The 57,671-nt window shown below is 42.5% G+C and carries 50 protein-coding genes, 2 tRNA genes and 1 pseudogene; 24 read left to right on the top strand and 29 right to left on the bottom strand.

Going from position 1 to position 57,671, the window contains the following annotated elements; all coding sequences use genetic code 11:
• Positions 1-17: 17 nt before the first annotated feature.
• The gene (locus tag IQ246_RS05590; protein ID WP_194000902.1) at positions 18-1,166 is read left to right on the top strand and encodes a histidinol-phosphate transaminase; all 1,149 of its coding nucleotides are present in this window, start codon (positions 18-20) and stop codon (positions 1,164-1,166) included.
• Between the two features lie 8 nt (positions 1,167-1,174).
• Here the strand turns inward: IQ246_RS05590 and IQ246_RS05585 are convergent, their stop codons facing one another.
• The gene (locus IQ246_RS05585; RefSeq protein ID WP_194000900.1) at positions 1,175-1,738 is read right to left on the bottom strand and encodes a hypothetical protein; all 564 of its coding nucleotides are present in this window, start codon (positions 1,736-1,738) and stop codon (positions 1,175-1,177) included.
• 589 nt (positions 1,739-2,327) lie between these two features.
• Positions 2,328-2,972, bottom strand: a complete 645-nt coding sequence (locus IQ246_RS05575) for a GNAT family N-acetyltransferase (protein WP_339379157.1) — start codon at positions 2,970-2,972, stop codon at positions 2,328-2,330.
• 1,028 nt (positions 2,973-4,000) lie between these two features.
• Here IQ246_RS05575 and IQ246_RS05570 point away from each other — a divergent pair.
• The 5 genes from IQ246_RS05570 to IQ246_RS05550 all read left to right on the top strand — a co-directional run bounded on the left by IQ246_RS05570 (position 4,001) and on the right by IQ246_RS05550 (position 11,736).
• Positions 4,001-7,531, top strand: coding sequence for a response regulator (locus tag IQ246_RS05570; RefSeq protein ID WP_194000898.1), 3,531 nt, complete (start codon positions 4,001-4,003; stop codon positions 7,529-7,531).
• A 72-nt stretch (positions 7,532-7,603) separates the two neighbouring features.
• The gene (locus tag IQ246_RS05565) at positions 7,604-8,737 is read left to right on the top strand and encodes a hypothetical protein (protein WP_194000896.1); all 1,134 of its coding nucleotides are present in this window, start codon (positions 7,604-7,606) and stop codon (positions 8,735-8,737) included.
• A 57-nt stretch (positions 8,738-8,794) separates the two neighbouring features.
• A tRNA-Gly gene (locus tag IQ246_RS05560) sits at positions 8,795-8,865 on the top strand.
• A 407-nt stretch (positions 8,866-9,272) separates the two neighbouring features.
• Positions 9,273-10,604, top strand: a complete 1,332-nt coding sequence (tnpB, locus tag IQ246_RS05555; protein ID WP_208492019.1) for an IS200/IS605 family element RNA-guided endonuclease TnpB — start codon at positions 9,273-9,275, stop codon at positions 10,602-10,604.
• Positions 10,605-10,779: 175 nt separating this feature from the next.
• Positions 10,780-11,736 (top strand): hypothetical protein, encoded by a 957-nt coding sequence (locus IQ246_RS05550; protein ID WP_370588452.1) that lies wholly within the window; start codon positions 10,780-10,782, stop codon positions 11,734-11,736.
• A 248-nt stretch (positions 11,737-11,984) separates the two neighbouring features.
• Here IQ246_RS05550 and nadA read toward each other — a convergent pair whose 3' ends face one another.
• Positions 11,985-12,959 carry a quinolinate synthase NadA gene (nadA, locus tag IQ246_RS05545; protein ID WP_194000918.1) on the bottom strand — a complete coding sequence of 325 codons (975 nt, stop codon included), beginning with the start codon at positions 12,957-12,959 and terminating at the stop codon, positions 11,985-11,987.
• 148 nt (positions 12,960-13,107) lie between these two features.
• On the opposite strand from nadA, the gene IQ246_RS05540 reads away from it, so the two are divergent.
• Positions 13,108-14,037 carry a TIGR04168 family protein gene (locus IQ246_RS05540; RefSeq protein WP_194000894.1) on the top strand — a complete coding sequence of 310 codons (930 nt, stop codon included), beginning with the start codon at positions 13,108-13,110 and terminating at the stop codon, positions 14,035-14,037.
• A gap of 100 nt (positions 14,038-14,137) precedes the next feature.
• Positions 14,138-14,222, top strand: a tRNA-Ser gene (locus tag IQ246_RS05535).
• A gap of 318 nt (positions 14,223-14,540) precedes the next feature.
• Here IQ246_RS05535 and IQ246_RS05530 read toward each other — a convergent pair.
• Positions 14,541-15,443, bottom strand: a complete 903-nt coding sequence (locus IQ246_RS05530; protein WP_194000892.1) for a S1 RNA-binding domain-containing protein — start codon at positions 15,441-15,443, stop codon at positions 14,541-14,543.
• Between the two features lie 127 nt (positions 15,444-15,570).
• Positions 15,571-16,332: a dienelactone hydrolase family protein gene (locus IQ246_RS05525; protein ID WP_194000890.1), complete on the bottom strand. Its 762-nt coding sequence runs from the start codon at positions 16,330-16,332 to the stop codon at positions 15,571-15,573.
• A gap of 210 nt (positions 16,333-16,542) precedes the next feature.
• Between IQ246_RS05525 and IQ246_RS05520 the strand changes: the two genes are divergently transcribed.
• On the top strand, positions 16,543-17,526 hold the full coding sequence (locus IQ246_RS05520; protein WP_194000888.1) for a GntR family transcriptional regulator: 984 nt from the start codon (positions 16,543-16,545) through the stop codon (positions 17,524-17,526).
• Positions 17,527-17,663: 137 nt separating this feature from the next.
• On the opposite strand, the gene IQ246_RS05515 is transcribed toward IQ246_RS05520, so the two are convergent.
• From IQ246_RS05515 to tig, 4 genes are all read right to left on the bottom strand, one after another.
• Positions 17,664-18,569 (bottom strand): alpha/beta fold hydrolase, encoded by a 906-nt coding sequence (locus IQ246_RS05515; protein WP_194000886.1) that lies wholly within the window; start codon positions 18,567-18,569, stop codon positions 17,664-17,666.
• 132 nt (positions 18,570-18,701) lie between these two features.
• Positions 18,702-20,045, bottom strand: coding sequence for an ATP-dependent protease ATP-binding subunit ClpX (clpX, locus tag IQ246_RS05510; RefSeq protein WP_194000884.1), 1,344 nt, complete (start codon positions 20,043-20,045; stop codon positions 18,702-18,704).
• Between the two features lie 9 nt (positions 20,046-20,054).
• Positions 20,055-20,753: an ATP-dependent Clp endopeptidase proteolytic subunit ClpP gene (gene clpP / locus IQ246_RS05505; protein ID WP_194000882.1), complete on the bottom strand. Its 699-nt coding sequence runs from the start codon at positions 20,751-20,753 to the stop codon at positions 20,055-20,057.
• A 363-nt stretch (positions 20,754-21,116) separates the two neighbouring features.
• A complete protein-coding gene (tig, locus tag IQ246_RS05500; protein ID WP_194000880.1) occupies positions 21,117-22,550 on the bottom strand; it encodes a trigger factor in 1,434 nt (477 codons plus the stop codon).
• Positions 22,551-23,336: 786 nt separating this feature from the next.
• Here tig and IQ246_RS05495 point away from each other — a divergent pair.
• The 3 genes from IQ246_RS05495 to IQ246_RS05485 all read left to right on the top strand — a co-directional run bounded on the left by IQ246_RS05495 (position 23,337) and on the right by IQ246_RS05485 (position 27,458).
• The gene (locus IQ246_RS05495; protein ID WP_194000878.1) at positions 23,337-24,380 is read left to right on the top strand and encodes an aspartate-semialdehyde dehydrogenase; all 1,044 of its coding nucleotides are present in this window, start codon (positions 23,337-23,339) and stop codon (positions 24,378-24,380) included.
• A gap of 139 nt (positions 24,381-24,519) precedes the next feature.
• A complete protein-coding gene (gene dapA, locus IQ246_RS05490; protein ID WP_194000876.1) occupies positions 24,520-25,407 on the top strand; it encodes a 4-hydroxy-tetrahydrodipicolinate synthase in 888 nt (295 codons plus the stop codon).
• 281 nt (positions 25,408-25,688) lie between these two features.
• The gene (locus IQ246_RS05485) at positions 25,689-27,458 is read left to right on the top strand and encodes a ribonuclease J (protein ID WP_194000874.1); all 1,770 of its coding nucleotides are present in this window, start codon (positions 25,689-25,691) and stop codon (positions 27,456-27,458) included.
• A 236-nt stretch (positions 27,459-27,694) separates the two neighbouring features.
• On the opposite strand, the gene IQ246_RS30165 is transcribed toward IQ246_RS05485, so the two are convergent.
• The 5 genes and pseudogenes from IQ246_RS30165 to IQ246_RS30790 form a co-directional block, all read right to left on the bottom strand.
• Positions 27,695-28,075, bottom strand: a complete 381-nt coding sequence (locus IQ246_RS30165; protein WP_244141932.1) for a hypothetical protein — start codon at positions 28,073-28,075, stop codon at positions 27,695-27,697.
• Complete coding sequence (locus tag IQ246_RS30160; RefSeq protein WP_244141931.1) at positions 28,076-28,234, bottom strand: AAA family ATPase; 159 nt, start codon at positions 28,232-28,234, stop codon at positions 28,076-28,078.
• A 44-nt stretch (positions 28,235-28,278) separates the two neighbouring features.
• The gene (locus tag IQ246_RS30155; RefSeq protein WP_194000872.1) at positions 28,279-28,458 is read right to left on the bottom strand and encodes a hypothetical protein; all 180 of its coding nucleotides are present in this window, start codon (positions 28,456-28,458) and stop codon (positions 28,279-28,281) included.
• Between the two features lie 223 nt (positions 28,459-28,681).
• Positions 28,682-29,173, bottom strand: a pseudogene (locus IQ246_RS05470) (SLC13 family permease); the annotation flags it as partial.
• Between the two features lie 46 nt (positions 29,174-29,219).
• Entirely contained in the window at positions 29,220-29,354 is a 135-nt protein-coding gene (locus IQ246_RS30790; RefSeq protein WP_255515467.1) for a hypothetical protein, read from the bottom strand.
• A 440-nt stretch (positions 29,355-29,794) separates the two neighbouring features.
• Between IQ246_RS30790 and IQ246_RS05465 the strand changes: the two genes are divergently transcribed.
• Complete coding sequence (locus IQ246_RS05465; RefSeq protein WP_194000870.1) at positions 29,795-30,172, top strand: Mo-dependent nitrogenase C-terminal domain-containing protein; 378 nt, start codon at positions 29,795-29,797, stop codon at positions 30,170-30,172.
• A 94-nt stretch (positions 30,173-30,266) separates the two neighbouring features.
• Here the strand turns inward: IQ246_RS05465 and IQ246_RS05460 are convergent, their stop codons facing one another.
• The gene (locus IQ246_RS05460) at positions 30,267-32,249 is read right to left on the bottom strand and encodes a caspase family protein (protein WP_194000868.1); all 1,983 of its coding nucleotides are present in this window, start codon (positions 32,247-32,249) and stop codon (positions 30,267-30,269) included.
• Positions 32,250-32,448: 199 nt separating this feature from the next.
• Between IQ246_RS05460 and IQ246_RS05455 the strand changes: the two genes are divergently transcribed.
• The 3 genes from IQ246_RS05455 to IQ246_RS05445 all read left to right on the top strand — a co-directional run bounded on the left by IQ246_RS05455 (position 32,449) and on the right by IQ246_RS05445 (position 34,101).
• Entirely contained in the window at positions 32,449-32,988 is a 540-nt protein-coding gene (locus IQ246_RS05455) for a hypothetical protein (RefSeq protein WP_194000866.1), read from the top strand.
• A gap of 172 nt (positions 32,989-33,160) precedes the next feature.
• Complete coding sequence (rpmF, locus tag IQ246_RS05450; protein ID WP_194000864.1) at positions 33,161-33,334, top strand: 50S ribosomal protein L32; 174 nt, start codon at positions 33,161-33,163, stop codon at positions 33,332-33,334.
• A gap of 161 nt (positions 33,335-33,495) precedes the next feature.
• Complete coding sequence (locus IQ246_RS05445; RefSeq protein WP_194000862.1) at positions 33,496-34,101, top strand: sulfite oxidase-like oxidoreductase; 606 nt, start codon at positions 33,496-33,498, stop codon at positions 34,099-34,101.
• Positions 34,102-34,163: 62 nt separating this feature from the next.
• On the opposite strand, the gene IQ246_RS05440 is transcribed toward IQ246_RS05445, so the two are convergent.
• The 6 genes from IQ246_RS05440 to groES all read right to left on the bottom strand — a co-directional run bounded on the left by IQ246_RS05440 (position 34,164) and on the right by groES (position 40,117).
• On the bottom strand, positions 34,164-35,546 hold the full coding sequence (locus IQ246_RS05440; protein WP_194000860.1) for an aldehyde dehydrogenase: 1,383 nt from the start codon (positions 35,544-35,546) through the stop codon (positions 34,164-34,166).
• A 198-nt stretch (positions 35,547-35,744) separates the two neighbouring features.
• Positions 35,745-36,890 carry a hybrid sensor histidine kinase/response regulator gene (locus tag IQ246_RS05435; RefSeq protein ID WP_194000858.1) on the bottom strand — a complete coding sequence of 382 codons (1,146 nt, stop codon included), beginning with the start codon at positions 36,888-36,890 and terminating at the stop codon, positions 35,745-35,747.
• Between the two features lie 191 nt (positions 36,891-37,081).
• On the bottom strand, positions 37,082-37,453 hold the full coding sequence (locus IQ246_RS05430) for a type II toxin-antitoxin system VapC family toxin (RefSeq protein WP_339379156.1): 372 nt from the start codon (positions 37,451-37,453) through the stop codon (positions 37,082-37,084).
• Complete coding sequence (locus IQ246_RS05425) at positions 37,447-37,662, bottom strand: hypothetical protein (RefSeq protein WP_094341380.1); 216 nt, start codon at positions 37,660-37,662, stop codon at positions 37,447-37,449. Before IQ246_RS05425 ends, IQ246_RS05430 begins: the two co-directional genes overlap by 7 nt.
• A 384-nt stretch (positions 37,663-38,046) precedes the next feature.
• On the bottom strand, positions 38,047-39,684 hold the full coding sequence (gene groL, locus IQ246_RS05420) for a chaperonin GroEL (protein ID WP_194000854.1): 1,638 nt from the start codon (positions 39,682-39,684) through the stop codon (positions 38,047-38,049).
• A gap of 121 nt (positions 39,685-39,805) precedes the next feature.
• A complete protein-coding gene (gene groES, locus IQ246_RS05415; protein WP_162394337.1) occupies positions 39,806-40,117 on the bottom strand; it encodes a co-chaperone GroES in 312 nt (103 codons plus the stop codon).
• Between the two features lie 247 nt (positions 40,118-40,364).
• Between groES and IQ246_RS05410 the strand changes: the two genes are divergently transcribed.
• Positions 40,365-40,838, top strand: a complete 474-nt coding sequence (locus IQ246_RS05410; protein ID WP_194000852.1) for a ferredoxin — start codon at positions 40,365-40,367, stop codon at positions 40,836-40,838.
• 324 nt (positions 40,839-41,162) lie between these two features.
• Positions 41,163-41,840, top strand: a complete 678-nt coding sequence (locus IQ246_RS05405; RefSeq protein WP_194000850.1) for a response regulator transcription factor — start codon at positions 41,163-41,165, stop codon at positions 41,838-41,840.
• 69 nt (positions 41,841-41,909) lie between these two features.
• Here IQ246_RS05405 and IQ246_RS05400 read toward each other — a convergent pair whose 3' ends face one another.
• From IQ246_RS05400 to IQ246_RS05390, 3 genes are all read right to left on the bottom strand, one after another.
• Positions 41,910-42,218, bottom strand: coding sequence for an NIL domain-containing protein (locus IQ246_RS05400; protein WP_194000848.1), 309 nt, complete (start codon positions 42,216-42,218; stop codon positions 41,910-41,912).
• A 424-nt stretch (positions 42,219-42,642) separates the two neighbouring features.
• Positions 42,643-44,034 (bottom strand): asparagine--tRNA ligase, encoded by a 1,392-nt coding sequence (gene asnS / locus IQ246_RS05395; RefSeq protein WP_194000846.1) that lies wholly within the window; start codon positions 44,032-44,034, stop codon positions 42,643-42,645.
• 2 nt (positions 44,035-44,036) lie between these two features.
• Entirely contained in the window at positions 44,037-44,399 is a 363-nt protein-coding gene (locus IQ246_RS05390; RefSeq protein ID WP_194000844.1) for a hypothetical protein, read from the bottom strand.
• Between the two features lie 126 nt (positions 44,400-44,525).
• Between IQ246_RS05390 and IQ246_RS05385 the strand changes: the two genes are divergently transcribed.
• Entirely contained in the window at positions 44,526-44,822 is a 297-nt protein-coding gene (locus tag IQ246_RS05385; protein ID WP_194000842.1) for a DUF6439 family protein, read from the top strand.
• A 36-nt stretch (positions 44,823-44,858) separates the two neighbouring features.
• Here the strand turns inward: IQ246_RS05385 and IQ246_RS05380 are convergent, their stop codons facing one another.
• Positions 44,859-45,311: an anti-sigma regulatory factor gene (locus tag IQ246_RS05380; RefSeq protein ID WP_194000840.1), complete on the bottom strand. Its 453-nt coding sequence runs from the start codon at positions 45,309-45,311 to the stop codon at positions 44,859-44,861.
• A 377-nt stretch (positions 45,312-45,688) separates the two neighbouring features.
• Positions 45,689-47,104, bottom strand: a complete 1,416-nt coding sequence (rlmD, locus tag IQ246_RS05375; RefSeq protein ID WP_194000838.1) for a 23S rRNA (uracil(1939)-C(5))-methyltransferase RlmD — start codon at positions 47,102-47,104, stop codon at positions 45,689-45,691.
• 397 nt (positions 47,105-47,501) lie between these two features.
• Between rlmD and IQ246_RS05370 the strand changes: the two genes are divergently transcribed.
• The 3 genes from IQ246_RS05370 to purF all read left to right on the top strand — a co-directional run bounded on the left by IQ246_RS05370 (position 47,502) and on the right by purF (position 52,751).
• Positions 47,502-47,987, top strand: a complete 486-nt coding sequence (locus IQ246_RS05370) for an allophycocyanin subunit alpha-B (protein WP_162394330.1) — start codon at positions 47,502-47,504, stop codon at positions 47,985-47,987.
• Positions 47,988-48,626: 639 nt separating this feature from the next.
• Positions 48,627-51,059: a phosphoribosylformylglycinamidine synthase subunit PurL gene (purL, locus tag IQ246_RS05365; protein WP_194000836.1), complete on the top strand. Its 2,433-nt coding sequence runs from the start codon at positions 48,627-48,629 to the stop codon at positions 51,057-51,059.
• A gap of 186 nt (positions 51,060-51,245) precedes the next feature.
• Entirely contained in the window at positions 51,246-52,751 is a 1,506-nt protein-coding gene (purF, locus tag IQ246_RS05360) for an amidophosphoribosyltransferase (RefSeq protein WP_194000834.1), read from the top strand.
• Between the two features lie 335 nt (positions 52,752-53,086).
• On the opposite strand, the gene IQ246_RS05355 is transcribed toward purF, so the two are convergent.
• The 3 genes from IQ246_RS05355 to IQ246_RS05345 all read right to left on the bottom strand — a co-directional run bounded on the left by IQ246_RS05355 (position 53,087) and on the right by IQ246_RS05345 (position 55,111).
• Positions 53,087-53,371, bottom strand: coding sequence for a hypothetical protein (locus IQ246_RS05355; protein WP_194000832.1), 285 nt, complete (start codon positions 53,369-53,371; stop codon positions 53,087-53,089).
• Positions 53,372-53,471: 100 nt separating this feature from the next.
• Positions 53,472-54,518 carry an ABC transporter permease gene (locus IQ246_RS05350; protein WP_194000830.1) on the bottom strand — a complete coding sequence of 349 codons (1,047 nt, stop codon included), beginning with the start codon at positions 54,516-54,518 and terminating at the stop codon, positions 53,472-53,474.
• Between the two features lie 74 nt (positions 54,519-54,592).
• The gene (locus tag IQ246_RS05345) at positions 54,593-55,111 is read right to left on the bottom strand and encodes an adenine phosphoribosyltransferase (protein WP_194000828.1); all 519 of its coding nucleotides are present in this window, start codon (positions 55,109-55,111) and stop codon (positions 54,593-54,595) included.
• 455 nt (positions 55,112-55,566) lie between these two features.
• Here IQ246_RS05345 and IQ246_RS05340 point away from each other — a divergent pair, with 455 nt between their 5' ends.
• The gene (locus IQ246_RS05340; protein ID WP_194000826.1) at positions 55,567-56,193 is read left to right on the top strand and encodes a DUF3038 domain-containing protein; all 627 of its coding nucleotides are present in this window, start codon (positions 55,567-55,569) and stop codon (positions 56,191-56,193) included.
• Entirely contained in the window at positions 56,190-57,641 is a 1,452-nt protein-coding gene (locus tag IQ246_RS05335) for a DUF4335 domain-containing protein (protein WP_194000824.1), read from the top strand. Before IQ246_RS05340 ends, IQ246_RS05335 begins: the two co-directional genes overlap by 4 nt.
• Positions 57,642-57,671 lie beyond the last annotated feature (30 nt).

The raw sequence follows: 57,671 nt of genomic DNA, 5'->3' as shown, positions 1-57,671 counted from the left end.
GACTAATTACTAAAATTATGCTTCCATTTATCAGGTCAGATTTAACCAAGATACACGCATATAAACCCCATCCCAGCAGTGATACAGCCGGATCTGTTTCAGCACAGTTTGATCGACTGGATACGAATGAAAGTCCCTATGATTTGCCACCTGAGTTAAAAGAAAAACTAGCCTGGACGTATCAGCAAGTAATTGAAACAAATCGTTATCCTGATGGCGGACATGAGACACTCAAAGATGCGATCGCCGAGTACGTCAATGAGTCAGCTGCTCTTTCACCATCCCTGTTCACTGCTGCTAATATTTCTGTAGGCAATGGTTCAGATGAACTGATTCGCTCTTTATTAATCGCCACCTGTCTTAAAGGAGAGGGCTGCATTCTAGTTGCCAACCCTACTTTCTCGATGTATGGGATTTTGGCACAAACTTTGGGCATCCCTGTAGTGGCAGTGGGCAGAAATGAAACAAATTTTGAAATTGACTTAAAAGCTGCACAGTCTACAATCGAAAAAACTCAAAATCCCCCCATTCGGGTGGTTTTCGTAGTACATCCTAATTCTCCAACTGCTAATAGCTTAACTACAGCAGAATTAGCATGGTTAAAAAGTTTGAGCGAAGAGATTTTGGTAGTTATTGATGAGGCTTACTTTGAATTTAGTCAGAGTACCCTAGTTAGTGAATTAGTACATCGCCCCAATTGGATTATACTACGTACTTTTTCTAAGGCTTTCCGATTGGCAGCTCTTCGCGTTGGCTATTGTGTTGCTCATCCAGAGGCGATCGCTATCTTAGAAAAAGTCCGCTTACCTTACAATCTCCCTAGCTTTTCTATAGTAGCAGCATTAGGTGTTTTGCAAAACCGCACACTTTTACTCGAGGCGATTTCCCATACCCTGAGTGAACGAGCCAAACTCATCGAAGCTTTGTCTCAACATCCAACATTACAAATTACAGAAAGTACTGCTAACTTTATTTATCTGCGTCTTAAACCAGAAGGCTCTCATTTCCAAGACGCTGCTTTAAAAAGTTTATATCAAAAACTCCGGAGTCACGGCACTCTTGTGCGGCAAATTAGCGGAGGATTGAGAATTACTATAGGGACAACCGAAGAAAACGCCCGAACCTTAAAGCGAGTACAAGCTGCTTTGAACAACCTTGACTCTTAGCGATTCACTCAGTAATTAAACTTATTATCAACTTCGCTGCCCAAACGGCGTACTGTTCCCACTGTTTGTGGTAGGACACCCACTAAAAGAGCAAAAGCAACATCCGGCAAATAAGCCACTATTTCTGGTAGAAAATATTGTTCAAATTGATCAAGAATTTTCTGGACTCGCTGCTGGGGCATCTGGTTTTCTGTAATCTGTTTGATTAACCGAATCCACTGTCGTCTAATCAAGTAAGCTTTTTGACGCTCCTCATTAGATTCAGGAGTTAATAAAAACTGATTAGAAAGATTGCCTATAGGCAGTGCTCTGTGGCAATCGCAATCGTAATCCCCACCCACTGCTGCTCCAGGCCCAGCAAACTCTGCGTGATAGCGTTTAAAGAGTATTAATCCATTCCGCTTGCGACTATTGACGATGAAAACTTTTCCAGTATGTAAAAGTTTGAGGATATCCGAGCCTTGCGATTGCTCAGTCCCATCAGGCATGACAGGATGGTCAAGGAAACTGGTGTCTGGGTAATAAGTTGATAACATAGCAGTCTGATAGCGTCGGCGCTTTTCGCTATCCATGTTTTGTCAAACTTTCAACGAATTTTGTAGTATGCACTTCAAAGCAGAACTAGATTTTACATCAAATTAAGTTTTTGAATTTTCTTATCATCAACAATTTACAGGAAAATTTAACTAAGATGAGAATAAATAGGGGTTGTTCAGTAATTGAGTAATCATATTTTATGAGATATAACTAGATTTGTCTCCAACTGTACGACTGTTTGCTTAAAGTTTTTATAAAGATAAATATCTTAATTACAAAGTTATTATGAGGCGTTGAAATTTTCAAAGTTGTGAACTTGTGAATGCATTTAATTATAATCGATTAATTTACGTATAAAAAATATTTGTTATTAACATCTAAAGTAAAAATATTTGTATTTATCAAAAATAGATTCAATGATATTTAATTTATTCATTAACCACCAACCCCCATTTGATATTTACTCACATCTATTCTGTTCTTATTTATGAAGAAATATCATCTAAAAACACCCAAATTCAACACCTTAGATTCAGGCTATAACGGTGAGAAATTCGCTCTTGCTGTTTGGCTGATGATGCAAGCTCGTGTCGAGGTGATGCATCGAACAGAACCCAAGGAAATTCAGATAGTTGAGTCAGAATTTAGATGTTTTAATAACAGTATTTGGCGTGAGCGTCTTAAAAGATACGTATTCCAATTCGATTCAACTTTATGCACCCTATATCCCAGCTTAAAATAAAGCTGCCTTGCCTGATAGTTATTTTCCAACACGTGGAGATATAAGTCTTGAAACCCCCAATCTTGAGAGACTTTTTCACAGCTAATTAGTAATTCTGATCCCACACCATGCCTACGGTATTTTGGGTGAACCGCTAAGTTTGATAGATAAGGAAAACTCCTACCAAACTGGGCCCACGAATCACTCAAACGTACACTCATCTCCACAGTTCCCACTAAGTTATTAGCCTCACCATTAGTAACATCAACAGCAACTAAACAAACTTGATGGGGTGTAGGTGACGCTAGGCGATGCCTTAAATCTTCATAAACACCCAAACGCAACAATGGAAAAGTCCATCCCCACATACCCTTTTGCGAGTGAAAGCTGTCAGTAATGATTTGAGCAACACTAGTCAAATCAGCAGATGTAGCCGCACGGATTTGAAATTGGCTAGAAGTTGGATTGACAGCAGACGTGATCGGTTGTTGGTGGGATGGACGAAAAAACCAAGATGTCAAGGCTAGTTTAGTATTGATTTTATTCACGGAAATCTTCTCAAATATCCTAAAACACCATCCGCACCTGGGTAAAACTCAAGAGCTACCCAGGTGATTGAACTGACGCTGAGATTACGAATTAGCCTTTGATTGTAGATCAAACAAAGTGCAAAAATTTGCTTTGGATTTTATAACCTGCGTGGCTCAAGGAGTCTTAAGAGTTGCAGTTTCATAAATCTGCACTCTTTAGTTCAGGAGGTTTAAGCGCATCTTGGTTTTAGGTTAAAAAAGTTAGCAAGTTATTTAGTATGAAAAAAGTTGACAGTGGTGGTAGCTGGATTGAGCAGGTAGACGCATAGTATAACCTGTTAATAGCATTACCTACAAAATTGTTATGCAATTACACCTCTGGCAAAGCTGGTTTCAAATCACCCTTGATTGCGGTACTGACTTGCTTATTCAATTCGCACTACACCAAAATTATTCAGCTACTAGGTTAATAGGGACAGGCTATATGGGCACCAGGGAAGAATCTGGGAGATTTTCTAATCCCTAGTCTCCAATTTCTCTACTGGTAATATTTGTCTTAGTTATAGTTTTGATTGCTAAATTGAAAGAGTTATTTGTCTAATAGTATACGTTGCCTTTAAATCTCATTGTTGTAATATTACTGACTCTACCATGACTACTATAAATAAAATTTACCTGCATGTGTTAGTGCAACTGCTGCGAAGGGAAAACTTAATATGCAGCTTCATCTGGATTTTACCACCAGCTTTGAGCACTGTATGTAGTATTTAAACATTTCTCACCGGAGGTGAGGGAAAATTTGGCAAGCAAGTATCAACTCTGTAACATTAAAACTGACTATGAAACCAATTGCGCTGCATCAAAGCGAATAGAAATCGGCACAAGCCATTGAGACGAATTACTGTGAGTAAACGCTTCTACACTCAGCAGTCATGTAGCCAAACAGCTTTATTGGTCGAAATGCTCTGCTTTGGCCTGGCTCAGAAACATCTTTACCTGATCAGATTATTCTTTATCCGACTGCCGTTGCTGCAGGAAAGCGGTGCATGAAATCCCAAGTAAACAGTAAGCCTAAAATTTTGGTTGTCGATGACGAACCAGACAACCTTGACTTGCTTTACCGCACTTTCTATCGCGACTATAAGGTGCTAAGGGCAACCTCTGGTCCTGCGGCACTCGATTTGCTTTCCCAAGAGGGGGAGGTCGCAGTGATCATCTCAGATCAACGAATGCCGATGATGAGCGGTACTGAATTTTTGAGCCTGACAGCCACTCAGTATCCAGATATTATCCGGATTATTTTAACTGGCTACACCGATGTCGAAGATCTGGTGGAAGCAATTAACGCTGGTAAGGTATTCAAATATGTAACTAAACCTTGGGAAGCAGAAGATCTTAAAGCACTAGTACGCCAAGCTTTGGATACCCACAATGTTCTTAAAGCCCGCACCCGCGAACTTACCCGCACACTTCGTCAAGAATCTCTGCTGAACACTGTCACCAATACTATCCGCAGTGCCTTAGACTATCGGCAAATTTTGCAAGCAATTGTGGATACAGTGGGTCACATGTTGGAGGTGGATGTCTGTCTGTTACGTCCCTTCCAAGATGAGCAGTTGGCAGATGAAGGATTCATTTACCAGAAAGCTCCAAATGAGGTAGGGAGAGTGGAGGAGTGGGAGAGTGGGGAAGAAACTCATTCTTCTTTTTCCCCACCTCCCCCTATTCCCTCCTCCTCCTTGATAGTTCAGACGGTGTGGGAAACCCGCGAAGTGCAAGTGATTCACGATGTGGCAGGTGATCAACATATTCAGGGCGATACTGCCGAATGGCATCAACGTGGCGCTGCTTTTGCTGCCGCTAACATTTGTTCCAGTTTAGTTGTGCCACTGATTTGTCAACAAGAATTGATGGCAGTACTGGCACTGCATCAGCTTTTTCAGCCCCACTTCTGGGGGGAGGAGGAGGTACAGTTGGTGTTGATGGTAGCGGATCAAGCAGCCCTGGCGTTGTCTCAAGCCTATGCTTACGAGCAAGTACGGGCCCTTGCCAAACGAGAAGCTCTGATTAATACGATTACTAGCGCGATTCGCTCTAGCCTAAACCCTCAAGACATCTTTGCAGCTATTACACAACAACTGGGGCAAGCTTTACAAGTTGATGGCTGCATGTTGTCTTTGTGGACAGAGGAAGATGAGTTTGTCCAGTGTGTAGGGTTGTATGACAGTTCTCAAAATCCAGAGGATTACCTTGCAAAAGCCCAAGAAAAGTGCATAAGTAGCAATAAACACGGCTTGAGTCAGCAATCACCTGATTATCAAGCACCAATCAAGGATAATCCGATCCTGCAAGAATTGTTGCGGACACATGAACCATTGGTAATTGCTGATACAAACCATTCTCCTCTAGAAATTCAGAACTTTGATTTGCCTTTGAAAATGCCGACACGATCGCTAATGGTCGTCCCATTATTGGCTGATGGTAAATGTATCGGTAGTATCACCCTGCGTGAAGGTAGCAACGCACGTCGATGGGTTTTATCTGATATCAACTTAGCTAAAGCAGTAGCAGCGCAAGCGGCGATCGCTGTGCAGCAGTCACGTTTATACCAAAAAACTCGCCAGCAAGCTGAACGTTTATTGGAATTAGACAAACAAAAAACCGAATTTTTTCAAAATATCTCCCATGAGTTTCGCACTCCCATAACCTTGATTCAAGGGCCTTTAGAGTCGGCGGTGGCAGCTGGTGAGGGGTTATCTTACTCTCAATGTGCGATCGCCTTGCGTAACTCCCGCCGCCTGTTGCGACTGGTAAATCAACTGCTTGATCTGCAACGCTTGGATGCCGGGAGAATGCAACCTAGTTTCCACCCTTGCGATTTAGTTGAATTTGTCAATCAAATTGTTGAGTCGTTTCGCCCCTACTGTGAGAAAAAGGGACTACATCTCGATATCCATTTGAGTGAATGTTCAACGGTTTATTTGGATATGGAAAAATTTGACAAGGTGGTTTATAATCTCCTATCAAATGCCATGAAGTTTACACCTGAAGGGGGAACGCTCAGCATCAGACTACAGTCTGAAGATGACCGTTGCATATTACAAATACAAGACACTGGAATTGGCATTATTCAAGAACAAATTCCTCATTTATTTGAACGCTTTCGCCAAGCCGAAGGCTCAGCAAATCGCTCCTATGAAGGCAGTGGTTTGGGTTTGGCTTTAGTTAAAGAATTGGTGGAATTGCATGGTGGGAAAGTAACTGTCGAATCAGTTTACGGACAAGGGACTACCTTTACCTTATGTCTGCTTACTGGTAGTGCTCACTTACCCGTGCAACAAATACTAGAAAAACCTTGTGAACTCAATACAAGCCGCGCTAGTGTAGAATTGGCTGATTTAGAACTATTAGAGCCAACAGCAGACAATATTGAAAGTATTACAAAAGAAGACTTATCACCCAGCCCTGACACTCAGCATTCAGAACTCGGCACTCAGCACTTAATTTTGGTCGTAGACGACAATCCAGATCTGCGAGCTTATGTATCTGATATTCTTCGCCGCAACGGCTATAGAGTACAGACATCTCGTAACGGTTACGAAGGGTACGGTATAGCTCAGAAAATTTCACCCAGCTTAATTGTTACCGACTTGATGATGCCCTTAGTGAGTGGACTGGAGATGATTCAGATGATTCGCAATGAGAAGAAGTTAAAAGGAACACCAATCATTCTGCTCACAGCGAAAGTTGATGAAGAAACTCGCATTGAAAGCACAGAACATGGCGCGGATGCTTATTTAGCAAAACCATTCAATGATCGGGAACTTCTGGCGGAAGTTCGAAATCTTTTAGCTTTGAAGGAAAATGAACGACGGATTTTGGAGTTAAATACTTATTTAACAGAATCGGTGCTAAAGCGCTTTTTACCGTCTGTATTGGTACAAAAAGCCGCAGCAGGAGATCTGACACTAGATTTGCGCCCAGAACCACGTTTGATTACAGTTTTGTTTAGTGACATTGTGGGCTTTACGCAGCTAGCAAATACCCTCAGATCCCGGCGAGTGGCAGAGTTGCTAAATGAATATTTAGAAACTATGACCAAGGTTGTATTTAACAATGGCGGCACTGTCGATAAATTTATGGGAGATGCTATCTTAGCTTTATATGGAGCGCCGGAAGAACTAACCCCCAATGAACAGGTGCGGCGTGCCATTAATACAGCAAGAGCAATGCACCGCTCACTAGTTCCGTTAAACCAGCGTTGGCGAGAGCAAGGTGTATTCGACGGCGATAGACTTACTAGCGTGCAGTTCCGTTGTGGTATTCACCAAGGTACAGCTGTTGTGGGTATGTTTGGTAGCGCTGAACGTGCAGACTACACTGCTATTGGCCCAAGTGTGAATATTGCTGCTAGGTTGCAATCTGCCGCTGTTCCCGGTACTATCCTGGTTTCTGCTGCCGTGGCAGATTATTTGCAAGAAGAAGAAATTACTAAAGGTAGTCCGCTAGAACTAAAAGGAATCGATGAAACAGTTCTGACTTTTGCTGTTACACCAGAGCTAATGGTTAATCGCTAAAATTCAGCAGTCTGGATTTGAAGCATTAGCATTGTGTAAGAGTGCCAAATCATATCCAGTTTAAAATATAATATGACACCATCGGTTACAGACAAAACTCCAATTCCAGCCAAAGTCTGGAGGCGACACACCGATCCACCAGGTTTGTGGATTGCCGTCATTGTAGGTTCCGTCTCTCTGCACTTGCTGGCGTTCTGGCTGATGCGCTCATCTCAGTTTAGCCGCTTGTGGCAGCAACAGAATAAAGCCGCTATTCCGATTGAGGTTGTAGAGATTTATTCTCAAACAAAAGCAAGAGCGAGAAAAGTTGCTTCTAAACCAAAAAAAGTCTCGCCTAAGCCACCATCCACAAGTCAAAAGTTACGAGAAGCAAATTTACCAAAGCAAGTAATTCCAAAAGATAAGTTAACAGCAAAATCTGCCCCTAGTACTCAAGATCGAAGTACAATAGCTTTCACCAAAAATAAAGAAGCACAGGCTGAGCAATTTCAACGAGCACAAGCTGAGCAACTTCAACGAGCACAAGCTGAGCAACTTCAACAAGCACAGGCTGAGCAACTTCAACAAGCACAGGCTGAGCAACTTCAACAAGCACAGGCTGAGCAATTTCAACGAGCACAAGCTGAGCAACTTCAACAAGCACAAGCTGAACAACTTCAACGAGCACAAGCTGAGCAACTTCAACGAGCACAGGCTGAGCAACTTCAACGAGCACAGGCTGAGCAACTTCAACGAGCACAAGCTGAACAACTTCAACGAGCACAAGCTGAACAACTTCAACGAGCACAGGCTGAGCAACTTCAACGAGCCTCCTCACAAACCCCTAATGCACCTAGTGGAACTCTATTAGCAAGTTTGGTAGGAGAACCTCAACAGGTAGAAAGGGATGGACATAATAACCCAGCTAAGATCAAAATAAGCGACGAGCCATTTCCCAAAGGTCTTGAATATGTAAAGTTTATTGAAAAGAAACCTGGTCAGCCTGTAGAATTCACTGTAATATTAACAATTTCTGAAAAAGGCAAACTTGAGAAGATTGATGTTGAAGATGAGGCAGTACCAGTAGATGAAAGAAGCTACTATGAAGACTTCGTTGCCGATCAAGTTTTCAAAGGCTGGGAATTTGAACCTGCATACGATAATGATCCAAATGATCCAAAGCCTAGCAATCTTATGGTACGTATTAGAATACAACCTCTGCCTTGATAACTAAATACTTGAATTTTAGTTAAAGCTATGTTATACTTATAAGGTTGGAAATTCGCGGGCGTAGTTTAGTGGTAAAACTATAGCCTTCCAAGCTATTAATGCGGGTTCGATTCCCGCCGCCCGCTTATAAAGAAGAAGCTGTGACATACTCCCCCGAATTAAATTGGCAGGATTCTAGACTAGAATATAGCGATTGCAGGCACAGTCTGTCTGACATAGCCTAACTCAACAGTTGATGCTCCAAAGGCACAAGTATTTTTAGAGGCGTTGTCGTCTCTACCGTTTAAGGATTGTCAGCCAAGGTTTATAAGACCTTACACTTGTTTGTTGGAAAAAGGATTAAAATCCTTATCTGGTCTATATTACAATTATATTCAGCAAGCCATACGTAGACAATTATCTTGCTTTTTTTCTTGGCTAACCATTTGATTTCTTCAAGCCGCACACTCGTGACTTCCAGTCATGAGTTAGGCGCTCTATATTAGGTGTCACTTTGTGTTAAGATTGAAAGGTATTCAACAAATTAAAGAAATTGTCATCCATCCAAAAAGCATTTAAAGTTACTCTCATACCGACACACAATCAAGAGGTCTTAATCAACAAGACGATTGGTTGTGCAAGATATGTATATAACCGCTTTTTGGCACTAAGACAAGAGTTATATAGGACTGAGCAGAAAACCTTAAACTACAATGCTTGTAGTCAAAAGCTAACTATACTCAAGAAAGAAATTGAATGGTTGAAAGAAGTAGATAAGTTTGCCTTACAGAATTCACTCAAGAATTTAGAGACAGCATACAAAAACTTTTTTGCTGACTTAAAGAAGATGAAAGGGAAAAAGGGTGTAGGCTGTCTTGAAAAGTCCCTTCAACGGGGGGAACCCGCCGAAGTTGCTCCTCTTGGGGAGACCTCAAGACCGCACTTCTCCCCGCACAGGGCTTTCCGCTTTCCTAAGTTTAAAAAGAAGCATGGATGTAAGCAGTCTTACAAAACTAATCTGACTAACGGCAATATTCAAGTAATAAAAAATCGTTTAAAGCTTCCAAAGTGTGGATGGGTAAGGTTTCATAAATCTCAGGATATTAGTGGAACGATTATAAACGTTACCGTAACTCGCACTTCATCAGGCAAATATATTGCTAGTATTTTGTGTGAAACAGAGATAGAGAAACACCCTCAAGTCTCTCGAAATATTGGTTTAGACCTGGGGATCAAATCTTATCTTGTTACAAGTGATGGTGAAGTTGTAGATAATCCCAAATATTATCGAACTCAAAAAAGGAAATTACGTAAAGCGCACAAAAAACTATCCCGTAGTGCAAAAGGTAGTAACAACCGAGTTAAAGCCAAAATCAAGCTGGCTCGTACTTATGAAAGGATTACAAATTTGAGAGATGACTTTCTGCATAAGCTGTCAACCCGATTAATCAAAGAAAACAGTATTATCTGTATCGAAGATTTACGAGTCGCCAACATGGTGAAGAACCACAAATTAGCGTTGAGTATTTCAGACGTTAGTTGGACTAAGTTCATTACAATGTTGGAATATAAAGCTTTGTGGCACGACAGACTTGTGCAGAAAGTTGGTACTTTTTATCCCTCATCTCAAACTTGTAACCATTGCGATTTTATTAACCCTTTGGTTAAAGATTTAAAGCTGCGTGAATGGTCTTGTCCACAATGTAATAGTTATAATTTGAGGGATAAAAACGCCGCACTTAATATATTAAGTGAAGGTTTGAGATTATTAACCGCCGTCGGTACGCCGGAGGTTATAAAAAACGCCTGTGGAGAACTCGTCAGTCCTGAAGTGATTCCGGCAGAGATCATTGAAGCAGGAATCACGCGACTTTCAGTCGTGTGAGGTTCAAAACTTGCATATTACTCGAGCATGGGCGCTATCATGACTGACGTAGACAGAGCTTCCTTCTCAACTTCAGAAGGGGGCTTTATTTTTATGATTTTATTTGGCAACCTCAAGTTTTTACTCGTAAAATCGAAGACAAGATAAAGATCAGTAGAATAGAGTCTCTAAATTAATGAGTCAGTTGATAAGTCAGGGTGGAAGAGCTATCACTAAATCTCCAATGGTAGATCGGATAAATGACATTGCTTGGCAAGCTCACCAAGGTAGCGTTGCTGCGATTATTCAACTATTGAATGAAAAGCTTGCTAAGTCTGGTGTTAGAACCAGAGCCATTTTTTCCGATGGTGTCTTACAACTTCTTTGTGAAGCGGCTAGGGTAGAGCAACTAGAGCAATCTCCCTTAGTAGAACAAATCCAACAAATTCTTGATTCAATCGCACCACGTAACATTCGCCGAGTCAATATTAACAGTCGAATTGTTCGGGAACAGCAATTACTTTGGTTAAAGGAAATTTGTAGCGATCGCGAGAATCAATTGCTTTGGTCACAGGAAGTTACATTAGTTCAGCCAAATATCCTAAAGCAACTAATTAAAGATTTCACAGAAGCCCAGAATGAACTAAAAAAAATAAATTTACCTAAAACACAATCATCTCATCCTCTAATAGTTACTAATAAAGAAAAACACAAAATTTCACCCAAAACAGGGACAGTAACAGCAGTCAGTTTATGTTCACTCTTGTTGCTCGGTTGGGTTGTTTATGCTCAGTTAGGCGATAAATTGAAAAACTTAATACAACTAGACTCCTCCCAATCTTTAACTACAGCAAATACTAACGATAGTCGAGCAAAATCACTACCTCGTGCTGATAGAAATAGCCTTTATGAAGCATTAGACGACCCATTTGTAGCATCAGTTCGACTTGCCAACCAAGCTTCTGTATCTGGTAAAACAGCCATCACCTCAACTCAGTGGTTAGAGCTAGCTGCCAGATGGCAACAAGCTTCAGATATGATGAGCACTGTTACACCAAAACACAGCCGCTATCAAGAAGCTCAGATTCGCACTAAGCTATACAGAAAATATAGTGAGGCAGCGCAGAAAGAGGCAGATAAGAGTAAATCATAGTTTATGAAGTAGACTATATTTTTAGTAGAGCGTCGGTTACTCAGTTGAAGCGCTTCGATAATTAACAACATCACAAAACATTTTAGTTTTGGGAAAAACCGAAGATGAGGCAAGTAATCATGTACAAAGATAAGGATTACTATTGGTTGTGAAATGCCCAAGTTTCAAGGGGCACCAAATCTTTTTCAAAGCCAACAAAATTTGTAGAGATGCTCTTAAGAGTATCTCTACAAATCATACAAACCTAACTAAACGCTCATCTCCAGCATCCGTTGAATTGGTCGCAGTGCAGCCAGACGGATATTCTCTGACATTGTGATTTCAGGACTGCGATTTTTCATCGCCCAGTAAAGTTTTTCCAAGGTGTTTAACCGCATAAATGGGCATTCATTGCAATTGCAATTATTCATTGGCGGGGCAGGAATGAAGTGCTTGTCAGGAGCTAATTTTTGCATTTGGTGAATGATACCAGGCTCTGTCGCAACGATAAATTTTTTGGCATTGCTCTGTTGACAATATTTGAGTAAAGCCGCTGTAGAGCCAATAAAGCTGGCGTGGCGTAATACACTACTTTCGCATTCTGGGTGTGCGATCGCCTCTGCTTCTGGGTGGGCAATTTTCAACTGCACAATTTTCTTTTCTGAAAAGGTTTCATGAACAATACAGCTACCTTGCCACAATACTAAATCTCGCCCAGTTTGTTCCATAACATACCGTCCCAAATTCCGATCTGGGGCAAAAATAATCGGCTGTTCCTTCGGTATCTGCTGCACAATTTTGACAGCGTTGGAACTGGTGCAGATAATATCGCTCATCGCCTTAATGTCAGCAGAGCAGTTAATGTAAGAAACCACCAGATGATCCGGATGTGCTGCTTTAAAAGTTGCAAACGCTTCTGCTGGACAACTGTCTGCTAGAGTACAACCAGCATTCAAATCTGGTAAAAGTACCAATTTATTAGGATTAAGTATCTTGGCTGTCTCTGCCATAAAGTGAACGCCAGCAAAGACGATCACATCTGCATTGGTCTTCTCTGCTGCTTTTGCTAGTTGTAATGAATCTCCGATAAAGTCTGCAATATCCTGAATATCAGGCTCTTGATAGTAATGCGCTAAGATAACCGCGTTAAGTTCTTTTTTAAGACTCAGGGTGGCGGCAAAAAAATCTAGTGGTAGTTCACCCAGTTGGGTTTTGTCTCGTTGAGCTAGTACAGTCGTAAACACAGTTAGGGGTTGCGTTAAGTTGCAAGTTTTGTCTTGTGGAATCAATTATAGTAGTTTTTACCAAAAATGGTGGACGGTTGATGTCTTGGGATTGTGTCCAAATCCGGCTGAGTTTCATATCCTGGAGATAGACGGCAAGGAAAGTGGCATGACCAGTCAGAAAACTCAATCAACAACCCTCAAAATTGCTGTAATTGGAGATGTTCACGACCAATGGGAAGCAGAAGATGGTATTGCACTCAAGCATCTGGGTGTTGACTTAGTACTGTTTGTAGGGGATTTTGGTAACGAATCGGTGGAAGTGGTCAGAGCGATCGCCTCTATCGACATTCCCAAAGCAGCGGTGATGGGAAATCACGATGCATGGTACACTGCCACGGAATGGGGACGTAAGAAATGCCCCTATGACCGCTCCAAGGAAGACTGGGTACAGGAACAACTAGATTTATTAGGCCCAGCCCATGTTGGTTACGGTAAGTTGGATTTTCCACCTTGGAGCTTAACTGTAGTGGGGGGTCGTCCCTTCACTTGGGGTGGACCAGAGTGGAAATTTGCTGACATCTGTAAACAAAGGTATGGTGTGACAAGTCTGGAAGAATCTGCCGATCGCATCGTCAAAGCAGTCAAAAGTGCCGCTTATGAGACGATAATTTTTCTGGGTCACAATGGACCTAGTGGGTTAGGCGATCGCCCAGAAGATCCCTGCGGCAAAGACTGGCATCCTATAGGCGGCGACTTTGGCGATCCAGATTTTGGCGAGGCGATTTCCCAGGCTCTCACTACTGGTAAAATAATTCCTCTGGTGACATTTGGTCACATGCACCGGACTCTCCGGCATACCAAAAAAGTACTGCGAAAGCCAGTATTTAGAAGTCCAGAGGGGACAATTTACTTGAATGCGGCCAGTGTGCCCAGAATTGTGGAAAATGGCAGCGATAAGTTGCGTAATTTTTCGATTGTTTCCTTAGAAGCGGGTGTGGTTTCCCAAGTCTCCCTAGTTTGGGTTGGGGATGATTTCCAAGTGACATCAGAGGAAATTGTGTACGAGCGATCGCATCCAGTAGTGCAATCTGCGTAGATGATAGGATATAGTATTATCTGTCAGCTTTAGTGCTAACCAACGAAAGCGCCTGAATAACGTCTGAAAGTAGGGCAAGCACAAGTTTGACAGATTTACTGGAGAGGTGGCAGAGTGGTCGATTGCGTCCGACTTGAAATCGGATGAGGCTAAAACCTCCGGGAGTTCGAATCTCCCCCTCTCCGTTGAATAGTTTGTGAATTAAACTAGGTGTATGGGCACTGTGTCCTTGCTTGATGCTCAACCACATCCTTGGCTGCTTGACATAAATTCTAATATGAGGTAGAGCGATGGCTACCCTTTATGTAAGAAATTTACCCGATGATTTGTAGGCAGAATTTTTTGCTAATGAATTTTCGCAAGCTCTTTGGGAACCTAGGTTGTATAGTTAGGGCAAATTAGTCGGGTTAGTCGGGTTGATTAAATTTGCCTTGACTTAAGATACATTACAGGAACTCCGGAAGAGCTATTGCTAGGATAAAAACGCTGCTATGTGTTAAAAGTTATTCAGCAGCTTTGCTACTAGCTCGATTGGCACGTGCCTCAGATGAAGCCATTACTTCGTCAATATTCTCTAGCATTTCGCCAGGAAAGTTTTCCAAAATTCTGGTAGAAAGAGCAACCCGACCTTTACCCTCATCCAAGTCAATAATTACAGCTTTAATCGGTTGACCGATTTGAAAAACTTTTTCTAGAGATTCAATGAATTTTTGGCTCACTTGCTTGATGTGAAGTAACGCGCTAATACCATCCAAATCTACAAATACGCCAAAAGGTTTAATCCCAGTCACTTTACCTTCTACCAACTGACCTAGTTCTAATAAGCTGAAGTTACTAGAGCGAGTTGCCAAGCGCTGAGAAAGTATGAGTTTGTTAGTGTTACGATTAATTTCTAAAAAACCAACATTCAGATTTTGACCTTTGAGTGCTTCTAAGTTATCACGTTCAGCTAAGTGCGATCGCGGAATAAAACCTCGCAAAGAGAGAATATCAACGGTGACACCACCTTTATTTACACCCATAACCCGTACTTGCACCGTCTGAGCATTTTCCTGCATTTGAGCCAGTCTTTCCCAGATATGCTGAATTTCCAACTGCTTTCGGGAAAGAGTAACTTGACCTTCTGCATCCTGATCACGGATAATCAAAAACTCCATTTCCTCTTGCAATGGCAGCACCTCCGATAAATCGGTCACTGCTCTCAAAGAAGCTTCATCGCGGGGAAGAAAAGCTGACGACTTGCCACCAATATCGACATAAGCTCCATCATGATCGAGTTGAAACACTTTCCCGTGTACAACCTGGCCTTTTTGAAACTGGTAGTCGTGTTTTTCTAGTGCTTTGGCAAAATCGTCCATTGTGAACGACGAATTAGCTGTTTGAGAAAGTTTCGATTCGGAATTCATGACTTTTGAAGATTAATAGTTGTTTGAGGTGATGCTACTGGAGTTTAGATTGTCATTTGTCCCTTGTCATTGGTCACTAGTAAGGACTAGAGACCAATGACAAAAAACGACTTTGGTTGCATAGGTTTCAAATCAGTTGCCCAAAGAGTTGTTTTACCTGCTCCCAAGCATCGGCCGCAGCTTTAGGATTATAACTGCCACGATGGTCACAGAAAAATCCGTGATCAGCTCCATCGTAGCGAAACACACGATGAGGAATTTTGTATTTTTCTAACTCTGCTTCAATCTCGTCAACCTGTTCAGTGGGTATACTGCTATCTTCCGTACCAAACAGAGCATAGAGAGTGCCTGTAATTTCGGTTGTACGAGTAACGGTAGGAGCGCCACCTCCTGGTGTGCGAGTAGTGATACCAGCACCGTAGAAGGAAGCAGTAGCCTTAATATCTGGTAGGGTAGCAGCAAGATAGGCTACATGACCACCAAAGCAGAAGCCAATACAGCCAAAGCCATCTTTTTTGACTTGAGGTATGCTTTTGAAGTAATCAATTGTTATTTGGATATCGCTCAATAATTCTGATGCTTGAGTTTGCATGGCGTATTTTCTCCCAATTTCGATATCTTCCGGGGTGTAGCCGGTTTCAAAGCCAGGAGCTTGACGCTGGAAGAGTGCAGGTGCGATCGCCACATACCCTTGTTTGGCAATCCGTTCTGTCACCTCCCGAATGTGAATGTTAACACCAAAAATCTCCTGCAATACCACAACTCCTGGGTAAGAACCAGATTCTTTAGGTTGTGCTAAATAAGCCTCTATTTGGAAATTATCTTGCGTTCGCCTAGCGTCTGGTAGAGAAAGTTTAACTGTTGTGGTGTCGATTGCTCGCTCTGTCATAATAATTTTTACCAGTGCGTGTGATAACTTATGTGATTGTTTGATATAACTATGCCAGTATGTCCAGGCTATTTCCAATCAAATTATCAATTACCAACAGTGATCACATTAGAAACTTTCATCAGAAAAACTTCATGTGTAAATAAAGTATTTAACATCTAGCAAATGCAACTGGTCACTTGCCGCTACTAGTGCATAGGAGGTTTAGTGATGATTCAATTCCGTATTCAGCCAGACAGTGAAATTCCCGCATCAACCCAGCTGTTTAATCAAATCCGGTTTGCGATCGCTTCCCGGCAATATCCACCTGGATACAAATTGCCAAGCACACGAGCGCTAGCAATGCAAACTGGGTTACACCGGAATACCATAAGCAAAGTTTACCGCCAGCTAGAGGAAGACGGATTTGTCGAAAGTCTAGCTGGTTCAGGAATTTATGTCCGTACTCAAGGTCATGAGGGCGGTAGCAGGCTGCAATCGCCAATTCTTAAACAAAATCCCAACGCATATCAAGTTGTCCAGCAAGTACTAGACGAACTGCTCTCCCAAGGATGTTCACTCAGTCAAGCACGGGAGCTATTTTTAGCGGAAATTGACTGGCGCTTGCGTTGTAGTGCGCGAGTACTGGTTGCAGTTCCGTCTCACGACATGGGTGCTGGAGAATTGATGGTGTATGAATTAGAACGAGCTTTGAAAATACCAGTACAGTTGGTAGCAATGGAAGAATTAGCCGCTGTGCTAGATAAAACTACCTCTGCTACAGTGGTTACAAGTCGGTATTTCATTGGAGATGTAGAGGCGATCGCTGCTCCTAAAGCTGTACGGGTGATTCCTCTGGACATCTACGACTACACCAAAGAACTTAACCTACTAAAAACCTTACCAAAAGAAAACTGTGTAGGTATAGTTAGCCTCAGTTCTGGAATTGCACGAGCTGCGGAAGTTATCCTACACGGTCTACGCGGGGACGAACTACTGATAATGACTTCCCAACCAAAAGATGCTTATAAACTTCAGGCGATCGTCAAGAGAGCCGAGGTAATAATTAGCGATCTAGCAAGCTTTGCAGCAGTACAAGCAGCGGTGCAAATAGCCCTTGAAGACATTATTCGCCCACCCAAACTGATTAAGGTTGAAAATTACATTGGCACTAACTCGATTAACTTGCTAAAACGAGAGTTGGGTTTAAGTTAACCCAAAGGATAGAAACTTCTTCCCTATTCCCTATTCCCCATACTTCTCTACAAGAGGCTACGCCAACAACTAGGCTCAGGACAAGCTCAGTACAAGTTCCCTGTCTCTACGAGTGATTCAGCAATCAAACAGGATTACTATAGCTTTGTAAATTGCAAAAACTCTTTCACCCGCCGGAGGTAAGTTGGTGGATCTTCCAACATCGGGAAATGCGCCGTACCAGGAATCAAAGCAAACTCGACTTTATCGTTTAATGCAGCTGCTTGACGCCCCATCTCGGCTGGAATAATCTTGTCATACTCCCCTGCCACCAACAAAGTTGGTACAGTCAGTTTGGAAAATTCTTGCGGCATCAATTCAGCTTGTGCCTTGCTGACTGAAGTGAAAATTGTACCTAGAGCTGCATCGTAATCTGCTTCGAGAAAATCTTGTAAAAAAGCCTGACGTTCAGAGTTTGGTATGGACTTATGTAGAAATCTAGACATAAACATCCGGTCAACAAATGGTATTTTCCCTAACCACTTGGGACGGAATTTAACTACATAGCCACCAAATTTATGAAAGGCTGCAAATGCTTTTTCGTCGTATTCAAAAATGCCGCTACAGGTCAAAATACCTCGCTCTACTCGCTGGGGATAGCGATTAAAAAACAAAGTAGCAATAGACGCACCCGTTGAGTGAGCATTTATGTAGAAACGCTGAATCTGTAACTTATCTAGTAAAGCTGCCAAGTCCTCAGCGTATTCCTCTAATTCATAGGTTAACTCTTTGATTGCCTCTGATTCTGCCTGGGGAGACTGCGACTCGACAACAGACTCACTAGCTTGAACTATTGTTGGCTGACCACAAGAACGCCCAAACCCACGCAAATCGTATAGTAGACAATCAAACTGGTCTGACAGAGCATTAGCAGTACTTTTCCAGTACCTAGCCGAACCAGCCCAACCATGGATGAAAACCATCACTGGTTTTACCAAAAAACTGGATGGTTTTTTCACCCATTCGTAGTAATGCTCAACTCCACGAACATTAATATAAGACATTTGTCATTTGTCCTTTGTCCTTTATCCTTTATCATTAGTCATTTTTCTTTTGCTAAATGACTAATGAAGGCCAGTGACTACAAAGAGGGGAACCCCAAACCGCACTGGCTGGCTAATAATGACTAATGACTATTAAGCTGATTCCGGTTTCGGTAGTGAAGATGGATGCATTATCAGTTCGGCGGTTGATCGCTTCTCGACCATTTCCCTTGTAACTGTACAGCGTGTCACATCCTTACGGGATGGCAACTCATACATTACATCCAGCATTAGTTCTTCGACAATACCACGTAATGCTCTAGCACCAGTTTTACGGCGGTAAGCTTCTTGAGCGATCGCCCGCAAAGCTTCTTGTTTAAAGTCTAATTGGACATTATCCATCTTCAGCAGCTTTTGGTACTGCTTCACCAAGGCACTGCGTGGTTGAGTGAGAATCGCCATCAGCGCTTCTTCATCTAATGGCTCTACTACCGCTACCATTGGCACTCGCCCAATAAATTCTGGAATCATGCCAAACTTCACTAGGTCGTCCGGTTCTAGATGACGCAGAGTATCTGCTGCCCGTTTTTCCTTCGACTGACCTTCTCCAGGTTGCACAAAGCCTATTGCTTTTTTGCCAACTCTCTGATCCACAACCTTTTCTAAGCCTACGAAGGCACCACCACAGACGAACAGGATATTACTGGTATCAATCTGGATGCAGTCTTGATATGGATGCTTACGTCCTCCTTGAGGTGGTACGTTAGCGATCGTCCCCTCTAACATTTTTAGCAAAGCTTGCTGCACACCTTCGCCAGAAACATCGCGTGTAATTGAAGGGTTCTCACTCTTGCGAGCAATTTTATCAATTTCGTCGATGTAAATAATTCCCCGCTGTGCTTCTTCCACATCCAAATCTGCCACTTGCAACAGTCGAAGCAAGATATTTTCTACATCTTCTCCCACATACCCTGCTTCCGTTAGTGTCGTGGCATCGGCGACAGCAAAGGGTACATCCAGGATTTTGGCTAGGGTTTGCGCCAAGAGAGTTTTACCACAGCCAGTCGGGCCAATTAATAAAATATTCGACTTTTGCAACTCTACTGCATCATCCGCTCCTGAACCTTTGCCACTGGCTTTAGATTGAATGACCGCTAGCCGTTTGTAGTGATTATAAACCGCGACTGACAACACCTTCTTGGCTTCGTCTTGACCAATCACGTGTTCGTCTAGATACTTTTTAATCTCTCTTGGCTTGGGTATTTGATTAAACGAGAGATTAGAAGAACGGGCGCGACGTTTTTGAGGCGGTTCTGACCGTGGTGCAGGTTGCCCTGCTGCACCATTCGTGTCGAGTAACTCCTCATCTAGTATTTCATTACACAAGTCAACGCATTCATCGCAGATGTAGACTCCCGGGCCCGCGATCAATTTACGCACCTGCTCTTGAGACTTGCCACAAAACGAACATTTTAAATGGGAGTCGTACTTAGACATACCAGCCTCTTATTTCAGAATGGTGACGTTTTCCCCTGCTGTGGGAAGATTTTGTCTGGAAATAACTTGATCGATCAAACCGTAGTTCTTTGCCTCTTCTGCCGACATAAAAAAGTCGCGCTCAGTATCTGCTTCAATTCTTTCTAAAGGCTGACCAGTATGATGAGCCATTAACTGATTCAACTTAGCCTTAATATAAAGGATTTCTCTGGCTTGAATTTCTATATCTATGGCTTGCCCTTGAGCGCCACCTAGTGGTTGATGAATCATGATGCGAGAGTCGGGCAAAGACATACGCTTACCCGCAGCCCCTGCTGTTAACAAAAATGCCCCCATGCTCGCGGCTAATCCAAAACAGATGGTGACAACATCAGGACGAATTTGTTGTATTGTATCATAGATTGCCATCCCTGCGTATACCGAGCCACCAGGAGAATTAACATAAAGTTGAATGTCCTTTTCTGAGTCTTCGGCGTCGAGGAACAACAACTGAGCCACAATTGAATTGGCTACGGCGTCGTCTATTGGAGTTCCCAAAAAGATAATCCGCTCTCGCAGCAGGCGGGAGTAGATGTCGAAAGCCCTTTCTCCCATACCAGATTGTTCTACCACCATCGGCACGATGTTGCTAGGGCTGTTCAACTGGGAGTTAATTTTTTTAAGACTGAAACTGTTGATTGGGTAATTTCCCGACTGTGATACAAGCATACAAGAACATTTGACAATAGGTGGGACAGAGGTTAGAGCACTAAGCGCTTTGCTAATACCAAGAGCGTACGCTGCTTTTATGACAAATGGGATTTTTATTTGAGCTACGTGTTAACCATTATGCCTCATATAAATTCCTCTCGTGCAACCTAGTATTAAGCTAAGACGGTAACAACGCAGCTATTTGTTGAAGATTCCTTATTCTGGCTGATTCCAGTTCTGAGTCGTGTTAGCGGTAGCGGGGCGTTTAGCCCGTGCTTAGTTGCAGGGTGAAAGTAATTTTGAATTTTTTTCTCTTCCTCAGCTGTTTCATCGCACCAATCCCTTGACTTAGGACTAGTGGACTCGCTGCTGTTGGAATTTTCATTGTCCTTCTGTGGCTTCTGTTGGCGTTTCGTTACTTTCTTCTTCTATTTGAGAAGCATCTGATTCTGCTGTTTCTGCTTGCGTTTCCTCTTTAGCATTCAAAGAACCTTCAGGTACAAGTTCAACTGAAGAATGCTCTAGCAGCCAATCAATGATTTTTTCAGTTAAGAGTTCGTTTTCTACGACTGATTGCAGTCTTTCGGCGTCAATGTCTTGATCTGTATACTGCTCTAACAGTTCTGTGACTCTGGCTTGAATTTCTTCCGGTGTCACCTGGATTGATTCGCGTTTACTGACTTCCCGTAAGGACAAGGAGCGCTTTAGACGTTCAATTGCCTCGGTACGCGATCGCTCCCGTAACTGGGGAATGATATCTTGAGTAAACAGCTTCTTGACATCTAATCCTTGCTGAGAGAGCCGAATCGCTGTTTGTGTTAACATTGCATCCACTTCCTGCTCAATCAAAGTTGCTGGTAAATCAACTTCTATATGTTTGAGCAGTTCTACTAGCAGTGCTTCCTGCTTATTGGTTTTGGTTTTATCCTCGGCTTCTTTCTGATATCGTTCTTCTAAAGAAGCACGTAATTCCGCCAAAGTTTCAAAATCGCTGACTTCTTGGGCGAAATCATCATTCAATTCAGGTAGCTCTTTTTCCTTTAATTCTTTGATTGTCACCGTGAAAGTTGAAGCTTTTCCAGCTAATTCTTCATTGACATAAGGATCTGGGAACTGAGCCGAAATTTCTCTAGTTTCTCCAGGATTCATCCCTATCATGCCAGAGACAAAACCTGGAATAAACTTATCTTCCTGCAACTCTAGTTGAAAATCAGTTGCTTCACCGCCAGGAATTGGTGTGGGTTCAGCTGTTTCGTCTTCGCCCTCAGCTTTAGAGAGCATACCTTTAAAATCAACTACGGCAAGATCGCCAAATTGGGCTGGACGTCCTTCCACAGGAATCAGTGTCGCCAATTCTTCACGTTCCTTATCCAGGACGCTTTCAACTTGAGTTGGATCATACTTGACTTCCTCGGCTGTAGCTCGCAAATCAGTATACTGCACCAGATTTATTTCTGGTTCTACATCGACAGCAGCAGAAATGGTCAAGGGTTTTCCTGGTTCATAATTATTAATTAAGTCCTCAAATGAGGAACGCAATTGTGGCTGACCAATTGCCTGGATGGCTTCTTGTTTGACTGCTTGTTCAATGCCGTCTTGAATTAATTCTTCTAGCGCTGCTGCCTTGATTCGAGTGATACCTAGGCGCTGTAGCAATATCGGTCGAGGCACTTTGCCCTTGCGAAACCCAGGAATATTGGCAGTACTAGCTAAGTTTTTAATGACCTGTTCGTAAGTTTGCTTGGTAATTTCTGGCGTGATCTCTATTTCTAGACCAATTTGGCTGGCGGGAAGTTTCTCCTGGGTGACTTTCATGCTACGTCTCTAGTTTTCTGGTATTTTAAACTCTAAGTACACACAAGACGCGATTAATTGCGTCTGTGGCTTGCTATTTTTTGACTGGGATGAGAGATGCCACAAGGCATTATCTGAATCTTAGGATGGATATTTTTCTTGGGGCAGATATCCAGTTTACTGCCAATGGCAAAGGACTAAACATTTTACCGTCATAACAATATTCTTCTTTGACAGTTTTTCAACTAGAATTCAGTACTTGGAACTCAGGACTTATTATCACAGGGCTAACACCGTGATATCCTAGTTTTCAACCAGCAGTTCGTACTCCAAGATTGAGTTGTACTATTCTGTCTGACTGCGTTGTTGGATAATCGCGTTGCTCCCTACTTTACCCTATAGCTCGATGCTGGGTTTATTTTATTTGGATCAGATCATAGTACATTCATTGTCCTGGCAAGTGACTCCAAAGGCAATGTAATAGTTTTTACCTTTAACGCGTCTAAGTGCAGATATCTCTACTTTCTGCTAGATACTAGTCTGTTGTATAATATATAGGATATATAGTTTAAATTAATGAAGAAGTTGAGCAAAAATAACTGTTCTAAACTGCAACATCACTTAACTTATGATCATCTCATCGAAAAAATAAATGTATTAGTTTTATAAAAATAGATTAAATTAGAGAAAAACTAAAAATTATTCAAATTAATTTAATTAATGACTGAAATATTAAAATTCAAATATACATAAATTGTATGTAAATTGTTCAAGAATGCACATAATATCTTAAAGGAGGAAGCCAGGTTGTCTAAATCCTATCGTGTAGCTATTTTGGGAGCAACTGGTGCTGTTGGCACAGAGTTGCTGGAATTACTAGAGCACCGTAATTTTCCTATTGCTGATTTGAAGTTATTGGCATCAGAGCGAAGTGCAGGAAGAACACTACGATTTAAAGGGGAAAATTTACCAGTAGAGCCGATGAGCGATCACGCCTTTGAAAATGTAGACTTAGTACTGGCTAGTGCAGGTAGTTTTACATCCAAAACTTGGGCAGCAGTTGCTGTAGAAAAGGGCGCAGTAGTAATAGATAACTCTAGTGCCTTTCGGATGAATCCAGAAGTACCGTTAATAGTGCCAGAGGTAAATCCATTAGCTGCTGCCAATCATCAAGGCATTATTGCCAACCCTAACTGCACGACAATTTTAATGACACTAGCAGTATGGCCCTTGCATAGAGTTAGACCAGTGCAACGCATTGTAGTGTCTACTTACCAATCTGCTAGTGGCGCTGGGGCAAAAGCAATGGCAGAAGTCAAAACCCAAACAAGCGCTATATTACAAGGACAGCCTCCAGTTGCTGAGGTATTACCTTATCCATTGGCGTTTAATTTATTCCCACATAATTCCCCATTAAATGATTTGGGGTATTGTGAAGAAGAAATGAAAATGGTCAACGAAACTCGAAAAATTTTTGGCACGCAACAAATAAGAATTACCGCAACTTGTGTACGGGTTCCCGTACTCCGCGCCCATTCAGAAGCAATTAATCTCGAATTTGAAAGTCCTTTTAGTTCAGATGAAGCCAGAGAAATTTTAAATCACTCCCCTGGGGTAAAACTGGTAGAAGATTGGGGAACTAACCATTTTCCTATGCCAATTGAAGCAACTGGTCGAGATGAAGTTTTAGTGGGAAGAATTCGACAAGATATTTCTCATCCCTGCGGCTTAGAACTGTGGCTGTGTGGTGATCAAATTCGAAAAGGTGCAGCGTTAAATGCAGTACAAATTGCTGAGTTGTTAATAGAAAAAAATTTACTCAAAGTTACTAAGGTATATGTTTCAAGCTAGTCATTGAGCATTAGTCATTAGTTAAGAACAAAGAGTGTATGAATCACGCTTGAAAGCAATTACATTTTACGGATAAGTTATTACAATATAAATCCACCAAGATACAAGAACAAAGAGGGTAATTAGGAGTGAAAAGAGGGTGGGAGATTTTGGCAGGGTTTTAACCGCTATGATTACACCGTTTAAAGCAGACGGTAGTGTCAACTATGATGTAGCAGCAGAGTTGGCAGCGCATCTAGTTAGCAACGGTACAGATACATTGGTGGTGTGCGGCACAACAGGGGAATCTCCTACCCTGAGTTGGGACGAAGAATACCAGTTGTTTGTGGAGGTATTGCAGTCTGTGGCAGGAAAAGCCAAGGTCATAGCAGGGTGTGGCTCCAATTGCACTAAAGAAGCGATCGCAGCAACCCAAAAAGCGGCTAAAATAGGAGTCCATGGTTCCTTACAAGTTGTTCCTTATTACAACAAACCGCCGCAAGCAGGACTGGAAATGCACTTTCAGGCTATAGCCCAAGCCTGTCCAGACCTACCATTGTTGTTATACAACATCCCTGGTCGTACCGGACAAAACCTTCAGCCAGAAACAGTTGCTCGGTTAGCTAAGGTTAACAATATTGTCGGGATTAAAGAATCCACTGGTAACATAGATCAGGCAAGCGAAATTCGCCGCTTGACACCAAAAGAGTTCCAGATATACTCTGGTGATGATTACATGACTTTGCCTTTGTTAGCAATCGGGGCAAAGGGTGTTGTAAGTGTGGCTTCTCATCTGGTAGGAAACCAACTACAGCAGATGATCCAAGCTTTTAGTGCGGGTAAAATTGAAGTTGCCACTGACATTCATCTTCAACTCTTCCCGTTGTTTAAAGCTTTATTTCTAACTTCAAATCCCATTCCGGTTAAAAAAGCACTGAAACTTAGAGGTTGGGAGGTCGGTTCAACTCGTCCGCCGCTATGCGAAGAAGCGGATTCAGAAGTCAGTCAAAAGTTAGAGGTGGTTCTTAAAGAACTTAGTTTAATCTAGGCACCAGCTTATTGAGTGCTGGCAATTTGCTAATTGCCAAAGACAGATATAAACAATGGTCATAATTGTTAACAGGTTGTAATTAAAATATCTGTGTTAGGACTGATAGATATACTATGAATCCTTCAATGTACAGTCCATTTTATTGAACAAAAAATTGAACATCTGACAATTAAAATTTAGTTGCTTTCAGACTGACTTAATAGACAGGTTAAATTGTCTTTAAATACAAGAACGCTAACTATCAACTGATTAACAACAAACAAAAATCTAAGGAGAAAATGGCTAAAAACGAAGCTAACTCCGCCCTAAAAATCATTCCTTTGGGCGGTTTGCATGAGATTGGAAAAAATACCTGTGTTTTCGAGTACGACGACGAAATCATCTTGTTAGATGCAGGATTGGCATTTCCTACAGAGGCAATGCATGGGGTAAATATTGTTCTGCCAGATACGACATATTTACGCGAAAATCGTCACAAAATCAAAGGGATGATTGTTACCCACGGTCATGAAGACCATATTGGTGGAATTGCTTTTCACCTCAAGCAATTTGACATACCTGTGATTTATGGTCCAAGACTAGCAATGGCAATGCTAGAGGGTAAATTGGAAGAAGCAGGAGTGCGCGATCGCACGGAATTAAGAAAAGTTTTACCACGTGATGTAGTACGGATTGGCAAAAACTTTTTAGTGGAATATATCCGCAATACTCATTCCATCGCTGATAGCTTCACTGTTGCTATCCATACGCCTCTTGGTGTAGTCATCCACACCGGAGATTTTAAAATTGACCATACCCCAGTGGATGGTGAAAAATTTGACTTGCAACGGCTAGCAGAACACGGGGAAAAAGGCGTTTTGGCGCTTTTAAGTGACTCAACTAACTCCGAAGTACCAGGATTCACCCCTTCCGAACGTTCAGTTTATCCCAATCTTGACCGGGTATTTAGTCAAGCCACTGGGCGACTGTTTGTCACAACCTTTGCCTCCTCAGTGCATCGCATCAACATGATTTTAGATCTGGCGAAGAAGCAAAATCGTGTAGTGTCGGTTGTAGGGCGTTCTATGCTGAATTTGATTGCTCATGCCCGCAATCTAGGTTACATCAAGTGTGAAGATAATCTGCTGCAACCATTGCACGCAGTGCGTAACATGCCTGATGAAAGAGTGCTGATTCTGACTACAGGTTCTCAAGGTGAACCGATGTCAGCTATGACTCGCATTGCTAACAAAGAACATCCCCACATTAGAATTCGCCAAGGAGACACAGTAGTATTCTCTGCGAACCCGATTCCCGGTAATACAATCGCTGTAGTCAACACCATTGATAAATTGATGATTCAAGGGGCGAAAGTAGTCTATGGCCGGGATAAAGGAATTCACGTCTCTGGTCATGGCTGTCAGGAAGACCAAAAACTGATGATTGCCTTAACTAGACCCAAGTTTTTCGTGCCAGTTCATGGCGAACATCGGATGCTGGTAAAGCACTCGGAAACTGCTCAGAGTATGGGCATTCCCGCAGAAAACATGATAATTATCCAGAATGGCGATGTAGTGGAACTTACCGAAGATTCTCTGCGGGTTGCGGGTAAAGTGCCATCTGGTATAGAGCTTGTGGATACTACCAGTTCTGGAATGGTGAGCGCTAAGGTATTGCAAGAACGGCAACGCATGGCAGAGGAAGGTATTGTTACCATCGCCGCTGCTATTGATTGGAATGGCAAACTCATGGCTAAGCCAGAAATTCATTTGCGCGGTGTCGTCACAAGCATGGAGCGATCGCTTGTGCAAAAATGGGTACAACAGCGGATTGAAGAAATCCTCACCGTTCGCTGGTCAGAATTTGCTGCTACCGAAGGTGAAGCAGCAGATATAGACTGGGGGGGATTGCAAGGTACTTTAGAGCGGGAATTGCAACGCTCTATCCGTCGAGAATTGCAATGTCAACCATCTGTAACTTTGTTAATGCAAATCCCTGACGAGCCACCTGTGAAAGTTGCTGACGGCAGAAGACGCCGGACTCGTACTGCTGCTCAGGTAGCATCTTAGGGAATTCAAGATAAAAATCTCACCCAGAGGCGCAAAGACACAGAATCTTTCTGAACGTTTTTGCGCTTTGGCGTGAGATAGGGTCTTTTGATAACGCTTCTCAGTTGAATCCAATACAGACCTAACCCCCAGCCCCTTCGCTCGTAGGGAAGAAGAGTAAAATTCAAAGCTTCTCTACTTTTCACAGAGAGATTCAGACTGAATTGCATACAAACGATAACCGCTATGTCACTAGCTTAAGGGATATCTTCAGGCATAATTTTTATCATCATTTCTTTGGTAACGTCTGGAAATTTGACAAGTCTGTTTGCCTGCTTCTCGATTGTTTTTTCAAAAATATTTCTCACCAGCCTTCCATTGCCAAATTTATTATCTCGATTTGCGTGTAAATTAGTTAGCTTATTAAGTAATGCCTGCTTTGACTTATCAGTGAGCTTGAAATGGTTCTGTTCACAAGTTTTTTCAAACATATTCAGTAACTCATTAGGCTTGTAGTCCTCAAAGTAGAAATATTTATTAAATCTTGACTGTAATCCAGGATTAGCATCTATGAATCTAGACATTTCTTCACTGTAGCCAGCAACAATAACTACTAGCCTATCTCTGTAGTCCTCCATTCATTTTAGGAGAGTATCTATAGCTTCTTGTCCGAAATCATTACGGGAACTTTCTGGCTTTAGTGCGTAGGCTTCATCAATAAACAACACGCCGTCTAATGCTGATTCAACAAGTTCATCTACTTTAATAGCAGTTTGGCCAACATAACCTGCTACCAATCCCGATCTATCAGTTTCGACAAGATGACCTTTAGAAAGTATCCCTAGTTCTTTGTATATTTCACCTTCTGCATCCCCACCAGATTATTTAGTTGTTCAAGAACACTCTCCAATCCTTCAGAATTACAATCATTATCAAGATGGCGCTTCTTTAGCTCTTTTTTCAATTGTTCTAGTTCAGCGTCAATTTCCCGATCCCACAAACTATTATTCCCAATAGTCATACTCTATAGCCTCTACAAGCAAGTAGAAGATGTATTTATTGTGTATAAGTAAAATTTTAGTAAGATGTATTGAACTTCGGCTGAACCTAATATAAAAACCGAAAACCCACTAAGGTAGAGTTAGCAATATACACGTATATAATTCTGTTTTCCTGGCTCAGTTTATACAAATTTATCTCATAGATCTTATAGACGCAAACAATAGTAATTAGAGCGATCGCCCTCAATGAACCCAGAGGTATACTAAAACTAAAGTACACACTGTTAACGGCGCTCCAAAACGCAAATGCTCCCAAAAAGTCAGCTTGTAACCAAGCTCAGCAGCGGCTTCTACAGTGATCAGGTTAGCAACTGCACCGAATAAGGTTAGATTACCTGCCAAAGTTGAGCCGGCTGCTAGCAACAGCCAAGACTTGGTGTCATCCTGAGAAATGAGGGGTTGAAGTAAGAGTACAGCCGGAACATTAGAAATCAAGTTAGACAGCACAACGGTTATACCCAATAGACTCGCAGCTGAGTCAACCGCATGGGTAAATGGCTGTAGCAAATTCAACTTCTGTGTGGCTCTAGTCAGAATGAAGAGTCCAGAAAACATCACCAGCAAGTTCCAATCCACCTTTTTCAGGATGCGCTGGGGTTTTATCCGCCGAATGATTAGCAATAAGCTAGCAGCTACTAAAGCAGACTCCGCTAAGGGTAAGCCTACAGTAAATGATTTAAACCCAAAGCTTCAGTCAAGCTCAAGGTCAAGGGTGTAAAAATTAGTTCATGCGTAAACCGGGAATGTAACCCAATGCTAATCCCAGGTAAGTCAGCCCGAATACGCTATAAGTTGCAAATTGCAGGATAATCACTTTCGTTACCGAACCAGTAGAAGCAGTGATTTCTGGCGGCAAACCAGCCCTGAAGTTCTTAGATTTTGAAAGTCGATAGTTGGACTTCTCAAAAGCCAGCGCTCAAACTTCTCTGTGTTTGCAAGGCATTCAGCCACCAGCAAAATTATTTCCATCGCTGATATTTATACTTACAAAAAATATTTGCAGGAATTCGTTATATTAAATCTTGTAAAATTTACACCATAATCTGTCTCATGGTAGATGTCTTTACTAAAATTTAAACTGTGTCAAGATATAAACAAGATCAGCGTTAGTACACTACCACTCCGCAAAATTTGCGATTAACTTGATGTAGTAATAAATTAGGTTCTGACTTAAGTGGCTACTCAAACACTATATTGTATCGTCAGTCAGAACACGATTCTTCCGGGAAAGGTCGTTGCCACTTTGTATATATTCATCGGAAAGATGAATACCCTCAATAACACAGAGGACTAACCATGAAGGTATTTAATAATACCACAAAAAAGATTTTTTTGGCAAGCTGGGTATTGATCAGTCAAGCAGAGTCTAGTGATGCTCATGTAACCCAGTTGCACCGTTCTACTTCCAAGTTTTACTATGATATTCTCCAACCATTGAGGCAGCGAGTAGACAGCATTCAAGTTCACGATCGCCAACTAGCTCACCGTTTGTGCAAACTGATTCCATCTCAGTGCCCCTTTGAGCGCGATGTCAAATTATTCGGGAAAACCCTGTTTCACATTCCGCCAATGTGTAAGCTTAACCCCTTATATGACGAAGTAGTTGGCTTACGTTTCCGAGCAATGTGCTATCTAGCCGACGAATGTGGTGAGGATGTGTCGCAGTACTGTTAACACAAAGTCAATCAATAGTTCAATAATTAATAGTCCAGGGTTCATGGCAGTTGCTTTTGACTCTGGACTTTGAACTTTTTACCATTTTTAATTTCTAATTTCTAATTCTTCTATCCTGCCATTTTTGGATAGCATCTTGAGCATCTTCGTAAGCGGCCGTTACTTCCGGAACTAGAGCCGCAGTTTTAATTGCTGCATTGAGTTCTCCTTGAGCCGCGCGACTTTTAGCTAAATCTAAAATTTTTTCACTCCATTTATTGATCGATTTTTGAGCAGTATCAAAGCCTGGTTGACCTGATGGTACTCTCTTGGCAACTTCGATAGCACGATTGTAAGTAGATGCCTGTCCGGGATTAATCAAAGCATTCGCTGCATCTAAAAGAGTTTTATTACTCACATACTCCTTGCTCTCTATCCGCCACTGGTTAATTGCTGCTTGTGCTTTAGCATAAAGGGCTTCGTCTTTGGTGATTAATTGTGCGGTTGCAATGGCATTAGCATATCGTCTTTGTTTAGCACGACCCTCGGCTAACTCTAAAATCATCCGGCTCCAAATCTTAATATTCTCCTGAGCTTGTTGATAAAGCGGTTCACCGGGTTGAATTTTCCGGGCTGTAGCGATCGCCAAGCTAAGATCGCTAGCTTGAGTTGGCCGGAGCGACATTTTTCTTAAATCTAATACTGCTTGATTCCGGTTTTTTGACTCAGAATTAGAGGCTATTTGCGCTCTGGATCGATTTCTTGATTGACCTGGTGGAGCAACTTCAGTAATAGAGCGGTCATTTGGTGAATCCTGAAACGTAGGATCACTAGTCTCAGCATTGGGTGATGCTATCGATATTTGCTTAATTCTAAAAGTTGCTTGATTGCGAAGAAAAACAACTGCGATTAAACCCGCTACCACCATGCTGCCTCCACCCCACAATATAAACTGTTTCCACAATGCAGGGGTATTTGTCTGATTTGGCGGCAATCGTGAGACGTAGGCTGGGTAAGAGGAGTCAGTAAGGTGCGTAGATTCCTCCTGGTGAGACGACTGGAGTGAGGGGAGGAACCTTCCGTTTGTATTCACATCTAGGGAAGTTTCTGGCATTAGATTTTGATCTGGAAACTTGCCTACTGGCTCGGAAACTGACTCTATAACTACTTCTCGATCAGAATTATCGTCTTTTGCTTTCTGTTGGGAAGATGGACTCACAGTAGTTTCCACTGTTCTGACTTCTTCCCACCTATCCTGATCTGCGGAAGTTTTAGGCGGATTGTCATCAAGTGGGGGAGCTGCACGAGCAATAGCGAAGGATTCTTCTGGATAAATAATCGGATCTGTTTCCAAGTCACTTTCTACTGCCAATTGCGGCAAGATTACTTGCTGTCTTGATGGGATGATAACAGCAGGGTTTTGGATGGGACGCCAGTGATGTTGACATAATTGAGGCGTGATCAAGCTCAGGTAGCTTTCTAAATCAGTTAAGCTGCTGCCATTGCCAGAACGCAAAGCTTCTAACAACGCCGCTGTAAAGAATCCATGACCTAGTTCGCTATTTTCGTGGGAGAATTGCTCTGGCTGGCAAGAAAGAATTGTGGCAATTTGTAGTTCTTGGGCTAGCTCTATGATTTCTTCCCCCACAGGGGCATCCGCTTGAGTACCAAAGGCGCGGTTGATATCGAGTAGTAGCAATACATTCAAGTCAGCAAGTTGCAGACTTTGCATTAGCGATCGCACTTCTATGCCAGTCTCTAGAACCAGTTCGGGGTTTCCTTCTACTGGTATCAAGTAATCTTTACCGTTGTAGTTGACCCCATAACCGCTAAAGAATAACCACAGATAATCTTGTGGGTGAAAACTTGTTGCTGCTAAATCTTCAAGCAAAAGCAGAATATTTTCTTTAGTCGGATAGGTTGATCTATTTGCTCTCGGTGGCGAAGTATCTGTCATCAGCAGACAGTGTTCCCTGACAAAACCTGCCTCTGTTACTAATAAATCCCCTAGTGCCTCAGCATCTGCTTGGGCATAACTTAAAGGTTGAAATAACTGATATTGATTGATGCCAATAGCGATCGCCCAGTAATTTGCCATCCCGCTGTTTGTCAGTTATTGTTTGCTGGTCTTAAAATTGCGGTTAACTTTGTTGTTTTAGGAAAGCTAACCTATTTCTTTTAGTCTAGGTAATTCACATCGAACCTTCAGATATAATGTAGCTTTTATTACGACAACACGTCGGAAAATACTTTTACTCAATTTCCATTACAGATCATCAATAAGGAGCTACAAAGTTATGAGCAAAAGTCATGCTCACCTACCATCATCGATCATCCCCTTCTCAGTTATTAGCCAAATTGCCACAAGAATCCGGACAGTTCCTTTAGTAGTTTTGCTCATATTTACGGTTCCTATATGGCTTTTGAGTGAAGCGATCGCGCCCGAGGTTGTGCGAGCTTACACCGCTAGAGTTGACCTAGCTATTGACCGTCTGCCAGAAGAAAACTATGAAACCATTCTGCGAAGGGCGGAAGCGGCTGCTAGGGCAGCTGCTCAACGGAGCTTCGACCAAGATATCTTGGTTACAGATGTTTCAATAATCGTATCCGTACAAAGTTATGGAGCGATCGCACCAGTTCTGACATTAGAAGTCAGCCGCTCCCAATGGCGCACGCGCCCGGATGCTCAACGCTGGGCAGCTTACTTCAAAACTGCGCGATCGCTACTGTTATTTGAAAAACAAACAACCTCTAATCCAGTTCCAGCCGCTACTACTAGCCCCGCAGCTTTACCCCAACCCATCAAGCCTACAACAACAGAAAAACCCACTGATTAAGATACCGATGAAAACACCTCCAAATGGGGCGCTAGATAGACGCTAATCAAAAAGAGAACACACCATATTCCAAATCCTAGGTTCTGGACTGCCTGTTTAATTCTTCATACTTTCTTTGGTCAGTTGATCGCTTAGAATAAAAAGGTTGTCAAGAATTCCGATCTCCGCTAATATGGCTGTCCCTAAGAAGAAAACGTCCAAGTCTAAACGAGATAAACGCCGAGCTACCTGGAGGCACAAAGCTGTTGTTGAAGCTCAGAAAGCTCTCTCCCTAGGCAAGTCGATTTTGACTGGACGTTCTACATTTGTCTATCCAACAACTGAAGAAGAGGAAGAGGAATCATAAAACCTCACGAAAGTTTGGAATTACCCTGCCTTTCATAAAATCCCAGCGGTTTTAGCCTCTGGGAATGTTAAATAACAAGTAAAATATCTGGTTCTTCTAGCTTTTAGCCAATCAGCAAAAAAGCTTGTAAATGTCTTGAGAAAACTTATTTTTCTACGACTATGCTAGGAAAATTTTTTCAAAAACCAGAAAAGGAACAAGGCGAACGCGTCCCTCCAGGTCAACACCTGGCCAAGGGTTTCCCCGTATTAACTTATGGTGCAACCCCCCAAGTCAGCACCGAGGAATGGGAGTTTCGCATTTGGGGTTTAGCAAAACCTGTGACTTTCACTTGGTCAGACTTCATCGCACTACCTCAGTACGAATTCACGGCAGATTTTCACTGTGTAACGCGCTGGTCTAAATTGGATGTCAAATGGACTGGCGTTAAAGTGACAGACTTTATGGATCTGATTGAAGTAGATCCCAAATCAGTGCATATTATGGAACACTGCTATGGCGGCTACACCACCAACATCTCAATAGAAGACTTTTTGCGCGAAGAAAACTTCTTTGCCTTTAAAGTGTTTGGTGAGCCATTACCAGCTGAACATGGCGGCCCAATGCGGCTAGTTGTTCCCCATCTCTACGCTTGGAAAAGTGCTAAGTGGATCAATGGTTTGGAGTTTTTAGGTCGCGAAGAACTTGGCTTTTGGGAGCGTAATGGCTACCATCGCCGTGGCGAACCCTGGACAGAGGAGCGTTACAGTAGCGCTTTTGGGTTTTAATAGTTAGGAGTTAAGAATTAAGAATTTTTAACTCCTGACTCATGACTCTTGATTTTTAATTTTTAACCCAGAAATTTCTTTATTAAGGGTAATTTACCCTTATAGGGAGCATACCGCCATTTTAGATCCAGCCAGAAGGAGTTTTGTAATACACTTTTGTCATGGGAAAAAATGTCGAAACTAGCTTTACCGTGATAGCTGCCAATACCGCTATCTCCCACACCACCAAACGGTAGAGATGAGGCCCCAAACTGCATAAGTGTGTCGTTAATACAGACTCCACCAGATGAAGTTTCCTGCAAAACGCGCTTTTGCAGGTTTTTATTTTGAGAAAATAAGTATAAAGCTAAGGGCTTTGGTCGAGAATTAATCAAAGCGATCGCTTCGGCAATATTAGTATATTCAATTATGGGTAGCAGAGGCCCAAAAATTTCTTCCTGCATTATTGGATCTACTAAAGAGACATTATCAATCAATGTGGGGGCAATATACAGCTCTGAAGGTTTAGTCTCTGCGCCAATAATAATTGCACCATCTTTAAGAAAGCTAACTAATCTGTCGAAGTGTTTTTGATTGATAATCCTGGCATAATCAGGACTATTATCCGGCTGCTCGCCATAAAATTCTTTTAGGCATTCCTGTAATCCATCTACTAAATCTTTTTTGATTTTCTTGTCAACTAAAAGATAATCAGGTGCAATACAAGTTTGTCCAGCATTCAGAAACTTTCCCCAAGTAATTCGTCTAATAGTATGTTCAAGATTAATATCAGTATCTACAATACAAGGACTTTTACCGCCCAATTCCAAAGTGACTGGTGTAAGATGTTTTGCCGCTGCTGCCATGATGATTTTACCCACAGCTGTGCCACCAGTAAAAAAGATATGATCAAACTTTTCTGCCAGTAGTTCTTGACTGGTTTCCACGCCTCCTTCTAGCACTGCAATATAAGCTGGATCGAAATATTTGGCAATAATCTCAGCAAGGACATGGGAAGTATGCGGGGCAAGTTCTGAAGGTTTGATAATTGTACAATTTCCTGCGGCGATCGCACCAACTAACGGTGAGATAATTAAATTGAATGGATAATTCCAAGGGCCGATAATTAAAACAACTCCCAGCGGTTCTGCATAAATTTGGGCAAAGTAGGAAAAAAATTCCCAGGAAACTGCTGCTTTTTTAGGTTTAATCCAAGTTTTAAGATGTTTTATAGCATAATCCACTTCCTTGATTATGCTAAATTCTGTCATGTAAATCTCAAATTCTGGCTTATGTAAATCGGCTTGTAATGCCTGAATTATTGATTGTTTGTGCTCAATAACTGCTTGCTTGAGAGTTTTGAGTTGTTCAATACGAAAATCAACATCTTTAGTTTTGCTAGTTTGAAAAAACTTACGCTGATTAAGAACAATTTCAGCAATGTTTGATAATTCAGTATTAATCATTTTTGGCTCTTGCGAAAGAAAGATTTAATACAAATGTCGCTATATTAATATATCCAATTCATAATCTTTCATTTATAATGATGCTTATTTTTTAATAATCTTATATATAACTTTTTAAAATCTGTAAATTTTATTTATAATCAAGTTATTACTTGAAACTAAAATATTAATAATTTATATTTTTTTATTCCAATTATTTTATGATTTCATGGGTAAAAGTACAATAAATTTACTACCTTCACCCAACTCTGAATTGAGCCGGATTAAGCCTTGATGTGCCTCGACAATTCTGCGAGAAAGGTACAGTCCCAAGCCACTACCAGAACTCTTGTGGCTACCCTGGCGAAATCGTTCAAATAAAGTGGCTTGTTCTTCAGAGGAAATACCTGGGCCGGTATCCGCTATTTCTATGCTCATGTAATCAACAGAATTGGATTTCCGAGAAAACTGAAATTGATCGGTTTCGGCTAATTTGCGTAGAGATGTCAGACGAATGGTAACAGAACCAGAATCTGTGAATTTGATAGCATTGCCTACAAGGTTGGTGAATAGACGATGCAGTTCTAAGCGATCGCCCATTACTGTATTCGTGCTTAAATCCTGAATGAAATCTAGATTTATAGATAGTGTTTTAGCTTCAGCCAAGGGCGCCAATTCTCCAGTCACCTCTTCTAACAAACTTATCAAATTAACTGGTTGAAGCGCCAGGGTTTTACGACCTGCTTCAAAGCGATAAACTTCCAATAAAGTATTGACCATAGAAAGTAGGTTAGTATTGCTGCGAGCCATGATGGCAATTACTTCCTGCATTTGTGGTGATAAACCTCCCAAAGCACCCTGCTGAAAAAGCATTAACATGCGATCAGCAGCCACTAAAGGAGTGCGTAAATCGTGGGTAAGGCGTGAAACGAAGTCTTCTCGCTGGCGAGCAATTTCATCACGTTCATCCATACTATGTTTCAAACGCAAAAGCGATCGCACCCTAGCCAGCAGTTCATCTACAGTTACAGGTTTGCGGATGAAATCATCAGCACCTAAGTCTAATCCACGGGCGACATTGGGCGCATCATGGGCGGTGATCAGCAGTATCGGGATATATTGCGGTAACTTCATATCTCCACGAATGTGCGTAGTAACCTCGTAACCGTCCATTCCTGGCATCATTAAATCTAGTAACACCAAGTCACAAGGAGATGCTTTCAGTTCTGCTAATGCTGAAATTCCATTTTCTGCGGTGCTAATTGTGTAGCCTTCTTCTTCCAAAATAGTTTTAATCAAAAATACGTTATCGGGAGAGTCATCGACAACCAGAATTTTGTCAGAGCGAGAAGATTGTGAACTCATAAAACTGCAAGGTATAAGGTAAAAGGAAATTTAGGTAATTTTAACCTCTTATTCAAGAGCGATCGCCTATCAATAATCTGCTACCTGTCTATGCTCATTCCCTAATGGGGAGAGAATCTAAAACTTGTTGAAATTCTGTTGTGGAAGGAATTGCGATCGCATCCTCAACCTCAAGCAGGCGATCGCTCCCATTACATAATTTGCACAGACTGAGTGTTAATTTCTGTTAAATTAGCCAATCTGACATCATTCGTAAACAATATTGCATTTAGATATTTTGCAGTTGCCACAATTATTGCGTCAGGAAGCCTGAGTCTATATTGTTTGCGAAATGCGATTGTTAAATTCTTAATATTACTATCAATACTAACAACTGTAATTTTATTTAAAAAATCAATAATTTGTGTTTCTTCTTTTAGACTGAGACTCGGATAAGAAAGCAATTCAATCTCAGTAATCACTGAAATAAAATATTGTCCTGATGGTAGTGGGTTTACCAAACGACCACCCAAGAAGTACAATACTACATTTGTATCTAAAAAAATCAAAGGTTGTGTCAACACCACTCATCCCTAATTTGCTGTTGATATTCCAAAGGGTCTTGAGTTAGTTGAATTACACCCACATATTGGTTTAAATTAAACTCTTGTTTTTGTTGTGATTGATGAGCTTCTAATATCTTCTCAATTTGCTGCCAGTCTTGATAATCAATCAAGACTGCTACCGGACGCATGGCTTCATCAGTGACAATTTTTTTCTTAAAAGGTAGCATTATTTTTCACATCAGATGCAACGTTCAACTTATTTGATCGTAACTCCAAAATAAAAATTTACAGGAAGCGATATCATAACAATTAAACAGTCCTAATCATTCAGGTAATGTGCCAGAGGAAACATTACGTGCGATTTTAAAGCAAGCTGGTATTCAGTCAGATGATTTTATCAACAAATCTTGAAAATCAAGAGCGCCAAGATCGAAAAGTAGGAAAGTGCTAGCCATCATCGTTAGAGAACTTGGACTATAAGTAAGTCGAGAACTTTTATTTTAATATTGCGATCGCTCTCTCATATCTTTCCGTTTCAATAAAAAACAGATGCTCCCATCAGGAAGCAGCTGTTTTTACCATTACGGAACTGATTACAGAATATTTAAATATTAGTAATCGAAGTCGCCGCCACCCATACCACCACCACCAGCAGGCGCAGCATCTTTAGGCTCAGGCTTGTCAACTATGATACATTCGGTTGTCAACACCATACCAGCGATAGAAGCAGCGTTTTGCAGAGCAGAACGAGTCACTTTGGCAGGGTCTACAATGCCAGCACCTAACAAATCAACGAACTCGTTGGTTGCAGCATTGTAGCCAATGTTGAATTCCTTCTCTTTGACGCGCTCAGCGATGACAGCACCGTTCTGACCAGCGTTTTCAGCAATCCGCTTCAGAGGCGCAGGTAAAGCACGAACGACAATCAAAGCACCAATCAACTCTTCATCCTTAAGATTAATCTTTGCCCACTCTTCCAATACGGGAGCAAGGTGAGCCAGAGTTGTACCACCGCCAGGAACAATGCCTTCTTCCACAGCAGCCTTGGTGGCGTTGATAGCGTCTTCTAGGCGGAGCTTCTTGTCTTTCATTTCGGTTTCAGTGGCTGCACCCACTTTTACCACGGCGACACCACCAGAGAGTTTAGCTAGGCGCTCTTGCAGCTTTTCTTTGTCGTAGGAAGATTCAGTTTCGTCGATTTGACGACGAATCTGCTCAACACGAGCTTTGACAGCAGCTTCGTTACCTTCAGCAACAATTGTGGTGTTGTCTTTGGTGATGGTGATGCGGCGAGCTTTGCCCAGGCTTTCCAGCTTGGTATTTTCCAGCTTTAAACCAGCATCTTCAGTGACCAGTTGACCACCAGTCAATACAGCTATGTCTTCCAGCATAGCTTTGCGGCGATCGCCAAAACCAGGAGCTTTAACAGCAGCAACATTTAGTACACCGCGTAAGCGGTTTACTACTAGGGTTGCCAAAGCTTCTTTTTCGATATCTTCAGCGATAATCACCAGGGGACGACCTGCACGAGCTACTTGCTCCAGAACTGGTACAAGGTCTTGTACTAGGGCAATTTTCTTATCAGTCAGCAACAGATAAGGCTCATCGAAAATCGCTTCCATCCGCTCAGGGTCAGTGGCGAAATAGGGAGAGATGTAGCCTTTATCAAAGCGCATCCCTTCAGTGATTTCCAACTCAGTAAACATAGATTTCCCTTCTTCCAGGGAAATTACGCCTTCTTTGCCTACTTTGTCCATTGCTTGGGCAATCATCTGACCAACTTCTTCATCGTTGCCAGCTGAGATAGAACCCACTTGAGCAATGGCTTTAGAATCTTCTACAGGACGAGCATGTTCTTTGATTTTTTCTACCAGGAAATTGGTAGCTTTATCAATACCGCGCTTCAGCAAAATCGCATTAGCACCAGCTGCAACGTTCCGTAAGCCTTCTTTGACGATAGCGTGAGCTAAAACGGTGGCAGTGGTGGTGCCATCGCCCGCAGCATCGTTGGTCTTAGAAGCAGCTTGACGAATCAGAGCCACGCCAGTGTTTTCAATATGGTCTTCTAATTCGATTTCTTTAGCGATGGTTACACCGTCATTAACGATTTGCGGTGCGCCAAATTTCTTTTCTAGGACTACGTTACGACCTTTGGGGCCAAGGGTAACAGCTACAGCCTCGGCCAAGATGTCAATGCCTCGCTCTAAGGCACGACGGGCGTTTTCGTTGTAGATAATGCGCTTTGCCATAGGTGTCTAAATTCAGAGAGTAAGTCAACTTTTTCTTGAATTGGGCATTGGGCATCGGGCATTGAGTATTGGTGATTGTCTTTGTTTTTGACATTCCCTGTTCCCCATTCCCGATTCCCAGTTAGATAACCACTGCTAAAATATCTTTTTCAGAAAGCAGTACATATTCTTCGGTGCCGAGTTTGATGTCGGTGCCAGCGTACTTGGAGTACAGCACCTTATCTCCGACTTTAATTTCCAATTCCTGACGGCTACCGTCGTCGTTACGCTTACCAGGGCCAAGGGCGACTACTTCCCCTACCTGGGGCTTTTCCTTGGCGGTGTCGGGTAAATACAGACCACCTGCGGTCTTTTCTTCAGAGGCGCTCACTTTCACGAAAACGCGATCGCTTAAAGGTTTAACTGTAGAAACGCTTAGAGATACAGCTGCCATATTAATTTCTCCAGAGTTTTAGCACTCTCAACTCCTGAGTGCTAATTTACCGAAAAGCGGCGTGTAATGGCAACAATTTCCTTAGTACGGGTTCCCGAACCAGAGAAGCGCAGGTCTACTTAAGTATAAATGCTTGATTATTGCCGGCTTTCAGATTCCCTTGCGTAAGTTCCGAATATTTTTATGTAGACAACTTTATTTGCAAACCTGGGAAATTGTTATAGAACTGTAATCAGGGAGCCGCTCGATGAGTAACAATCCAGTGATCCAGTCCAGCCATCCAATCCCCAAAACCACTAAGCCTCTAGAACATAAAGCCTTAAGTAATTGTGTAGAAACTCTAGGACTGGCTAAAATTCAGCGACACATTTTTATTTGTGCTGACCAGACAGTTGCTAACTGCTGCTCAAAACAAGCTAGTCTGGAGTCTTGGGAATACTTAAAAACGCGACTTAAAGAGCTAAAACTCGACGAAGCGCGAGATGGTCGTCCCATTTACGTCTTTAGAACCAAAGCCAATTGCTTGCGCGTTTGTTGTTCTGGGCCGATAATGGTGGTTTACCCAGATGGGGTTTGGTATCGCCAAGCAAACCCGGAAGTTATTGAGCGGATCATCCAAGAACACTTAATAGGCAATAAGGTGGTAGAAGAATATGCATTTTTAACCCATCCTTTGCCAGAAACTTCCCTGGTTTCTTGTGAACATCTAGTAAAGACTTAACATCCGAAAGATATGGTATAGCAGTAAGCTTTAGGAAAGCGCGGGTTGGTTTTGAGGTAGGGTCATCTTAAGCCAACACTTAGTTGTGAATCAGAAAGATTATTTAATCGGTGTTTTTTAGCCCGCCACTTTCAAAGCGATATATAATAGCGCATTATATATACTACTGCTATACGTATCCTTGCTGGACTTTTGCCATCGAGCTACTAATCTCTTGAGAGTGCTCAGCACTTTTGAGACATCGAGGCAGTAAAGGCAAGTTAAGTTGAAAAAAGGACAACATCTCAAATAATCCACCATAGAGGATAACTATTCAAGACATTGATGGACCGAAGCGCAACAAGTGCCACTGCTATGAAAGAGCCCAGCATGAAAGATCACAAACGACTTCTATTGATTGATGATGACCCTAACCTCATCTTGCTGGTGAAGGATTACTTAGAATTTCGGGGATATGAAGTCATCACCGCCGAGAATGGACGAGAAGCTCTGGAAATTTTAGAGCACGATGTTCCAGACATGATCATCTGCGACGTCATGATGCCGGAAATGGACGGATATAATTTTGTGGAACAAGTCCGGCAAAACGAACGAACCAGTTGGATTCCCGTTCTTTTCCTTTCAGCTAAGGGACAAAGCGCGGATCGAGTTAAAGGTCTGAATAAAGGTGCTGATGTATATATGGTCAAGCCCTTTGAGCCAGAAGAACTCGTAGCGCAAGTAGAATCCTCGCTCAAACAAACTATCCGTTGGAAAGAACACCAAGCAAAAGGAGGAGAAAACGGTTCCCGTATTCAGGTTCCCTTCGATGTGCAGTTAACTCCAACAGAACTGAAAGTAGTGCAGTTTGTAGCTAGGGGTTTAGCTAACCGCGAAATTGCTGAAGAATTAAATGTTAGTCAGCGAACAGTCGAAAGCCATGTGTCCAACATGTTGGGCAAAACCAATCTCCATAACCGCACTGAATTAGCGCGGTGGGCGATTGAAAATCAAATGGCATAAATAAAGTTAAGAGTTAAGAGTTAAGAGTTGTTAATTTTTTAACTCCTAACTCCTGACTCCTAACTAAATCTACCACCCATCTTCTTCAGAGTTGGATTGGTGCAAAACTTCTAAATCAAGTTCATCTAGGTAAGTTAAGGCACTTTCAATCTGAGAAGCAGTACCTCGTAATTCCAGCTCAAAACAGCTACATTCAGGTACGTTTGCGCTTACCTGAGCAGCAGCAATAATTACTGTGATGCCATAGTGAGAAACCAATCGTGAAATAACTGGTTGCTCGTGCAATCCTTTGGGTATGTAAACTTGGATACGAGTTTGGGTGCGTCTATTATCTAAAATATCAGTATTAAATTTTACCTGTTTATTTGTAATTGCCATTCTAGCTTCCTACTCGACTTCTTGGATAAGGATTTTGCTTTGCACAATTTCTTTTAAGACTAGCGTTACCTATCATACGCAGGCAAGCAAGAAAGCATTTGTCTTGGCAAACCATAAATCTATACGAATGCGTAAATATTGATTAGTTTGTACTCTATACGGCACTCAATACTGAGTTTTGTTAATAAGTAAGCTAAAACACCTGAAAGTTTGCATATTGACTCATGAGAGTTGTCCAGAGTCAAGATGAGCCAGTCACGTGCGGGGGTTCCCCCCGTTGAGTGAACTGGCGTTCAATAGCAATTCTGGACTCTGGAATGCGTGACTTTTGACAGCCTAAACGCTCATAATATGCAAGTTTATTTGCGTAATAGCTTATTTATGACTCAAATCGCCTGACACCTTGCTTATTATTATTGCGAAACTAAAACTCGGCACTTTGCGGTGTACGCGGGAATGGAATCACATCACGGATATTTCCCATACCCGTCATAAATTGCACGAGTCGCTCAAAACCAAGTCCAAAACCCGCGTGGGGAACAGTACCATAACGACGCAAATCAAGATACCACCACAACTCTTCTGAGTTTAACCCTTGCGCTAACACTCGGCGCTCCAGGACTTCTAGACGTTCTTCCCGTTGAGAACCGCCAACAATTTCGCCAATTTTGGGTGCGAGAATATCCATTGCGCGGACGGTTTTTTCATCGTCGTTTAGGCGCATATAAAAGGCTTTGATTTGTGCTGGATAATCTGTGACGATCGCAGGCTTTTTAAACAATTGCTCAGCTAGGTAGCGTTCATGTTCAGATTGTAAATCTAAACCCCAACTTACAGGATATTCAAACTTGACATCAGCTTTTTCTAAAAGTTTGACAGCTTCTGTATAAGTCAAACGTTCAAATTGATTATTTATAATATTTTCAGCCGTTGCTAACACCGTATTATCAATGCGTTGGTTGAAAAATTCCATGTCTTCTGGGCAAGTTTCCAACACATATTTAAAAATATGTTTGAGAAACGCCTCAGCTAAGTCCATATCGCCTTCCAAATCACAAAAAGCCATTTCTGGCTCAACCATCCAAAATTCTGCTAAGTGGCGGGAGGTGTTGGAATTCTCTGCACGGAAGGTAGGACCAAAGGTGTAGACGTTGCTAAACGCCATCGCCATGACTTCCGCTTCCAACTGTCCGCTAACTGTTAAATATGTTGGTTTACCAAAAAAGTCTTGAGTGTAATCTACTGCTTGATTTTCTGTGCGAGGAATATTTTTTAAATCCAAACTAGTAACACTAAATAGTTCACCTGCGCCTTCGCAGTCACTAGCGGTGATAATTGGGCTGTGTACCCACAAAAAGCCTCTTTCTTGGAAAAATTGGTGAATTGCGGTAGAACAGGCATTTCTGACGCGGAAAACCGCACCAAAGGAATTGGTACGCGATCGCAAATGTCCAATGGTTCGCAAAAACTCAAAGGAATGACGTTTCTTTTGCAGAGGATATGTATCAGGATCAGCTTCGCCGTAAACTTTAACTGTCTCTGCTTTCAACTCAATCCGCTGTCCTTTACCAACAGACGCCACCAGTGTCCCTGTCACTTCCACAGCAGCACCTGTATTCAGCTGTTTCAAGATAACTTCGTAATCTGGCAAATCCTGATTGATGACGACTTGCAAATTAGCTAGCGATGAGCCGTCATTGACTTCAATAAAAGCAAAACCTTTTGACTCGCGTTTTGTTCTTACCCAGCCTTGAACTACGAGAGACTCATCAGGTTGACCACTTCGCAATATTTCTGCAATTCGTCGATTTACCATATTTACCCAGCACAGGATTTCAATATCCAGCCTATAATAACGCCCATTCCACCAAAGCGGACGGCTTGCCAGAAAGGTTTTTTGAGGCTAACCCAAGAGAATAACTGGCTTTCTAAGTTTATTTCTAGCACTTCCAACTGCTGTTTGATTTGCCGTAACTCTGCTTTGATTTCTGGCGTCTGGTGCTTATTATGATTTAGTTTGTTAAAACGTTGTTGCCATTCTGCCTTTGAAAGGCGATCGCGTTGCACTTGATTATAGCGTTCTTTTAAGGATAGGAGCGATCGCTCTATTTCCCCTAGTTCTTGTTCAAAATCTGGTTCGGCATTTTCCGCTGGCGGCTGCGATTGTTTAGGCGGCTTCATTTACAAGTAGTACAGTAGAAGTAAATTCAACTTTGCCAAAAGTTAATTGTCAATAGTCGATAGTTAAGATTTTGACTACGAACTGTTGACTGTGGACTCAGAATTCAACACGCAGGACTCAGAATCATGTCTCAATCAACCCAGCTGCCTAAAACCAGTCAACTGAATGAATTTAGCACTTTGGAACTAGCCCAGACGCTGATGGAAAGACTAAGCATTTCTCCTAACGATTGGCATCGCCTCAAGTCTAACCGTAATTCTCGCGCCAATGAACAAGTAGCAGCAGCAGTCGTGTATCTGCTCAAAAATCAGCCACAAGAAGCTATCGCTAGATTAGAACAAGCAGTTGGTTGGTTAGATCGCTCTATTTCGGCCCCACCTTGTCCAAGCCACGGCGAACATAAGAAAATAGTAGAAGAATAGGCTTTCGATTAACTCCTACTCCCCCACTCCTCTAAATTATCGCCGCAGAGATAGCCGGGGGCGATTTTCCATTTGTTTACAAAGTCTTAATTCTGTGCCTTTGCGGTTCCACTCTACCTGATCAAAAATTTGATGCAGGAGACATAAACCACGACCACTTTCTGCCTCATCTGGTGGCAGATAGTCTGTTGGTTCGTCATCATCATTAGCAGATGAGGGACAAAAGCCACTGCCTTGGTCTGATATTATCCACCAATATTGATTATCTATTAAAGAAAAACGGACTACAACTCTTTTACTAGGATCAAGATTATTGCCATGTTTGGCTGCGTTTACTAAGGCTTCTTGAAGCCCTAGTCGCAGTTCTGCTTGCAGCTTTGCTGGAATCTCTGCCAACAGTAGATCTAATATTGGACAAAGATAGAGAGTTGAGGCGAAACTAATTGTGCCCCAGTAACGTCCAACTGGACGAAGCGAAATGGTAATCACAAGAGAAACCCCATAGCTTTCAGTTAGCTAGACATCAGTTTGCTTTAACAGGCACCCTGATAAAAGTTGAGGTGGTCATGCTGCCTTCAAACTTGCGTCTTTAAAACTAAATTTTGAAAATGCTAGGGAGCATTGACTCAATGAATGAGTTAGGATTGTTCGGATATATAACGGCTAAGATTAACCTGATAATAGATTCAGCAACTTAAAAGATGCTTGAAATTTGAAGGAGTATTTTCATACTCTACTGTTTGCCGATCTGTAATTTAGACAACCCATTTCATGTTTTTAAGAGCCTATGCAACTTGAATTTATTTAAACAAAATGAAATTTATTTTTAGCTTAATTCGATTTTAGCATTTTTAGTATGCACTAGATTACAAATTTCCAGTTAGAGTTTTTGTGAAAGACTCAGCACCCTTATCCAAATGTGATAGCACAAGAAAAGCGGCAGCTTCCACATGAGCCGTTTGGGGAAAAAAATCAGCAGGTTGCACCCGTGTGATGTCATACTGCCCGTTTTGACAAAGTAGTTTGAGATCACGGGCGAGGGTAGCTACTTTACAGCTAAGGTAAACGATTCGAGATGGTTTAGTTTGGAGTAAAGTATCGATAACAGCGCGATCGCATCCCTTACGTGGCGGGTCGAGTAGAACTACTTCTGGTATTATGCCCATTTTTGGGAGCAATTTTTCCACTGCCCCGACTTGGAATGTCACATTATTAATTTCGTTATGCTGAGCGTTTAGAATAGCTTGTTCCACCGCTGCTGGTTGCACTTCTAACCCTGTAACTTGGCGTACTTGTTTGGCGAGGGGTAAAGTTAAAGTTCCAATGCCACAATAAGCATCGACTAACACTTCATGCCCTTGAAGATTCAGTTCTGACTGAATTATCTGCAATAGCGCCTCTGCTGTTTCTGTATAAATCTGAAAAAATGTATCTGGGCGCACTTGAAATTCCAATCCAGCAAACTTTTCTTGCAGGTAGGGGACTCCAGCAATGCAACGGGTTTCATTTCCAAAGATCACATTTGTGCGATCGCGATTCTGATTCAGAGACACACCCACTAATTGGGGATAGCGCTTCAACCATTCTTGGGCTTGGTTTTCAATTCCTGCTAAATTCCAGTCCTTCACCACCAAAGTCAGCAACATTTCCCCTGTGCGCCGTCCAATGCGTAAACCAAGATGGCGAATTTGCCCTTGATGACGCTGTTCATCGTAAATTTGCCAGCCCTGTTTTTGAATGTCCTGCTTAACTTCGGCCAGTAAAGGATTTAATCGCGTGTCCTGAACTGGACATTGATTTAGGTTAATTAATTGGTGGCTACCTTTTTGGTAATAACCAGCTTGGACTTGTCCTGTAGCCGATCTGCTTAGAGGATAGGTAGCTTTGTTGCGGTAACTTAAAGCAGAAGGAGCAGCGAGTACCGGATCTACAGGTGGTTGGATAAAACCGCCAATGCGTTCCAAAGCTTGGATAACTTGATTACGCTTGGCTATTAACTGGTAATCATAATTAATATGTTGCCACTGGCAACCACCACACTTATCAGCCACAATGCAACTAGGTCGGATCCGGTGAGGTGATGGTTGCAATAGCTGCTGGAGCTTACCATGAGCGTATTTAGGTTTAACATGTATCAAGCGTACAATAGCGCGATCGCCTGGGACAGTATCCGGGACAAATACTACGCGTTCATCAAAGCGTCCTACACCCTCGCCTGTATCATTTAAGTCGGCGATCGTAACTTCAATTAATTCACCTTGTTGCCAAACTATTTTAGTCATTGGTCAGCAGTTAGGAGTCAGTGTCAGTATTAGAGACGCGATTATACTCTTGCGATCAGCCTTTCTCCTATGGCCCCCGCTAGGCGTAGCTTGCTTAAGAGCAGGGGTATAAGTTCGGGGGTGACGCTCGAACGCAAGAGCGTGTCTCAGACAAGACTCGCTCTTAGCGTTTCCCCTTGGGAGAAGACTGCGACCCCCTCACCGCTCTGGGAGCGTCTACGCAACTGTACAGGAGCCAGGAGACAAAAGACAGGAGTCAGTAGTAATATTATATTTTGCTTCCCCACTCCCCCACTCCCCACTCTTCCTGTGCCTCATCTCCCTCATCTCTCTTCACTTGTGTACCTCCAACTCGTTAAACTAGCAAATAATATTTCTTTGCGTGATTGCAATAATCATGACTGTAATTAGCCAAGTTATTCTCAAAGCCGACGACGAACTGCGCTATCCCAGCAGTGGCGAACTCAAGAGTATCGAAGAATTTTTGCAAACCGGCATACAACGGACGCGGATTGCTGCGACCCTAGCTGAAAACGAAAAAAAGATTGTTCAAGAAGCAACCAAACAGCTTTGGCAGAAGCGGCCCGATTTTATTTCACCCGGTGGCAATGCTTATGGAGAACGTCAGCGTTCTCTATGTATCCGTGACTTTGGCTGGTACTTGCGCCTGATTACCTATGGCGTACTTGCCGGCGACAAAGAGCCAATTGAAAAAATCGGTTTAATTGGCGTGCGGGAAATGTATAACTCACTCGGTGTTCCCGTACCAGGAATGGTAGAAGCCATCAATTCACTGAAAAAAGCCTCCCTTGGCTTACTAAGTGCGGAAGATGCTATCGAAGCATCACCATACTTTGATTACATCATTCAAGCGATGTCTTAATGCAAAGTGTGTGTTGTTTCTAAAAGTGGACTTGCAATCTACTCGATTTAGTGCAAGGCATTAGCGCTCGATACGGATAAAATTCCTAATTTGATCATACCTTCCCCACACTCGGTAGTGGCTGTGGCAAATCTCTGTCAAGTTACCAACCAATTGTGGGGAAATTTTATGGAATTGTCATTTGCTATTTTTGCTAATGACAAATGACAAAAAGCCGACAGTTCCTTACGGAGACTGTCGGCAATTAGTGTGTTCCCTATTAATGACTCGGCTAGAGTTCAGTTGTATTTAATTATGCCAACTTGGCAATTACAGGGAGACGATCTCAATCAAGGATACTTGTGATTGTCATCACTTAACTGTTACAGCTAAACTGCATATAACCAAGTAATTTCATACCTGCTGTAGACATATAGACTTCATAACGTCTGGAATGTTCACTCATATGACAAGAGCTAGTTATAGCTAAACACTTTCTAGATCGGTGCAAAAAAAACCAATTATGTAAAAATTTAGTAAATATTGTGTGAGTATTTACCTTAAGAAAACGAACACAGAATTATCTACATTCTTAGAACTGCACTTAGAGGGCAAGTAAATCGATAGAATAATGCTCTGTTCAATTGGTGCATTACTTCCATGACCGCCACATCCGCTGCTCCCTTTTCCCCTGAAGAAATCGCTGCTGAAGGTCTAAAGCCAGAAGAATACGCAGAAATTGTCCGCCGATTAGGGCGTCATCCTAACAAAGCTGAACTAGGAATGTTTGGGGTGATGTGGTCAGAGCATTGCTGTTATAAAAATTCTCGACCTTTACTCAAACAGTTTCCTACAGATGGGCCCCGCATTCTCGTGGGGCCTGGTGAAAATGCTGGTGTTGTGGACTTAGGCGACGGACTGCAATTGGCTTTTAAGATTGAATCCCACAACCACCCTTCAGCTGTTGAACCATTCCAAGGAGCCGCAACTGGGGTAGGAGGCATCCTGAGAGATATTTTTACAATGGGTGCACGTCCCATTGCCCTATTAAACTCGCTGCGTTTCGGTTCCCTAGAAGATGCCAAAACCCAGCGATTATTTAACGGTGTCGTCGCAGGAATTGCTCATTATGGTAATTGTGTGGGAGTGCCCACTGTCGGCGGCGAAGTTTACTTTGACCTTGCTTACTCTGATAATCCCCTAGTGAATGTTATGGCACTAGGGTTGATGGAAACGCCAGAAATTGTCAAATCTGGGGCATCTGGCTTAGGTAATCCCGTGCTGTATGTTGGTTCCACCACTGGCCGCGACGGCATGGGAGGCGCAAGTTTTGCCAGCGCAGAATTGAGTGATCAGTCAATGGATGACCGTCCCGCAGTGCAAGTGGGCGACCCTTTTTTGGAAAAGTCGTTAATTGAAGCTTGTTTGGAGGCGTTTAAGACAGGTGCAGTTGTTGCTGCACAAGATATGGGAGCAGCTGGTATCAGCTGTTCTACCTCAGAGATGGCAGCAAAGGGCGGTGTAGGGATTGAACTGGATTTAGATAAGATTCCCGTGCGGGAGTTGGGGATGGTTCCGTATGAATACTTACTCTCAGAATCTCAAGAACGGATGCTGTTTGTTGCCCATAAGGGACGTGAGGGGGAGTTAATCGATATTTTCCACCGTTGGGGACTTCAGGCTGTTGTCGCTGGTGTTGTGATTGCTGAACCCATTGTGAAGATTCTGTTTCAGGGTGAAATAGCAGCAGAAATTCCAACTGAGGCGTTAGTGGAAAATACTCCTCTTTATCATCGAGAATTGTTGGCTCAACCGCCAGAATATGCCTTAAAAGCCTGGGAATGGACGCCTGATTCTTTACCCCCCTGTACAATTGCTGGTGTTGAAATTTTAGGACATCTGCAAAGTTGGAATGATATTCTTTTAACTTTGCTCGATACGCCCACGATCGCATCTAAACGCTGGGTATATCGTCAGTATGATCATCAAGTGCAGAACAATACAGTCATCCTACCAGGTGGTGCAGATGCCGCTGTAGTGCGTTTACGCCCCCTAGAAGAAGAGGGGGGGAGTGGAAGAATAGGGGAAGGGAAGAGAAGTCCTACTAATGACCAACGTGGGGTGGCGGCTACGGTAGATTGCAATCCTCGTTATGTTTACCTTGATCCCTACGAGGGTGCTAAGGCTGTGGTGGCAGAAGCTGCACGCAATCTTAGTTGTGTGGGTGCAGAACCTCTGGCGGTGACGGATAACCTGAATTTTGGCTCTCCAGAAAAACCGATTGGTTACTGGCAATTAGCAGAAGCTTGTCGCGGTTTGGCTGAAGGTTGCCGAGAATTAGCAACACCAGTCACAGGCGGAAATGTCTCTCTGTACAACGAAACTCTTGATTCTCAAGGTACTCCTCAACCAATCTATCCCACCCCAGTTGTTGGGATGGTAGGGCTGATTTCCGATTTAACCAAAATTTGCGGTCAAGGTTGGCAAGCGGCCGGGGATGTAATTTATCTTCTTGGATTACCTTTAGCTTCCACAATCAGTCTGGGAGCATCTGAGTATTTAGCCACTATCCACGGCACTATTGCTGGAAAACCGCCACGGGTAGATTTTGATTTGGAACGCCGCGTACAGAAAGTTTGCCGCGAGGGCATTCGTGCTGGTTGGGTACATTCAGCTCACGATTGTGCTGAGGGAGGAGTAGCTATTGCCCTGGCAGAATGTTGTATTGCTGGTAAACTCGGTGCCGAAATCAATATCGACGCAAACCGTTTTGGCGAATCCTCTTGCAGAGAAGATGGGGGCTGTCTCACCGCACTTCTTCGCCTTGATGAAGTGCTTTTTGGCGAAGGTGGGTCACGAATTTTAGTTTCTGTACCCTCAAAACAACAAGAAATTTGGGAATCCTATTTACAGGAACATCTGGGTAAAGAATGGCAAAAATTGGGTATGGTAGGTAATTTCGACACCGATTTGGCGGTTTTAACCGCTGATAACCAAACTTTAATTAAGGTTAGGATCGAAGATATTAGCGATCGCTTTTACAATGCCATTTCTAAACGTCTAGCTATTCACACCACTACCCCCCAGTCCTGATTTCCTAGAATTAGTGAGTTCTAGGTGAAGTCTAAATACTCACTACTTAGCATTCAGAACTATTTACATCCTTGAGCATAATTACGGTACTGTTTTAATAGATGGTTAAAGATTTATTAAGAAATCCGTAACTGTCTAACAACATAATCCCAGTGACTTGACCCCCCCACCAGGAGCAAAGCTAGCATGATTCCCATCCATCCCGTCACTTTGGATGATTACTCCCAACAGACAAACAACCCAATCAATAGTCATGAAAATCGTCCTGATAAGCCAGAAGAAGCTTGCGGTGTTTTTGGCATTTTCGCACCGGGAGAAGATGTTGCGAAGCTGACCTACTTTGGATTATATGCCCTCCAGCACCGGGGTCAAGAATCAGCTGGGATTGCCACATTTGCAGGTACACAAGTACACCTCCACAAAGATATGGGCTTGGTGTCCCAAGTCTTCAATGAATCTATCTTGAACCAGTTACCTGGTAATCTTGCTGTTGGTCACACTCGTTATTCCACAACAGGTTCGAGTCGCAAAGTTAATGCCCAACCTGCTGTACTTGAAACTCGCTTAGGTACATTAGCACTAGCACATAACGGTAATTTAGTCAATACTGTGCAGTTGCGTCAAGAGTTGCTTGAAAACAAATGCAACTTAGTTACGACAACGGACTCAGAAATGATCGCTTTTGCGATCGCGCAAGCAATCAATGCTGGAGCAGATTGGCTCGAAGGTTCCATTCAAGCGTTTCACCGCTGCTATGGAGCCTTTAGTTTAGTCATTGGCACTCCCATTGGCGTTATGGGTGTCCGCGATCCCAATGGCATTCGCCCCTTAGTAATTGGCACTTTAGCGGGTAATCCAGTCCGTTACGTTTTAGCTTCCGAGACTTGTGGTTTAGATATCATTGGAGCCGAATATCTGCGGGACGTAGAACCAGGAGAGTTAGTTTGGATTACCGAAGAAGGTTTGGCTTCTTACCACTGGAGCCAAAAGCTTCAGCGGAAGCTATGTATTTTTGAGATGATTTACTTTGCCCGCCCTGATAGCGTCATGCATAACGAGAGTTTGTATAGTTACCGAATGCGGTTAGGAAGGCAGTTAGCTGAAGAATCTCCCGTAGATGCTGATATTGTCTTTGGTGTTCCTGATTCTGGTATACCTGCTGCTATTGGGTTTTCCCAAGCCTCTGGAGTAGCCTATGTTGAAGGACTGATTAAAAATCGCTACGTTGGGCGAACCTTCATTCAGCCCACACAAACTATGCGCGAGTCGGGTATCCGCATGAAACTAAACCCCCTCAAAGATGTATTGGCGGGTAAGCGTGTGATCATTGTAGATGATTCCATTGTCCGGGGTACTACTAGCCGTAAACTAGTCAAAACCTTGCGTGAAGCAGGTGCAGTGGAAGTACACATGCGAATTTCTTCCCCCCCAGTAACTCACCCCTGCTTTTATGGCATCGATACTGATAGCCAGGATCAGCTAATTGCTGCTACCAAGTCAGTAGAAGAAATCGCTAAGCAACTGGAAGTGGATAGCCTTGCCTATCTCAGTTGGGAGGGAATGCTAGAAGCTACGCAAGAAGACACCAATAGTTTCTGTTCCGCCTGCTTCACTGGAGATTATCCTGTGGCGATTCCTGAGCAGGTGAAGCGTTCTAAGCTGATATTGGAAAAAGAAAAAGTAGTAGTGTAACGATTGGGGACTGAAGTAGGGTTGAGGGTACAGATTATTCCTGATCGCCTTTCCCCTAACCACAGTCCCCGCCCAGGCTAAAATTAATAGATCCTCTAAATAGAATTGTAGATTGGCGTAAGCAACAGGTGGAAGTTTATCGACGCGAACAAGCAAGTTTAAACAGGACTTACGCAAGTGTCATATTTTTAACGCCAGAGGTTGTCCAGAGTCAAAAGTCCAAAAAACCTTCTTATACCAGAAGCCTTGTGTGCCAGTTGCGTAAGTCCTAACTTAAACACCATGAAAGCGATGTCTGACGACAAGCCGCTTTGCGTCTACGCTTATTCAAAAACTTAATTGTGCTGTAAAAACTCAACTTTGGGCAATAAAGGATCACTAACAATACCCACACCGCTAAAACCCCAGCGTTTCAACAAGTTTCCCACCTGCGTACCAGGAATAGATTCCACAGCAAAACGGCTTGCAACTTCTGCTGCGTGGGTATTTAGATAACTTAAGGCGTCAAAATTTTCCCGAAACAATAACAAATAACTTGATGCGTCGTCGGCATTGGGACGAGCTATGAGATAACGTCCGTCAGTTTGTGAACGCACCAGGTAATAGAGTTCTGAGAGCATGGGGATGGGGAAAGGGAGAGAGGGGGAGAGGGGGAGCAGGTGGAGAAATAACCAATGGCTCCTGTCTTATGACTCTTAACAAGTGACAAATGACCAATGACTAATTAAGATTTTCTAGTTGAATACGCGGATCGGCTGCTTTGAGCATCAAGTCGGCGATTAAATTGCCAACAATCAGCAGCACTGCACCCATTACCAAGCTTGCCATTAACAAATATAAATCTTGAGCTTGTAAAGCTTGTAAAGTCAATCTCCCTAAACCGGGCCAGTTAAAGAAAAATTCGGCAATGAATGCACCATTTAATAAACCGGCTAATTCAAAACCCAATAAGGTAATTAAGGGATTTATTGCATTACGGAGAGCATGAACGTAAATCACGCGATTTTCTGGTAGTCCTTTGGCACGGGCCGTTTGGATATAATCTTGACGTAGAACATCCAATAATTCGCCGCGAGTGATGCGCTGCAAACCAGCAAAGCTAGTAATCGACAGGGCAATAGTTGGTAAAATCATGTGCCAACCGATATCTAGAAATCTGCCAAACCAAGACAGTTCTGCATGATTAATGCTAGTCATGCTACCTACTGGAAACAGCGGTGAGGTCATTTGGGCAAAAACCAGTAGCGCTAAGGCGGTAATGAAACTGGGAAAGCCTTGTCCGGCATAGCTAACTACTTGTAAAATCCGGTCAGCTAGCTTATTTTGCTGGACAGCTGCAAAGATTCCTAAAGGGATAGCGATCGCCCAAGTTGCAATTAAAGATGCGATCGCCAATAGCAAAGTTGCTGGTACTCGTTCCCACAACAAGGACGCCACCGAACGCTGGTAAACAAAACTCGTACCGAAATCCCCTTTTGTCAAGATTCGCCACAGCCACAGCCCAAATTGCTCTGGCCAAGATTTATCAAGTCCAAACTGCCGCTTGATTTCCTCTATTCTTTCTGGGGATATCTTAGGATTTTGCCGTAGCGTATCTACATAATCCCCTGGAGCAAGTTGAATGATAAAAAACGACAACGCTGACGCCAAAAACAAAGTTAGTAGTGCCTGCAATAGCCGCTTCGCCACATAAATAAAAGTCTCATTTGTGACTAGCCTGATTAGCCAATCCCGTCCTGTCTCCAAGGAAATTTTTGTAGATGTCATTTGTCATTTGTCCTTTGTCTTTTGTCATCTATCATTTGTCCTTTGTCTAGTAACTAATAACTAATGACCATTGACTAATATTCAATTAAAGAGATAATCGGCACATCCGGCAGATGTTTACGCCCTTGCAAATCTCGTAGCTCGATAATAAACCCAAACCCCACCAGTTTGCAGCCATTATTCTGTACCAACTTTGCTGTTGCACTCGCAGTTCCACCTGTTGCAATCAGATCGTCCACAATCAAAATTCGGCTACCTGGGTGCAAAGCGTCTTGATGTACTTCTAGGCAGTCCGTACCATACTCTAGTTCATATTCAATTGAGTGAACTGCTGCTGGTAACTTACCTCTTTTGCGGACGGGAATAAAACCAGATCCTAATTTATAAGCTAGAGGTGAGGCAAAAATGAACCCCCGCGACTCCATACCAACAATATAATCCGCTTTGATCTCAGCTTCTATACATTTTTGTGTAAAAATGTCAATAGTGTAGCGCAGTCCCTCCGGATCGCGCAGCAGCGTAGTAATATCCCGAAATAAAATTCCGGGTTTAGGAAAATCTGGGATGTCACGAATTAGAGACTTCAAATCCATAAAACAGGGATTGGGGATTAGAGAATAGGGAATGGGGGGTTGAAGAGGGAAAAGGTTAAAGGGTAAGTAGTAAAGGGGAAAATAAATTCCTGTTGCCTTTCTCCCTTCCTAGTCTGTAGTACTCAGTTTCCAGTTCTCAATCCCCAATTCCCGATACCTGAAAAATCGTACACTATAATGTCATACGCTGGGGATCGAAGCTTAAGTTTTGTCGTTTATTGACGATAATTAGAATCTAAACCAAGCTAGGGAAAGTATTGCACTCACAAATGAGGTGGATAAACTTATGCTTTAAAAATTTGATTTTAGTATACGGGAACTTTTGAGTAGAAAGAGTAAGTAATGTATATATCAGGTAGTTATATTACTGCCACAGGCTTAATGTTCTTACATTTGGCTACCTATCTTAAATTTGTTTTACCTAGTCTGTTGGAACCGCAAAAGGTATTTATAGAATGAATGTCTCCGCAAGTTTAACGCCTTTCAACAGTCCAACTCAAGAGTCGCTGCCAACGATTCTGGAGACTTTACCAGATCCTGCGATCGCCGGACAGGGATGTCCTCGGAGAACCCGCCTGCAAATTGATCTAATTTTATTGGCGATTGAAGCCTTGGAGCTTGGTGGTTCTGAAGCTATCCTGACTTTTGCCCAAGAGCTCGATCTTAAAGGAATTATTAAAGACAGAGTAAATCTATGGCGGATGCGTAGCTCTAATCCCTTACGACGAGCGCATATCCGCCGCCCCTTAACCATTATAGAAGCAAAAGCTTTGGTGGTAATTGCTTGCTACATAGCGCGGCGTTTAACTGTTGTCATCCGCCAGCTACTAATGATATATCAACAAATGGATGAAAAGCAGATTCCACTAGAACAAAATTTACGGCTATCTAATTATTTAGAGCGGTTTAGAGCGCATTTTAAGAGCCGGATGAATGCTCGACGTTCTGGTGTACTAGCATTGAGTTCTGATGCCAAATTAGATGAATTGGCTATCCATTTATTGGGACAATTACTATTCTGTACCGGTACGGCGGGAATGCAACGGTTCTGGATTAGTCTTTTTGACGGTGAAGTAGAATGAATATTCAACGTAAGTACAGTCTACCTAATTGTACACTGCTTTTAGAAGGGTTAAGTGATATCACTAGGGCCGCAAACTTTCAGGAACTGCGCCCAGAACTGTCAATATTGGTAAATGCAGAATGCTATTTATCTGGTTATAATCAGCCCTTAGTAGGAGGGCGAGAATTTTTTGAAAGTTTGGTAAGGGCGGTTAGTGCCTATGCCCAAGAATTTTTGAGTAATGTAACAAATCCCCAAGCGCACAATCAAGAGTCTGAATTAGTAGAGTTTCAGAAAATTGACAGCAACCAACACAGGTTAATTGTGCATTCGGAGAGTTCCCCAGAAAATTTTGAGTCTAAGCCTAACTCTCCTCAGCGTCCGCCTATTCAAATAGATTTGAGTACGGTACAGTTGTTTGACTTAGTGGAAGCAGTAGATCAGTTTTTTGCTGATACCCAAACTTTACCAGAACTGTCATTAGAACTACAACCAGTTACCAGACGCTATGGCGGTGCTAGTTCAGCCTTTGTCAAACAGGCAATACCCGCTGCCGTGGGAGTCTCAAGTTTAGCAGTGGCCGCGATCGCCTTTAATTTAATTCCACCTCCCCAAGTGCGTCCACCAGAGCCGAAGCCAGATGAGCAGGCTAGCTCAATACCCAGCGTCACCCCTTCCGCATCGCCTGTGACGACGCCCATAGCAGCTGCTGCAATCCCCACACCATCGCCCATAGCTGCTACAACTCCTGCATCCACCACCAAGCCAGCAATTACAGATTTAGAAGCACTGCTAAATACTGTTTCAGAAATTACTGATGCATCCCAACTACGAGCATTGAATCGCCAAGTATATAACCAAATTCATCCAGCTTGGACTAATCGTTTAGGATTAAAGCAAGAATTAATCTATCGTGTGGGTGTAGCGGCGGATGGGGCGATCGTTGGTTATAAAGCACTGAATAAAGAGGCCAATCAAGGAGTGCAGCAAACTCCTCTACCTAACCTCTTATATAATCCTGCTAACCGCGCTCCCATTTCTAATGAGCCGATCGCTCAATTCCGAGTAGTATTTACTAGACAAGGTGTACTGGAAGTTAGCCCTTGGCGGGGATACTTCAGCACACCAGAGGTAGTTGGGGAAAAAATTACTGACTCCAAAACAATCAAGGGTTTAAACCAAAAGCTTTATAAGACAGTTCGCCAAAGTTGGAGTGGTAAACCCACTTTTACACGAGATTTGAAATATCGGGTAGCAGTCAACAAAGATGGTGTAATCGCCGATTATGAACCACTCAATCAAGTTGCGTTCGACTATTTCCGGGAAACACCTCTACCCAAGATGTTCCAAGCCATTTACGGCTCTAATGTAGCTGCTCCCAATAACAAAGAACCTCTTGCCCATTTTCAAGTACTATTCAAGCCTAGCGGCACACTTGAAGTCATTCCTTGGCAAGGATATCAGTAATTGGGGCATGGGGGATAGGGGATTGGGCAT

The organism is aff. Roholtiella sp. LEGE 12411, assembly GCF_015206995.1.
Taxonomy (GTDB): domain Bacteria; phylum Cyanobacteriota; class Cyanobacteriia; order Cyanobacteriales; family Nostocaceae; genus Komarekiella.
The sequence above is the reverse complement of the archived record's forward strand: the minus strand, read 5'-3'. Positions and strand labels throughout refer to the sequence as shown.

Coding starts and splice junctions, on each gene's coding strand:
- IQ246_RS05590 (WP_194000902.1), top strand. CDS start 18: ATGCTTCCATTTATCAGGTCAGATTTAACCAAGATACACGCATATAAA.
- IQ246_RS05585 (WP_194000900.1), bottom strand. CDS start 1,738: ATGGATAGCGAAAAGCGCCGACGCTATCAGACTGCTATGTTATCAACT.
- IQ246_RS05570 (WP_194000898.1), top strand. CDS start 4,001: ATGAAATCCCAAGTAAACAGTAAGCCTAAAATTTTGGTTGTCGATGAC.
- IQ246_RS05565 (WP_194000896.1), top strand. CDS start 7,604: ATGACACCATCGGTTACAGACAAAACTCCAATTCCAGCCAAAGTCTGG.
- IQ246_RS05550 (WP_370588452.1), top strand. CDS start 10,780: ATGAGTCAGTTGATAAGTCAGGGTGGAAGAGCTATCACTAAATCTCCA.
- IQ246_RS05540 (WP_194000894.1), top strand. CDS start 13,108: ATGACCAGTCAGAAAACTCAATCAACAACCCTCAAAATTGCTGTAATT.
- IQ246_RS05530 (WP_194000892.1), bottom strand. CDS start 15,443: ATGAATTCCGAATCGAAACTTTCTCAAACAGCTAATTCGTCGTTCACA.
- IQ246_RS05525 (WP_194000890.1), bottom strand. CDS start 16,332: ATGACAGAGCGAGCAATCGACACCACAACAGTTAAACTTTCTCTACCA.
- IQ246_RS05520 (WP_194000888.1), top strand. CDS start 16,543: ATGATTCAATTCCGTATTCAGCCAGACAGTGAAATTCCCGCATCAACC.
- IQ246_RS05515 (WP_194000886.1), bottom strand. CDS start 18,569: ATGTCTTATATTAATGTTCGTGGAGTTGAGCATTACTACGAATGGGTG.
- clpX (WP_194000884.1), bottom strand. CDS start 20,045: ATGTCTAAGTACGACTCCCATTTAAAATGTTCGTTTTGTGGCAAGTCT.
- clpP (WP_194000882.1), bottom strand. CDS start 20,753: ATGCTTGTATCACAGTCGGGAAATTACCCAATCAACAGTTTCAGTCTT.
- tig (WP_194000880.1), bottom strand. CDS start 22,550: ATGAAAGTCACCCAGGAGAAACTTCCCGCCAGCCAAATTGGTCTAGAA.
- IQ246_RS05485 (WP_194000874.1), top strand. CDS start 25,689: ATGGCTAAAAACGAAGCTAACTCCGCCCTAAAAATCATTCCTTTGGGC.
- IQ246_RS30165 (WP_244141932.1), bottom strand. CDS start 28,075: ATGGAGGACTACAGAGATAGGCTAGTAGTTATTGTTGCTGGCTACAGT.
- IQ246_RS30155 (WP_194000872.1), bottom strand. CDS start 28,458: ATGACTATTGGGAATAATAGTTTGTGGGATCGGGAAATTGACGCTGAA.
- IQ246_RS05465 (WP_194000870.1), top strand. CDS start 29,795: ATGAAGGTATTTAATAATACCACAAAAAAGATTTTTTTGGCAAGCTGG.
- IQ246_RS05460 (WP_194000868.1), bottom strand. CDS start 32,249: ATGGCAAATTACTGGGCGATCGCTATTGGCATCAATCAATATCAGTTA.
- IQ246_RS05455 (WP_194000866.1), top strand. CDS start 32,449: ATGAGCAAAAGTCATGCTCACCTACCATCATCGATCATCCCCTTCTCA.
- rpmF (WP_194000864.1), top strand. CDS start 33,161: ATGGCTGTCCCTAAGAAGAAAACGTCCAAGTCTAAACGAGATAAACGC.
- IQ246_RS05445 (WP_194000862.1), top strand. CDS start 33,496: ATGCTAGGAAAATTTTTTCAAAAACCAGAAAAGGAACAAGGCGAACGC.
- IQ246_RS05440 (WP_194000860.1), bottom strand. CDS start 35,546: ATGATTAATACTGAATTATCAAACATTGCTGAAATTGTTCTTAATCAG.
- IQ246_RS05435 (WP_194000858.1), bottom strand. CDS start 36,890: ATGAGTTCACAATCTTCTCGCTCTGACAAAATTCTGGTTGTCGATGAC.
- IQ246_RS05425 (WP_094341380.1), bottom strand. CDS start 37,662: ATGCTACCTTTTAAGAAAAAAATTGTCACTGATGAAGCCATGCGTCCG.
- groL (WP_194000854.1), bottom strand. CDS start 39,684: ATGGCAAAGCGCATTATCTACAACGAAAACGCCCGTCGTGCCTTAGAG.
- groES (WP_162394337.1), bottom strand. CDS start 40,117: ATGGCAGCTGTATCTCTAAGCGTTTCTACAGTTAAACCTTTAAGCGAT.
- IQ246_RS05410 (WP_194000852.1), top strand. CDS start 40,365: ATGAGTAACAATCCAGTGATCCAGTCCAGCCATCCAATCCCCAAAACC.
- IQ246_RS05405 (WP_194000850.1), top strand. CDS start 41,163: ATGGACCGAAGCGCAACAAGTGCCACTGCTATGAAAGAGCCCAGCATG.
- IQ246_RS05400 (WP_194000848.1), bottom strand. CDS start 42,218: ATGGCAATTACAAATAAACAGGTAAAATTTAATACTGATATTTTAGAT.
- asnS (WP_194000846.1), bottom strand. CDS start 44,034: ATGGTAAATCGACGAATTGCAGAAATATTGCGAAGTGGTCAACCTGAT.
- IQ246_RS05390 (WP_194000844.1), bottom strand. CDS start 44,399: ATGAAGCCGCCTAAACAATCGCAGCCGCCAGCGGAAAATGCCGAACCA.
- IQ246_RS05385 (WP_194000842.1), top strand. CDS start 44,526: ATGTCTCAATCAACCCAGCTGCCTAAAACCAGTCAACTGAATGAATTT.
- rlmD (WP_194000838.1), bottom strand. CDS start 47,104: ATGACTAAAATAGTTTGGCAACAAGGTGAATTAATTGAAGTTACGATC.
- IQ246_RS05370 (WP_162394330.1), top strand. CDS start 47,502: ATGACTGTAATTAGCCAAGTTATTCTCAAAGCCGACGACGAACTGCGC.
- purL (WP_194000836.1), top strand. CDS start 48,627: ATGACCGCCACATCCGCTGCTCCCTTTTCCCCTGAAGAAATCGCTGCT.
- purF (WP_194000834.1), top strand. CDS start 51,246: ATGATTCCCATCCATCCCGTCACTTTGGATGATTACTCCCAACAGACA.
- IQ246_RS05355 (WP_194000832.1), bottom strand. CDS start 53,371: ATGCTCTCAGAACTCTATTACCTGGTGCGTTCACAAACTGACGGACGT.
- IQ246_RS05350 (WP_194000830.1), bottom strand. CDS start 54,518: ATGACATCTACAAAAATTTCCTTGGAGACAGGACGGGATTGGCTAATC.
- IQ246_RS05345 (WP_194000828.1), bottom strand. CDS start 55,111: ATGGATTTGAAGTCTCTAATTCGTGACATCCCAGATTTTCCTAAACCC.
- IQ246_RS05340 (WP_194000826.1), top strand. CDS start 55,567: ATGAATGTCTCCGCAAGTTTAACGCCTTTCAACAGTCCAACTCAAGAG.
- IQ246_RS05335 (WP_194000824.1), top strand. CDS start 56,190: ATGAATATTCAACGTAAGTACAGTCTACCTAATTGTACACTGCTTTTA.